At 71.9% G+C, this 43,763-nt stretch carries 33 protein-coding genes (1 of these 33 only partly in view); 11 read left to right on the top strand and 22 right to left on the bottom strand.

Going from position 1 to position 43,763, the window contains the following annotated elements; translation table 11 throughout:
• From ABTW87_RS22410 to glgA, 3 genes are all read right to left on the bottom strand, one after another.
• Positions 1-798 carry the beginning of an ABC transporter ATP-binding protein gene (locus tag ABTW87_RS22410; protein WP_350652893.1) on the bottom strand. The gene continues 954 nt to the left of window position 1, outside the view, so 798 of the gene's 1,752 nt are visible here — the first part of the coding sequence; it begins with the start codon at positions 796-798; the stop codon falls past the left edge of the window.
• A gap of 173 nt (positions 799-971) precedes the next feature.
• Positions 972-1,673, bottom strand: a complete 702-nt coding sequence (locus tag ABTW87_RS22415; RefSeq protein ID WP_350652894.1) for a TetR/AcrR family transcriptional regulator — start codon at positions 1,671-1,673, stop codon at positions 972-974.
• 103 nt (positions 1,674-1,776) lie between these two features.
• On the bottom strand, positions 1,777-2,985 hold the full coding sequence (glgA, locus tag ABTW87_RS22420; protein ID WP_350652895.1) for a glycogen synthase: 1,209 nt from the start codon (positions 2,983-2,985) through the stop codon (positions 1,777-1,779).
• Between the two features lie 94 nt (positions 2,986-3,079).
• Between glgA and glgC the strand changes: the two genes are divergently transcribed.
• Both glgC and pgm read left to right on the top strand, forming a co-directional pair.
• Positions 3,080-4,312, top strand: a complete 1,233-nt coding sequence (gene glgC, locus ABTW87_RS22425) for a glucose-1-phosphate adenylyltransferase (RefSeq protein ID WP_350652896.1) — start codon at positions 3,080-3,082, stop codon at positions 4,310-4,312.
• Positions 4,313-4,364: 52 nt separating this feature from the next.
• On the top strand, positions 4,365-6,011 hold the full coding sequence (gene pgm, locus ABTW87_RS22430; protein ID WP_350652897.1) for a phosphoglucomutase (alpha-D-glucose-1,6-bisphosphate-dependent): 1,647 nt from the start codon (positions 4,365-4,367) through the stop codon (positions 6,009-6,011).
• A gap of 21 nt (positions 6,012-6,032) precedes the next feature.
• Here the strand turns inward: pgm and ABTW87_RS22435 are convergent, their stop codons facing one another.
• The 11 genes from ABTW87_RS22435 to ABTW87_RS22485 all read right to left on the bottom strand — a co-directional run bounded on the left by ABTW87_RS22435 (position 6,033) and on the right by ABTW87_RS22485 (position 22,182).
• Positions 6,033-6,962: an NAD(+)/NADH kinase gene (locus tag ABTW87_RS22435; RefSeq protein ID WP_350652898.1), complete on the bottom strand. Its 930-nt coding sequence runs from the start codon at positions 6,960-6,962 to the stop codon at positions 6,033-6,035.
• Positions 6,963-7,105: 143 nt separating this feature from the next.
• Positions 7,106-10,210 (bottom strand): M14 family metallopeptidase, encoded by a 3,105-nt coding sequence (locus tag ABTW87_RS22440; RefSeq protein WP_350652899.1) that lies wholly within the window; start codon positions 10,208-10,210, stop codon positions 7,106-7,108.
• Between the two features lie 158 nt (positions 10,211-10,368).
• Positions 10,369-11,580 (bottom strand): glycosyltransferase family 4 protein, encoded by a 1,212-nt coding sequence (locus ABTW87_RS22445; protein ID WP_350652900.1) that lies wholly within the window; start codon positions 11,578-11,580, stop codon positions 10,369-10,371.
• Complete coding sequence (locus tag ABTW87_RS22450; RefSeq protein ID WP_350652931.1) at positions 11,538-12,713, bottom strand: O-antigen ligase family protein; 1,176 nt, start codon at positions 12,711-12,713, stop codon at positions 11,538-11,540. Before ABTW87_RS22450 ends, ABTW87_RS22445 begins: the two co-directional genes overlap by 43 nt.
• A 144-nt stretch (positions 12,714-12,857) precedes the next feature.
• Complete coding sequence (locus tag ABTW87_RS22455) at positions 12,858-14,168, bottom strand: lipopolysaccharide biosynthesis protein (RefSeq protein WP_350652901.1); 1,311 nt, start codon at positions 14,166-14,168, stop codon at positions 12,858-12,860.
• A gap of 166 nt (positions 14,169-14,334) precedes the next feature.
• Positions 14,335-16,263, bottom strand: a complete 1,929-nt coding sequence (locus ABTW87_RS22460) for a polysaccharide biosynthesis protein (RefSeq protein WP_350652902.1) — start codon at positions 16,261-16,263, stop codon at positions 14,335-14,337.
• Between the two features lie 151 nt (positions 16,264-16,414).
• A complete protein-coding gene (locus tag ABTW87_RS22465) occupies positions 16,415-17,053 on the bottom strand; it encodes a NeuD/PglB/VioB family sugar acetyltransferase (protein WP_350652903.1) in 639 nt (212 codons plus the stop codon).
• Positions 17,050-18,198, bottom strand: coding sequence for a DegT/DnrJ/EryC1/StrS family aminotransferase (locus ABTW87_RS22470; protein ID WP_350652904.1), 1,149 nt, complete (start codon positions 18,196-18,198; stop codon positions 17,050-17,052). Before ABTW87_RS22470 ends, ABTW87_RS22465 begins: the two co-directional genes overlap by 4 nt.
• Positions 18,195-18,893, bottom strand: coding sequence for a sugar transferase (locus ABTW87_RS22475; RefSeq protein WP_350652905.1), 699 nt, complete (start codon positions 18,891-18,893; stop codon positions 18,195-18,197). The genes ABTW87_RS22470 and ABTW87_RS22475 overlap by 4 nt, the downstream gene beginning before the upstream one ends.
• A 214-nt stretch (positions 18,894-19,107) precedes the next feature.
• The gene (locus ABTW87_RS22480) at positions 19,108-19,533 is read right to left on the bottom strand and encodes a hypothetical protein (RefSeq protein ID WP_350652906.1); all 426 of its coding nucleotides are present in this window, start codon (positions 19,531-19,533) and stop codon (positions 19,108-19,110) included.
• 228 nt (positions 19,534-19,761) lie between these two features.
• A complete protein-coding gene (locus ABTW87_RS22485; RefSeq protein WP_350652907.1) occupies positions 19,762-22,182 on the bottom strand; it encodes a Tex family protein in 2,421 nt (806 codons plus the stop codon).
• A gap of 62 nt (positions 22,183-22,244) precedes the next feature.
• Here ABTW87_RS22485 and ABTW87_RS22490 point away from each other — a divergent pair, with 62 nt between their 5' ends.
• From ABTW87_RS22490 to ABTW87_RS22500, 3 genes are all read left to right on the top strand, one after another.
• Positions 22,245-23,756, top strand: a complete 1,512-nt coding sequence (locus ABTW87_RS22490) for a deoxyguanosinetriphosphate triphosphohydrolase family protein (protein ID WP_350652908.1) — start codon at positions 22,245-22,247, stop codon at positions 23,754-23,756.
• A 120-nt stretch (positions 23,757-23,876) separates the two neighbouring features.
• Entirely contained in the window at positions 23,877-24,806 is a 930-nt protein-coding gene (locus ABTW87_RS22495; RefSeq protein WP_350652909.1) for a methionyl-tRNA formyltransferase, read from the top strand.
• Positions 24,803-25,483, top strand: a complete 681-nt coding sequence (locus ABTW87_RS22500; protein ID WP_350652910.1) for a PIG-L deacetylase family protein — start codon at positions 24,803-24,805, stop codon at positions 25,481-25,483. The genes ABTW87_RS22495 and ABTW87_RS22500 overlap by 4 nt, the downstream gene beginning before the upstream one ends.
• Before the next feature lie 144 nt (positions 25,484-25,627).
• Here ABTW87_RS22500 and ABTW87_RS22505 read toward each other — a convergent pair whose 3' ends face one another.
• From ABTW87_RS22505 to ABTW87_RS22530, 6 genes are all read right to left on the bottom strand, one after another.
• A complete protein-coding gene (locus tag ABTW87_RS22505) occupies positions 25,628-26,776 on the bottom strand; it encodes an MBL fold metallo-hydrolase (protein ID WP_350652911.1) in 1,149 nt (382 codons plus the stop codon).
• Positions 26,777-26,869: 93 nt separating this feature from the next.
• Entirely contained in the window at positions 26,870-27,739 is an 870-nt protein-coding gene (locus ABTW87_RS22510; RefSeq protein WP_350652912.1) for an SDR family NAD(P)-dependent oxidoreductase, read from the bottom strand.
• Complete coding sequence (locus tag ABTW87_RS22515) at positions 27,736-28,920, bottom strand: zinc-dependent alcohol dehydrogenase (RefSeq protein WP_350652913.1); 1,185 nt, start codon at positions 28,918-28,920, stop codon at positions 27,736-27,738. The genes ABTW87_RS22510 and ABTW87_RS22515 overlap by 4 nt, the downstream gene beginning before the upstream one ends.
• A gap of 132 nt (positions 28,921-29,052) precedes the next feature.
• Positions 29,053-29,817: a succinate dehydrogenase/fumarate reductase iron-sulfur subunit gene (locus ABTW87_RS22520; RefSeq protein WP_350652914.1), complete on the bottom strand. Its 765-nt coding sequence runs from the start codon at positions 29,815-29,817 to the stop codon at positions 29,053-29,055.
• Positions 29,814-31,745 carry a fumarate reductase/succinate dehydrogenase flavoprotein subunit gene (locus ABTW87_RS22525; protein WP_350652915.1) on the bottom strand — a complete coding sequence of 644 codons (1,932 nt, stop codon included), beginning with the start codon at positions 31,743-31,745 and terminating at the stop codon, positions 29,814-29,816. The genes ABTW87_RS22520 and ABTW87_RS22525 overlap by 4 nt, the downstream gene beginning before the upstream one ends.
• A 2-nt stretch (positions 31,746-31,747) precedes the next feature.
• Positions 31,748-32,440, bottom strand: a complete 693-nt coding sequence (locus ABTW87_RS22530) for a succinate dehydrogenase cytochrome b subunit (protein WP_350652916.1) — start codon at positions 32,438-32,440, stop codon at positions 31,748-31,750.
• A gap of 77 nt (positions 32,441-32,517) precedes the next feature.
• Here ABTW87_RS22530 and ABTW87_RS22535 point away from each other — a divergent pair, with 77 nt between their 5' ends.
• The gene (locus tag ABTW87_RS22535) at positions 32,518-33,447 is read left to right on the top strand and encodes a LysR family transcriptional regulator (protein ID WP_350652917.1); all 930 of its coding nucleotides are present in this window, start codon (positions 32,518-32,520) and stop codon (positions 33,445-33,447) included.
• 4 nt (positions 33,448-33,451) lie between these two features.
• Here the strand turns inward: ABTW87_RS22535 and hrpA are convergent, their stop codons facing one another.
• Positions 33,452-37,462: an ATP-dependent RNA helicase HrpA gene (gene hrpA / locus ABTW87_RS22540; RefSeq protein WP_350652918.1), complete on the bottom strand. Its 4,011-nt coding sequence runs from the start codon at positions 37,460-37,462 to the stop codon at positions 33,452-33,454.
• Positions 37,463-37,597: 135 nt separating this feature from the next.
• On the opposite strand from hrpA, the gene ABTW87_RS22545 reads away from it, so the two are divergent.
• Entirely contained in the window at positions 37,598-37,969 is a 372-nt protein-coding gene (locus ABTW87_RS22545; protein ID WP_350652919.1) for a cytidine/deoxycytidylate deaminase family protein, read from the top strand.
• Between the two features lie 3 nt (positions 37,970-37,972).
• Here the strand turns inward: ABTW87_RS22545 and ABTW87_RS22550 are convergent, their stop codons facing one another.
• Positions 37,973-38,332, bottom strand: a complete 360-nt coding sequence (locus ABTW87_RS22550; protein ID WP_350652920.1) for a YciI family protein — start codon at positions 38,330-38,332, stop codon at positions 37,973-37,975.
• A gap of 118 nt (positions 38,333-38,450) precedes the next feature.
• Here ABTW87_RS22550 and ABTW87_RS22555 point away from each other — a divergent pair, with 118 nt between their 5' ends.
• The 4 genes from ABTW87_RS22555 to ABTW87_RS22570 are packed head-to-tail and all read left to right on the top strand — an operon-like array spanning position 38,451 to position 42,568.
• Positions 38,451-39,497, top strand: a complete 1,047-nt coding sequence (locus ABTW87_RS22555) for a FecCD family ABC transporter permease (protein ID WP_350652921.1) — start codon at positions 38,451-38,453, stop codon at positions 39,495-39,497.
• Positions 39,494-40,606 carry a FecCD family ABC transporter permease gene (locus tag ABTW87_RS22560; protein WP_350652922.1) on the top strand — a complete coding sequence of 371 codons (1,113 nt, stop codon included), beginning with the start codon at positions 39,494-39,496 and terminating at the stop codon, positions 40,604-40,606. The genes ABTW87_RS22555 and ABTW87_RS22560 overlap by 4 nt, the downstream gene beginning before the upstream one ends.
• A 37-nt stretch (positions 40,607-40,643) precedes the next feature.
• On the top strand, positions 40,644-41,624 hold the full coding sequence (locus ABTW87_RS22565) for an ABC transporter ATP-binding protein (RefSeq protein ID WP_350652923.1): 981 nt from the start codon (positions 40,644-40,646) through the stop codon (positions 41,622-41,624).
• Positions 41,624-42,568 (top strand): ABC transporter substrate-binding protein, encoded by a 945-nt coding sequence (locus ABTW87_RS22570; RefSeq protein WP_350652924.1) that lies wholly within the window; start codon positions 41,624-41,626, stop codon positions 42,566-42,568. The genes ABTW87_RS22565 and ABTW87_RS22570 overlap by 1 nt, the downstream gene beginning before the upstream one ends.
• Positions 42,569-43,763: the final 1,195 nt, after the last annotated feature.

Below are 43,763 nucleotides of genomic sequence, written 5' to 3' on the forward strand. Positions count from 1 at the left end.
CAGCACCGGCGGCGAGATGATCAAAGAGGCGAGCGAGTCCAGGTGGCGCATCGGGCCCGCCCACTCACTGAGGAAGCGCGCGAGATCGTCGCCGGCGTGGCGGTAGCGATCCTGGGCGCGTCCCACCTGGCCGAAGGCCTTGACGACTGCGATGCCGTCGACGAATTCGACGACGGCCGCGTTGACCTTGTCCAGTTCGGCGCTCCAGCGTGCCGTACGCGCGTCCTCATCCCGCATCATGTAGGCCACCAGGCCGAACCACACCACAAGCGGACCGAGGCAGATCACGGCCAGCCGCCAGTCGAGCCAGAACAGGTAGCCCAGCGTGACAAGAGGAGTGACGACCGCGGCCACCAGATCGTTGACCACGTGCGCCACCGCGTGGTGCACGGCGGTGACGTCATCGGAAAGGACGCGCTTCACCTGACCGGAACTGCGCCGCGTGAACCAGCCAAGCGGCACCCGGCTCAGTCGCTCAGCCGTGTCGCGCCGGATCTGCAGGCCGACGTCGGCGTCGGCGACATGGCTGATGGTGTACGCGCTCGTGGCGCATGCCGTGCGTACCACGAAACCCACGGCCGCCACCGCCACCCAGAGCCACACCTCGCCGCGGTCCACCGCGTTACCACCGAGGAACTCGCGTGCGATCTCCACCACCGCGATGTACGGCGCCAGCCCGGCCAGGGCCCCGATCAGCTGCAGCGCGGCGGCCACCGCCAGTCGCGTCCGCACGGGAGCGAGCACGACGCTCAGCCCGCTTCGCTGTGCCTTCCGCTCCGGCCGGGTCGGCCGTGTCACCGCCGGATCCTGAACCGCTGCGCCCACCGCGCCCCCCGGGACCGTCAATTAGATCGCTGTTCTAATTCGTAGCCTACCGGTCCGGGGCCGAGCGGGAGTGCCCGCGTGCGGCATCCGCAGGCTGGACAATTCGTACGCGGTCACGAGCGGCCTCGAGCCGTACCCACCGGGGGTCAGCTCGGCGCGGGCCGGGCGTCCTCGATCTCGCGCAACCGTGCCTCGAGCCCGCCCAGGACGCGGTCGAGGGTGTACCGGCAGTAGTCCCGCCGGGCCGCCGCCCGTTCGGTGACGTCCCCGGTGAAGCGGGCCACCATCACCCGCATCCGCGCGGCGCCGGAACCGACCGACGGCTGCGACTCGATCAGCTGCCCAAGGCCGGCGAGACCGGCACCGGTGGCACCGAGGTCCTGGTCGCCGAGCGCGATCGCCCCCAGGCAGGCGTTGAACGCGAACGAGTAGGCGATGGCGGCCTCCTCGCCCCACCCGGCGTCCAGCATCCGGGTCACGCCGGCGTCGAGCAGGGGCAGCAACTGCTCGGTCTGCGGGCCGTTGCGCAGCAGCCAGGCGGCAACGCCGGGATAGACCACCAGATGTTCGATCATGGCCGACAACACAGTGCGCAGCAGGGTCCGCCAGTCGGATCCGTCGATCACCAGGTCCATCTCCGTGAAGATCCGGTCGACAACGGAGGCGCACACCCGCTCCCGGTCGCCGACGTGGTGGTAGATCACCGACAGCGAGGTGTCCAGGTGCGAGGTGAGGTCCCGCATGCTCCAGCCGTCCAGCCCACGCTCGGCGGTCAGGGCCAGGGCCGCGTCGATGACGAGCTCGCGCGACAGCCCTCTTCGATAGGCACGCCTGGAACTCTGCGACATCACACAAGCCTTGCTTCCGGCGGATCACGATCGGGGTGGTGTTAAGGGGTGGTGTTAAGAAGGGGCCCTTCCTCTACCGCAGGCGTTAACAGGGGGCCCTTCCTTACCCCGCGGCGCCGACGGAGCGGTACACCTCCAGGGTGCGCTTGGCGATGCTGTCCCAGGAGAAGTGCTCCACGGCGCGCCGGCGCCCGGCCCGGCCGTACGCGGCGGCCCGCTCCGGAGCCGCCAGCAACTCGTTGATCCGGGTCGCGAGGTCGGCCACGAACCGCTCCGGGTTCAGCGGCCGGCCGGTGCCGTCGCCGGCCTGCTCGATCGGCACGAGCAGCCCGGTCTCGCCGTCGGCGACGACCTCCGGGATACCGCCGGTCGCCGTGGCGACCACCGCGGTCTCGCAGGCCATCGCCTCCAGGTTGACGATGCCCATCGGCTCGTAGACCGACGGGCAGACGAAGACGGTGGCGTGGGTCAGCACCTGGATCACCTCGTGCTTGGGCAGCATCTCGGCCACCCACACCACGCCCGAGCGGGTGGCGCGCAGCTCGGCGGCCAGACTCTCCACCTCGGCGCCGATCTCCGGTGTGTCGGGAGCGCCGGCCAGCAGCACGAGCTGGGTGTCGGCGGGCAGCTCCCGCGCCGCCCGCAGCAGGTACGGCAGGCCCTTCTGGCGGGTGATCCGCCCGACGTACACGACGCTGGGGCGGGCCGGGTCGATCCCCAGCCGGTCGACGACGTCGGTGCCCGGGTCGGGGGCGTACTGCGCGTTGTCGATGCCGTTGTGCACGACCCGCACCCGGTCCGGGTTCACCGCCGGGTACGCCGTCAGCACGTCCTGCCGCATCCCCGCGCTCACCGCGATCACCGCGTCGGCGGCCTCCACCGCCGTCCGCTCGCACCACGTCGAGAGCGCGTAGCCGCCGCCGAGCTGCTCGGCCTTCCACGGCCGCAGCGGCTCCAGGCTGTGCACGGTCACCACGTGCGGCACGCCGTGCAGCAGCTTCGCGGTGTGCCCGGCCAGGTTCGCGTACCAGGTGTGGCTGTGCACCACGTCGGTGCCGGCGCAGCCGGCCGCCATCGCCAGGTCGACGCCCATGGTCCGCAGCGCCGGGTTCGCGTCGACCAGGCCGGCCGGCTCGGCGTACGCGGTGACGCCCGGCTCGGTGCGCGGCGCGCCGAAGCAGTGGACCCGCACGTCGGCGAGGCGGCGCAGCTCGCGAGCCAGGTACTCGACGTGCACCCCGGCGCCGCCGTACACCTCGGGCGGGTACTCGCGGGTCAGCAGGTCCACACGTAGCCCGGCGGAGTCGGTCATGACCGCACCCTAGTGCAGAACTGGACGCCGCACCGGCTGCGGAACTGTGCCCGTACGAGTGGTGAAGTGACGGCGGGGTCGCTAGCGTCGGGACATGGCTGCCAAGGTGCTCGCGATCGTCCTGGCGGGTGGGGAGGGCAAGCGCCTGATGCCGCTCACCCAGGACCGGGCCAAGCCGGCCGTCCCGTTCGGCGGGATGTACCGCATGGTCGACTTCGTGCTCTCCAACCTGGCCAACGCCGGGTACCTCAAGATCGTCGTGCTGACCCAGTACAAGTCCCATTCACTGGACCGGCACATCACCAAGACCTGGCGGATGTCGACGCTGCTCGGCAACTACGTCACGCCGGTGCCCGCCCAGCAGCGCCGCGGCCCGTGGTGGTTCGCCGGCTCGGCCGACGCCATCTACCAGAGCTTCAACCTGATCAACGACGAGCAGCCGGACTACGTGATCGTCTTCGGCGCCGACCACATCTACCGGATGGACCCCCGGCAGATGGTGGAGGACCACATCGCCTCCGGCGCCGGCGTGACCGTGGCCGGCATCCGGCAGCCGCTGTCCATGGCCGACCAGTTCGGGGTCATCGAGGTCGGCGAGGACGGCCGGCGGATCCGCGCCTTCCGGGAGAAGCCCACCGACGCGGTCGGCCTGCCCGACGCGCCCGACCAGATCTACGCCTCGATGGGCAACTACGTCTTCACCACCAGGGCGCTCTGCGAGGCGGTCGAGCGCGACGCGGAGGACAAGTCCAGCAAGCACGACATGGGTGGCAGCATCATCCCGATGCTTGTCGACCGCGGCGAGGCCAACGTCTACGACTTCCGTGACAACGAGGTGCCGGGCAGCACCGACCGCGACCGCGGGTACTGGCGGGACGTGGGGACGCTCGACTCCTTCTACGACGCCCACATGGACCTGATCAACGTCCACCCGGTGTTCAACCTCTACAACTTCGAGTGGCCGATCTACACCGAGCAGCCGCCGTTCCCGCCGGCGAAGTTCGTGCACCAGTGGGGTGAGCGGGTCGGCCGGGCCGTCGCCTCGATGGTCTCGCCCGGCGCGGTGATCTCCGGGTCGCTGGTGGAGAACTCGATCGTCTCGCCGAAGGTCAAGGTCCACTCCTGGGCGCACGTCGACGGCGCGGTGCTGATGGAGGGCGTCGACATCGGCCGGCACGCCGTGGTCCGCCGGGCCATCCTCGACAAGAACGTGATCGTGCCGGAGGGCGCCGAGATCGGCGTGGACCTGGAGAAGGACCGGCAGCGCTACACCGTCTCCGACAACGGCATCGTGGTAATCGGCAAAGGCCAGAAGGTGGAACCGTGAGCGCGAGGAGTGAGCTTGCGAGCCCCGCAGTCGCGAGCGAAAGGCAGGCACCGTGAGCAAGCATCCCCGCGCCGGGCAGCCCGCCCAGCCGTCCGACCTGGTCGACGTGCCGATGCTGGTAACCGCGTACTACGCGGAGCACCCGGACCCGGAGGACCCGGCCCAGCAGGTCTCCTTCGGCACCTCCGGGCACCGCGGCTCGTCGCTGCGCAACGCCTTCAACTCCGACCACATCCTCGCCGTCACCCAGGCGCTCTGCGACTACCGGCGGGAGCGTGGCCTGGACGGCCCGCTCTTCCTCGGCCGGGACACGCATGCGCTCTCCGCGCCCGCCGCGGTCGACGCGCTGGAGGTGCTCGCCGCCAACGAGGTCACCGTCCTGCTCGACAGCCGCGACGGCTACACCCCGACGCCGGCCGTCTCGCACGCAATCCTCACCCACAACCGGGGCCGGACCAGCGGGCTCGCCGACGGCATCGTGATCACGCCGTCGCACAACCCGCCCGACGACGGCGGGTTCAAGTACAACCCGACCCACGGTGGGCCGGCGGACACCGACGTCACGAAGTGGATCCAGGACCGCGCGAACGCGATCCTCGCCGCCGGGCTCAAGGAGGTGCGCCGCATCCCGTACGCGCGGGCGCGCGCCGCCGACACCACCGGCACGTACGACTTCCTCGGCCGGTACGTGGACGACCTGCCGGCGGTGCTCGACCTCGACGCGGTCCGCGCGGCCGGGGTCCGCATCGGTGCGGACCCACTCGGCGGCGCCAGCGTCGCCTACTGGGGCGAGATCGCCGAGCGGCACCGCCTCGACCTCACCGTGGTGAACCCCACGGTCGACCCGACCTGGCGGTTCATGACGCTGGACGGGGACGGCAAGATCCGAATGGACTGCTCGTCGCCGAACGCGATGGCCTCGCTGATCGCCGCCCGCGACCGGTTCCAGGTCTCCACCGGCAACGACGCCGACGCCGATCGGCACGGCATCGTCACCCCCGACGCGGGCCTGATGAACCCGAACCACTACCTGGCGGTGGCGATCGCCCACCTGTTCCGCACCCGCTCCGAGTGGGGGCCGGCCGCGGCCGTCGGCAAGACGCTCGTCTCCTCGTCCATGATCGACCGGGTGGCCGCCGACCTGGGCCGCCCGCTGCTGGAGGTGCCGGTCGGTTTCAAGTGGTTCGTGCCGGGGCTGCTCGACGGCGCGGTGGGCTTCGGCGGCGAGGAGAGCGCCGGCGCCTCCTTCCTGCGCCGCGACGGCAACACCTGGACCACCGACAAGGACGGCATCCTGCTCTGCCTCCTCGCTGCGGAGATCATCGGGGTGACCGGTCGGACCCCGAGCGAGCACTTCGCGGAACTGGCCGGGCGGTTCGGCGCGCCGGCGTACGCGCGGATCGACGCCCCGGCCAGCCGCGCGGAGAAGGCCGTGCTCGGCAAGCTCTCCCCGGAGCAGGTGACGGCCACCGAGCTGGCCGGCGAGCCGATCACCGCCACGCTCACCACCGCGCCGGGCAACGGCGCGCCGATCGGCGGCCTCAAGGTGACGACGGAGAGCGGCTGGTTCGCCGCCCGCCCCTCGGGCACCGAGGACGTCTACAAGATCTACGCCGAGTCCTTCCAGGGCCCCGAGCACCTGACCCGGATCCAGGAAGAAGCGAGGAGCCTGGTGTCGTCGGTGCTGGCAGGGGCCTGACGGCGTCCAATCCCCCGCGGGTCAGCGGGGTGGGGACAACTCGCGGCGGTTCAGCTGCTCGCGCAGGGATTCCGGGAGGAGTTCGCGGAGTTGCTCCGGGAGCAGGGGTAGGTCCAGCAGGCTCAGCTTGAGCTGGTTGCGCTCCTGGTAGCGGCGCGGGTCGAGGCGAACCACGAGACCCGCGTCCCGGCGATACGACACCTCCACCGCGCCCTCGGTGGCGGCGTCCCGGATCACCAGGCCGTCCACCTCCACGGCGACCGGCGCGGAGCCCGCAGTCAGCTCCAGGCGGATCCGCTCGTCGGGGGAGAGGATCACCGAACGGGAGATGCCGGCCATCGGCGCGGACGGCGTCACCACCACCGCGTCGCTCGCCGGTGACACCAGCGGGCCGCCCGCCGCGTAGCTGTACGCGGTCGACCCGGTCGGCGTGCTCACCACGAGCGCGTCGCAGCGGTAGTAGCCGTACCGCTGCCCGTCCACGGCCAGCGTGGCCGTGACGAAGCCCGCCCCGGGCTGCCGGACCAGCGCGATGTCGTTGAACGCGACCAGGTCGTCGCCGCAGACGTCACAGGCCAGGCAGCTGTGCCGCTCCACGGTGAAGTCCCTGTTCGCCAACCGCTCCAGCGCGGCCGGCAGCTCCGGCGGCTCCACCTCGACCAGAAACCCCAGCCGACCCAGGTGCACCCCGAGCACCGGCTTCGGGTCGTGGACCGCCGAGCGTAGCGCGCCGAGCATCGTGCCGTCCCCGCCGATACTGATCAGGGCGTTACAGGACGACGCCACCTGGTCGGCGGGCACCGCCTCCACCGTGGCGGGCACCCGGTGCCGGTCCTCGGCGCGCACCACCAGCGTCATCCGGTACCGGGCGACCCAGTCGGCGATGATGTCGACCACCTCGGAGACGTCCCGGGTCGGGTGCAGCACCAACCCGAGTCGGATCCGATCCATGTTCCCAGCTCACCACATTCGTGGTCGTCCCCGGCGGGCTTCGCGCCGCTGTCGACCTCCCGGGGCCGGCCGACAGGACCGCTCCGAGACGGCAGGTGCGCCGGCGGTCCGGGTGGACCGCCGGCGCACCGGAGAGAGGACCGTCAGCGGCGGGCCGTCCCGAGGTGGGTCAGCGCCCGCTTCACCAGGTCGTCACGGGCCGCCGGGGCGAGCCCTTCCAGCCCGAAGCCGAGGTAGACGGTGTCCGTGGTGACCACCGCCGACCCCTCCTCGAACGCCTGCTGGCTGCGCGACCAGTCGGAGCTGTTGCCGGGCGAACCCGGCGGCGGACCGGCCACCGTCCAGCCGCCCAGGTCGGCAGTCTCGAACGACGTCTCGCTGACCGCCGCCCCGTCCACGATCACCCGGGCGTCATCGAGGAAGACCCCGAGACCCTGGGTGCCCCAGTCCGACACGTACGAGATCGACACCTCGACCTGCTTACCCGCGTACGCGGAGAGGTCGGCGACGAACTCCTGCCAGCCCCCCGAGGCGCCGGTGACGGCGTTCCAGGTGCCGGTGGTGCCGGTCGGCGAGCAGTCCTCACCCTGGTACCGGGCGAGCCACGGGTGGATCTGCTCGACCCAGCCCGAGGCGCAACTGTCGCCGGTGCCCGTGCCGGTGCGGCCGTTGGCGTCCGGCAGCGTGGTCCAGTCGTCGCTGCCCACTTCGTGCGCCTCGACGATCATGTAGTCCCAGTTCGGCTCGATGTCGTACGAGGTGTGGAAGCGTAGCTCCGCGCTGCTGGCGCCGGTGAGGTCGATGGTGCGGGTGAGCCGCTTGTACGACTCGTCGGCCTGCCCGCTCCACAGGTACCAGTCGCCGGTCCGGGGGTCGAACGGGGCCGACCCGGGCCGCACCCAGCCGACCGGTGCCGAGCTCGCGAACTGCGGGAACTGGTCCCGCGGCAGGAAGCTCGACGTGGTCAGGAACGACGCGGTGTGGTCCTGGTTCGCCGCCGAGCCCGGGGCGTTCAGGGTGCCCTCGAAACCGGCGAAGGCGCCGTCGTCGCCGGTCAGCGCGTACGGCCCGTCTTCGCCGGTGCCGCCGTCGCTGACGTACGTGTACGCGCCCAGCCAGTACTGCTGGAAATCGTTGAGCAGCGGCAGGCAGGTGGCGTCGTCGGGATCGGTGCACTCCGCCGGCGCGTTCGGGTGGTACGCGTACGCGCCGTTGGCGGCCTGCGCGAACAGCGCGTACTTGCCGCTGAGCAGGAGCTTGCCACCCTCGTTGAGGTAGTCCCGGACGGCCAGTTCGGTGTCCAGCGCGGCCCGTGCGGCGGTGCCCGGCACCTGCCCGGGCTCGCGGAGGATCACGTCGTCACCGGTCTCCCAGAGCACCGTCTTGTAGTGCGACAGCACCCCCAGGTGGTGCGGCGCCGCGCGACCCATCGCGTCGAAGTCGTACACGTCGCTTGTGCGCCCGGCGGCGGTCAGCGCCGCGGCCATCTCGTCGGCGTACTTCGCCGTGGTCGTGTCCTGGGCCGGGCTCAGACCGGTCACGTCCTCCATCGCCAGCACCAGGACCTCGCCGCCGATGTCGTCGTGCACCTGGTACGTGAAGCGGTCGCTGCTGACCTTGCCCTTCCCGGGCTTGTTTCCGCTGAACCACACCTCGACCCGGTCGCCCGGTCGCGTCCCGGTCACCGTGCCGCGCAGCTCGGCGTAGTAGTCGTCGTGGGTGTTGCCGTACCGCTCGCCGCCCTGCCACTCCCGGACGCTGACGGTCTTCGTCCGGCCGCCGTTGACCGTGTAGTGCATCCGGACGTTCTTCAGCGCCCGGCGGGTGGTCGAGGCGACCTGCTGGTTGCGCCCGTACGACGTGTCGAAGGCGTCCACCACGAAGTCGGCGGTGCTGCGGCCCACCACCGAGACCGGGTCGTCCGGGTCGTGCGCCGACTTCGCCACCGCGAGCGCGAACGGCAGGTTCTTCGCCACCTCCGCGGCGATCAGGTCCTCGTCGTCCGGGAAGATGAAGCTGCTGACGCAGTCCTCCGGATGCCACTCGTCGTCCGGGTCGGAGGCCGCCGCGGCCTGGCAGGTGGACATCTCCGGGGTGAAGCCCAACGTGCCGTACCGGACGGTGGCGTGCGTGTCGGTGTCGCCGTTGGTGGTGTACAGCTCGGCGGAGATGTCCGGGTCGTAGCCCGGCACCGCCGGGTTGGCGTCGTCACCGACCATCGCCTCGTAGATCACGTCGTCCGGAGTGGGCGTGCTGACCTGCCAGCCCACGCCGTAGAGCAGCAACTGGGCCGCCGAGTGGTAGTTCACGAGGAACTCGAAGCCGACCCGCCGGAACAGATGGTCCAGCGCCTTGGTCTCCGGCTCCGAGTTCGGCCCCGGCCCGCGGTAGGTGTCACTGTTCGGGTCGGGGGAGGAGCCCTCGTTGTCGTACCCCCACTTGTAGCTGAAGTTGCGGTTCAGGTCCACGCCGTCGGCGGTGGTGATCTGACCGTCACCGTCGTTGTCCCGCAGGTTCTTGCGCCACAGCCGGTTGCCCGGCGTGAAGGTGTGGTCGTAGCCGTCCGGGTTGGCGACCGGCACGAACCACAGCTCCGTGGTGTCCACCAGCCGGGTGATCTCCCGGTCCTTGCCGTAGTTGTCGAGCACGTGGTGCATCAGGCGCCGGGTCATCTCCGGCGTGATCCACTCGCGGGCGTGCTGCGCGCTGGCGTACAGCACCGCCGGCCGCTTGCCGTCCCGCACCTTCTTCGCGTCCCTGGTGACCTTGACCGCGAGGATCGGCTTGCCCTGATGGCTGCGGCCGATGGTCTGCACCTTGGTCAGCTTCGGGTGACGGGCCGCCGTGGCGGTGATCTCGTCCCGGATGCCGCCGGGCTCGCTGTACGAGCGGAACGCCGACCAGCCGCTGGCCGCCTGCTCGCGCAGCGCCCGGCTGGCCTCCTTGCCGCGTACCTTCTTGACCTCCAGCTTCACGCCCTGGCCGGCCAGCCTCGCCGCCTGCCGTTTGCTGAGCACCGTCTCGATGCGGGTCGCCCCGGAACGGTCGGTCTCCGTGTGCTCGTGGCCGAGGTCGACCCCGGCGTGGCGCAGCTTCTCCAGCTGCTCTGGGCTCACCGTCCCGACGTACACCTCCAGACCGTCACGGCCGTCCGGATCGGACGGAGGCCGTGCGCTTGCCGGTGCGGTCAACGCGAGTGCGCCGACCAGAGTGAACACGCCGGCGATCGCCAGCCGCGTGCGCCTCATTGCGCCTCCTGGTGTGGAAGGACCTGTGAAGCGAGCCTTCCGAGTGTGATGACGCATGTCAATGACCAAAGGGGCGGACCCGACGGCCGGTGTGCGGGCTGACGTGGTCGGTCGGGGCGCGACCAGCGATCCGCGGGTCGGCGCCCACGAACATCCACTTAGCTGGCTGCCGGACTACGGCCGATCACCTCGTCCAGCAGTCGTTGCAGGCGTGCGGCCATGATGGTGCGCGAGCGGTGCTCCTCGACGTACCGCCGCCCGTGCCGTCCCATCTCCCGCAGGGATGCGTCGTCCAGCTCGGCGAGTTTACGAAGGCCTGCAGCCAGTTCGTCGGTCTCCACCGTCAGCCCTGACCCGCTCGACACCAGGATGTCCTCTGGCTCACCTGGGCAGTTGTTGATCACGGGTATGCCGGCTGCCAGGTAGTCGTAGAGCTTGTTCGGGCTGGCGCCCATGCGGTAGACGGGACTGTCGGCGAGAACATGAACGCCGACGTCTGCCCCGCCTAGGACGCCGCGCAGTTCCTCCTTGGGCATCGCGTCGAGGAAATGGATGTTGGTCAGGCCCTCAGTGCGGGCTCGGAGGACAAGTTGCTCCTTGTCATGTCCGTCGCCGATAAGGACGAAAGTGTGCTCGGGCACCTCCGCGACCGCATCGAGGAGCCTGTCGAGGCCGTTGATCGGGCCGTGCGAACCGGCGAAGACGAACAGTTTGCCCCGGACCGGGACCCGATCGCGCAACGGCTGGTAGGTGTCGGGGCGCAGCCTGAAGTCATCGGGCTCGGCGCCGTTGCTCACCCAGACCAGCTTCGCCGGATCCACTCCGGCGTCCCCGAAGTACGAGTGCCAGGCGTGCGCCACCATGACGATGCGGTCGGCGCGACGGTAGATCCAGTGTTCAAGGGCCTGAAGGAGACGGTGGATCGCCGATCCTCGACGCAGATACCCGGTGCTGACCATCGCCTCCGGCCAAAGGTCGCGAACCTCCAGCACGAACCGGGCTCGACGGAGCCTGGCGAGCGCCCAACCGGTGACCGGAGCCAGAATGTGCGGTGTCGACGCGTACACCACGTCCGGACGCGGCTGACGCAGACCCGCCAGGAAGGCCCGCCACGAGTAGGTGAACCAACTCAGCACTCGTCGGTAGTCGTTTCGGGTGTAGCTGGTCACCGGAACGGTGACGAAGTGCGGATCCTCTGGTGTGTACCGGCGGTGGGTGACGTGGTCCAGACCCGCGACGACGATGCTCCAGTGCCAGCCGCGCAGCCGGCCGAAGAGTTCGACGTGACGCGTGCCTCCCGCGTGTGACAGCGGTTTGGCGTAGTGGTTCAGAACGAGGACGCGCCGCGTCGTGGACTGGTGTGATGCCATGGTGGAATCTCCATCTGGTTTCTGGACGGGTAAGTCTTGGGGCGAGCCCCGAGCACGGCCACGACGGCGAGGATCCAGCAGAACCGGGTGTCGAAGTAGTCGCCGGAGAACATGCTGGCCAACAGCACGTAGATGGCTCCCACGGCGCAGGTGATCTGTTCACCGGGGGCGGCGGACCACCTCCGCCCCTGGCGCCACCAACTACCGATGACGAGCACCGCCAGGAGAATGGCGACCAGCCCGGTCTCCGCCGCCAGCCCGGCGAAGTAGTTGTGCGGATAACCGAAGCCGACCTCGACTTGGAAGCTGTCCATTCCCGCGCCGGTGATCGGATTCCTCTTGAACATCTCCCAGGCGTGGGACAGCAGTTCTGGCCGCGCGGAGAAGTCACCCTGCTGGATGCCCGTGGTCGAGTAGCGGCGCTCTGCGACCTCCTCGAACCGGGCACCCACCAGGGACCAGACGCCCCAGCTGACGGCACCGCCGATCACGAGTGTGCCCACCAGCAGCACGAACCGCCGGCGGGCGAACAGCACGAAGAAGGCCGTGGCAGCGCCCACGAGTGCCACCAGGCCACCCCGTGAACCGGAGAGCACGGCGGCGGCGGCCAGCAGCGGGAGCGGTATGAGCAGCCACCACTTGCGGGAGATGGCGAACAGGCCGACCGACGCGATAATTCCCAACGCCACGACTCGGACGAAGATGTTGGGTCCACCGCCGAAGGCGGAGTAGCGACCACCCAACTGCGGTCCTGTGACCAGGGCGGCGACGGCGTACGCGATTCCGGCGGCGAGCAACAGGGCCAGGAGGATCCGCGCGGCGCGTCGTGGGTCACCAGCGGAGAAGACGACGGTGATCAGCACCAGGATCCACAGGCTCAGCAGATCCCAGGTGGCCTGCTCGATCCGCGCGCCGGACGGCGCCCAGAAGGCCGCCGATATCTGCAGAGCGATCAGCGCCGTGAAGAGATGGAACATTCGCGGCCACTGACGGGCCTGCCCCCGTGCAGACTGGCTGATCTGCCAGAGCAGCGCCGCTGCGAATAGTGCGGCGCAGCCGGGGATCCGCAGGTCCATGTCGCCGCCCATGGGCAGGCCCAGTCGTTCCGGCGTGGCTCGCCCCGCGAGGGCCACGACGAACAAGGCGGTCAGCAGGACCAGGGATACTTCTGGCCGGGCCTGATGACGATGTGGGGGACCGGTCGGCGAGACGCGATCATGCGAGATCGCGGTGGGCGTTGGGTACACCAGGTTTGCCATCGTACGTCTCCTGGTTGGTCAGTTCCGGGTCGGCGAGGGAGGCCGCGACCGGTTGTTGGTGGACTGTGCGCGGAAGCGGCGATGAGGGCGCCCGGAGGTGACGGCGAGCGTGCTGGCCACTGCTAGAACCGCGGCGGCCCCGTACGCGACCGCGGAGCCGACGGCAGCGCCCATGGCGCCGTGTCGTGGGATCAGGACGAGATAGGCGCCGAGCGCCACCACCATCGACGGGATGTCGGCGATCAGTGCGCTGCCCGCGCGTTCGGTCGCCACCGCCAGTCCGACTGCCATCCTGCTCACGCTGTAGCCGACCGCGCCGACGGCGAGCGGGATGAGAAGGCCGGTGGCGGAGGCGTACTCCTCGCCGAGGACCGGCACGATGAGCAGATGACCCGCGGCAATCAGCCCGATTCCGGCGACGACGCCGTAGGCGGTGGCTGCCAGCAGCGGCCTGGACACGCGTAGGTCGCCCTGGAGGAAGCGCTGATGCCACCGAGGCGCCTGGGCGTCCACGTACGACTGGACTGGCCAGATGGCGAGCTCGGCGACGGTCGCGACGACGATGTACAGGCCCAACTGCTCGTAGGAGCCGAGCCACGGCAGCATGATCCGGTCGACGCGGAGCGTGATCATGCCGGCGACCGCGGCTGGGAGCAGCCGCAGGCCGAGACGGCGGGCGGGGGCCAGGCTGTGACGTTGCGCCGGGCGTGCCGGCGCGGCTCTGCGGAGCAGCCCGAACGCCACCATCGGGGCGACCGCGAGGCTGCCGCCGTAGGCGATCAGCCACACTTCGACGGAGTCGGCGCCGCCCGCGGTGAGCACGGCCGCCGCCGCGACGAGGGTCACCTGACCGGCGACCGTAGCCGTCAGGTACGGGCTGGCGACGCCGGAGGCGGCGGCACCGGTCCGCAGCGCGGAGTTCAGCGCGAGGACCGTGGCGACGAGCAGGAACCCCGACAGCACGGCGAGGTGGTGGCGCGTACCCGCGTCGATGATGAGGACGATCGGGCCGAGGGCGGCCATCGCCAGCACCGCTGCCGGTGCGACGAGGCGTAGCATGTCGGCCGTCGCGGCGCGCGCCCCCCGGTCCACCGGGGCCGTCGCCGGGTAGGAACGGTCCGACCCGGCGACGGCAAGGAGGTTGACCACGTAGGTCAGTTGGAGCAGCAGCGCCAGACTGCCCCGGCCCGCCGGCCCCATCGACCGGGCCGCCAGGATGTTGATGACCAGGCTGGCCGCGCCGACGAACGCTTGAGCCAGCACGAGGTGACCCACCGTCCGTACCACGGACCGGCCCTTCGTCGGAGCCGTGGCCGCCGTTCTCCTCATCCGGCCAAGCTGCTCGGGCGCGACGGTCCGGGCCTCGACCCGAGACGGTTTGTCCTCGTGCTGATTGGTCACGGTGCCCCGGTTGCCTTCCCGACGTCGTCCTGAGATCGTCTCGCTGGCTCAACGAGCGGAGCGTTCCGACGACTCCTACTCGCAGGCCCGACCCTCAGGAGCCCGGGTGACTGGACGACGTTGACCGGGTCTCCGCTCGGGCGGAGGTCAGTCCGGCCGGCAGGGGTTCGCGGCGTCCGCCGTCGGCGAGAGACCTCATCGGCTGGGCGCAGAGCGCCGCCAGTTCGGCGATCAGCTTCTCCGCGTCGTCGTACGGGTCCAGACCGCTGACCTCCAGCGGGTCGAGCGCCGGCACGGCGACGTGTGAGATGAGCGGGTGTAGCGGACGCGCGTCGACTTCCCCGGTGCCGAGCAGATCCTCGTGCAGCTTTTCGCCGGGTCGCAGTCCGGTGTAGACGATCGGCACGTGGCTGGCTGCCTGCTCGGCCATCTGCCGGGCCAGGTCGGCGATCCGCACCGGCTCGCCCATGTCGAGCACGAGCGCCTCCCCGTCCCGGCCGATCTCCGCAGCCTGGAGCACCAGGCGCACCGCTTCCTCGACGGTCATCAGGTATCTGGTGACGTCGGGGTGCGTGACGGTCAGCGGGTTGCCCGCCTCGATCTGCCGCTGGAACGCCGTGACCACCGAGCCGCGGCTGCTGAGCACGTTCCCGAAGCGGACGCTGAGGAAGGTGCCGGGAAGGCGGGAAGCGGCGTGCGCCGTGAGCAGCTCCGTGATGCGCTTGGAGTAGCCGAGGACGCTGATCGGGTCGGCTGCCTTGTCGGTGCTGATGTTGACGAACTTGGCGACGTCGCGGCAGGCGTCCAGTACCGAGAGGGTGCCCCACACGTTCGTCAGGACCGCCTCGCCGGGATGGCGCTGCAGGAGCGTGAGGTGCTTGAGCGCCGCGGCGTGGAAGATGACGTCCGGCCGGCGCTCCCGGATGATCCGCCGGATGCGCTCGTCGTCGCGGAGGTCGGCCAGGATCAGCTCGGGTCCGTCGAGCATGGCCCGGCCGTTCAGCGACATCTGGAGGGCGTGCAGGGCGGATTCGTCGCGGTCCAGCATCATCAGCTCGCCAGGGTCGGCCTTCATGACCTGGCGGCACAGTTCCGATCCGATGGAGCCTCCGGCGCCGGTGACCAGCACCCGCAGGCCGGCGAGGCTGTTGCCGCTCAGCGGTAGCTCGCCGACCACCTGGCGCCGTCCGAGCAGGTCGCTGATCTGGACATCCCGTACGTCGGTCACGGTGATCCGGTGGTCGACCAGGTCGCGAACCGGCGGCAGCACCTTGAACGCGGCGCCGGTCTGCAGGGTTGCCTCGCGGATCTGGCGTACCAGCGCGGCGTCCGCGTTGGCCACCGAGAAGATCACCGTGGTCGCACCGGTGCGGCGGACCGCGTCGGCGATATCGGCCCGGCCACCGAGAACGCGGACGCCACCGATGCGCAGGTTGCGCTTGTCGGGGTCGTCGTCGAGGACGCCAACGGGCAGGTACCGGCCGCGCGGGTCGCTGAGCATCGCCCGCAGCAGCCCCTGACCGGCGTCGCCGAGGCCGAAGAGCAGCACCGGCGTGGACGACCGCACGTCGGGACGCATCGCGAGGTCGCGGCGGTGCCGGTAAGCGAAGCGGGCGGCGAGCATGAACAGCAGTGCCAGCGCCCCGCCGACCAGCGGCGTGCTGGCGGGTACCGGCCGGTCGGCCGACGGCAGCAGCCCGATCAGCAGGACGGCTGCGGTCGTGGCGACGGTGCCGGCGACGCCCTGCACCTCCTGAAGGCTCCCAAGTGGATGCCGGCCTGAGTGGAGCCGGCGCACCGCGGCGATCGCCACGTACATCAGTGCCGCGATTCCGCCGGTGGTGGCCGCCCGACCGAGCTGTCCGGGAGGCAGGTGGAACTCGTAGCGGGTCCAGGCGGCGGTGACGAAGCCGCCCACCCAGGCCGCGGTGTCGTAGGCCAGGAAACCCAGGGCGCGGCGGCGCGCCCTGGTCCGGCGGACCCGCTGTTCGGCACTCGGCGCGCTTCCGGTGTCCTGCGGCATGTTCTAACTCCCGTCTTCGACCGGTTCCACCCCACAGGGCAGAGGGGATTTTCTGTTCCTTTTGTCCTTGTTACAGCCTTGGAAGTGACTTTTGGGCGTTTTCATGAGTTCAGGGCCTACCGCAAAGCGGTGCCGTGAGAACTGGCCGGGATCAGCGCGCCGGTACGCCCTTGACCACCACGCCGTCGGGCACGTCTCGCACCACGCAGGCGCTCGCCCCGACCGTGCTGTCCCGCCCGATCCGTAGGTCCTCCAGAACCGCCGCCGCAGCTCCGACCAGCGCGCCCTCCGCCAGGTAGCAGCCGCCGGAGATGGCGGCGAGCGGGTTGACCGAGACGAAGTCGGCGAGCACGCAGTCGTGGCCGACCGTGGCGTTCTGATTGAGGTGGACATGCCGGCCCATCGTCACGTTCGTGGTGACGCGGGCACCCGCGAAGGCGACGAATCCCGGTCCGTACCGCGCGTCGGGCCCGATCGTCGCCGCTGGGTGGACGAGGCTCGCGGCTGGGATGTCGTACGCGTCGATCCGCATGGCGACGGCCCGCCGCACCTGCGGGTCACCGATCGCGATGACGTGGTGGGTGTCCGGTGGGGCGTCGTGCAGCCACCCGAGTCCACCCAGGTAGGGCACTTCCAGCCGCTGGACCCGCTTTAGGTCTTCCTCCGATGGCCGGTCGTCGACGAACCCGACCAGCCGCCAACGAAGCCCGCCGGCGACCGCCGCAGCCCGGGCGATGGTCAGCACCTCCCGGCCGTGGCCGCCGCAGCCCACGATGATCAGCGGCGTCACGCCGAGGTCACTTCCGACCGGGCGGCCAGGAACTCCTCGATCGTGCTGAGCACCGTGGCGACCTGCCGCTCGGTGAGGGCACTGCCGCTGGGCAGCGTCAGCCCTTCCGCGAAAAGGCTGTCCGCGGCTCCGGTGAGCAGGCTCTCGCAACCGGCGTAGGCGGGCTGCCGGTGCATCGGCTTCCACACCGGCCGCGTCTCGATGCGGCGGGTGGCGAGGTGGGCGGCCAGGTCGGCGGCCGACCATCCGGAGCTGTCCGGCCGGACCCGGATGACGGTCAGCCAGCAGTTGGATTCGGCGTCCTCCGCGCCGACGAGCTCCACGCCGGGCACCGGGGCGAAGAGCTTTGCGTACCAGTCCCGCAGGTGGCGGCGGCGGCCGATCATCCCGGTCAGCCGCACCAGCTGAGCCCGGCCAAGTGCGGCCAGCAGATTGCTGAGCCGGTAGTTGTAGCCGGTCTCCCGGTGCTCGTAGTGCACCGTGGGCTCCCGCGCCTGGGTGGCCAGATGGCGGGCGCGGGCGAGCAGCGGCAGGTCGTCGGAGACGAGCATCCCGCCGCCGGACGTTGTCAGGACCTTATTGCCGTTGAAGGACAGCACGCCGACCCTGCCGAACGACCCGGCCGGCCGGCCGCGGTGCGCCGCCCCGAGGGCTTCCGCCGCGTCCTCGACCACCGGCACCTCCGCCTCCCGGCAAACCGGCAGCAGCGCCGTGTAGTCGACGCAGCTTCCGAACATGTCGACCGGCACGACCGCGGCTACCCGCTCGCCGCGAGCGCGCAGCCGACGGAGTAATTCGGTGAGGAGCGGCACGTCGAGGTTGCCGGTGCGCGGGTCGCAGTCGACGAAGACCGGTCGGGCACCGGTGTACCGGACGGCGTTTGCGGTGGCCACGAACGTCAGCGTGGGGACGATCACGACGTCGCCGGGCCCGACGCCCACTCCGAGCAGAGCCAGGTGCAGCGCGGCGGTACCCGAGCTGACCGCGACCGCGCCGCGGGTGCCGACGCGCGCGGCGACCTCGCTCTCGAAGGCCTCCAGGTCTGGGCCGACCGGTGCGACCCAGCCGGAGCGCAGGGCCGCGACGAGGTACGACTCCTCGAGTGGCCCGACATCAGGCGGGGAAAGATAAATGGTGTCCGTCATCGGTGGTCGCCCCGCTGCGCCGTCGCCATCGGTCGGCGTGCCGCCTCCGCCGGGCTGCCGAGGAATTCCGGAGCGGTGGCCATGCCGGCCGCCGAGATCCCCTCCCGGCGCAGCACGGTACGAACCGTCGCGGCGAGGATCGACAGGTCCAGCCGGAGGCAGCGGCTGTCGACGTACTCGACGTCGAGGTCGAACTTCGCCTCCCAGCTCAGCCCGTTGCGGCCGCGCACCTGGGCCAGACCTGTGACACCCGGCCGTACCTCGTGCCGGCGCGCCTGGGTCGGCGAGTAGCGGGCCAGGTACTGCGGCAGCAGCGGGCGGGGCCCGACGAGGCTCATGTCGCCCCGCAGCACGTTCCAGAGCGTGGGCAGCTCGTCCAGGCTGGTGGAGCGCAGCCAGCGACCGAGCGGCGTGAGCCGGTCGGCATCCTCGACCAGGCCACGGCGCGGGTCCGGCGGACGCATCGTCCGGAACTTGACCAGCTCGAACGGCTCGCCATAGCGGCCGGTGCGGCACTGGCGGAACAGCACGGGGCGGCCCAGTCCGACGGCGACCAGCAGCGCCACCGCGGCAAACACCGGCGCGAGCAGCGCGAGCAGGACGGCAGCGGCGACGACGTCGAACGCCCGCTTGCCCCGATCGAATGGAACCGACCGCGGAGGACCCTCGAGCGTCACCACACCAGCAACCGGCACCGTTCCTACCTCCCAGCCAAACGGACAAACCACTTAGAAGGGTTTTATCAGGCACAGACGTGAGGGAAAGCTCAAACAAGCACAGTCGGTGCTGATCCCGTCGGAACAACGCAGAGGTGGACGCGAGGACACGGGTGATCCTCGTGCTGTGGTGGGGCCACGGACGAACGGCGTCCTGTTCACGCCGAAGGTGCGGCAGGCCTGGCGGTGCGGTTCAGCCGGCGTCGTCCAGCCGCCGGGTGAGCATCGCCCGCAGCGGCATGGATTCGCCGTCCCGCCCGCCGGCGCCGACCACCAGCGGCGGCGGGCTGGGCTGCGGATCCGCGCCGAACAGCCGCGCCCGCAGGCCACCCGGAACGGTCAGCAGGTGGAAGCGGCCGTCGACGTCGACCGCCCGGGTGCGTCCCCGGTCGATGTACCAGCCGCGCAGCCGCGTCCGGTAGGGGCCCCGCCCGTCGTACGACCGGGCCGTCAGGCGCTCCGGTGGCAGGCCGCGCCGGTGGGCCTCCGCGACGAACCAGGCGACCAGCTCGGCCGCCTCCGCGGTCTCGGCGGCCCGCCGGCTCTCGTCGGCCGCGGCGTGGGCGGCCACCGCCCGCCGCCGCTGCTCCCGCCAGTCCCGGCCGTCCCGCTCACCCACGACCGAGACGGTACGCGGTCGACTTCCGGGTGGTTCTGGTGGTTCTGCCGTCCTCGGGAACCAGCGGGCGCCCGTGCCGCGCCCCATGGGCGAGGGCAGCTCGACAGGGCGCTGGCAGGAATGTGCGACCGGCAGACACCCGAAGACCGGTGAAGGGGTGTGCGCGCAGCCGTGGACGGCTCGACACGTCCGATCCGTCCACGGCAGCGGCTTCCGCTCGCGCGGCTCCTACGCCAGGCCGGCGCGGCGCAGCGCGTCCGCCATGGCGCTGTTGGCCGGCGGGGTCGTGCCTCGCCCCTGGCGCGGCTGCCCGGCGGTAGCGCCCTGCCCGCCACGCCCACCTGAGCCGCCCTGCCCGCCGCGCCCGCCGGAGCCGCCCTGTCCGCCGCGCCCGGCGTCCCCGCGCCGGCCGCCACGGTCGCCGCCGCGCTCGCGCCGGCCGCCGTCGCCCCGGCTCGCGTCGGCGTCGTCGTCCAGGCGCAGGGTCAGCGAGATGCGCTTGCGCGGTACGTCGACGTCGAGCACCTTCACCTTCACCACGTCACCGGACTTGACCACCTCGTGCGGGTCCTTGACGAAGGTGCGCGACATCGCCGACACGTGCACCAGGCCGTCCTGGTGCACGCCGACGTCCACGAACGCGCCGAACGCGGCCACGTTGGTGACCACGCCCTCCAGGATCATGCCGGGGGAGAGGTCGGCGAGCGTCTCGACACCCTCGACGAAGGTCGCCGTCTTGAACTCCGGGCGCGGGTCGCGACCCGGCTTCTCCAGTTCGGCGAGGATGTCGGTGACGGTGGGCAGGCCGAACGTGTCGTCCACGAAGTCGGTGGCCCGCAGCCCGCGCAGGATCGTGCTCTTCCCGATCATCGACCGGAGGTCCTGCCCGGTGGCGGCGAGGATCCGCCGCACCACCGGGTACGCCTCCGGGTGCACGCTGGAGGAGTCCAGCGGGTCGTCGCCGCCGGGGATCCGCAGGAAGCCGGCGCACTGCTCGAACGCCTTCGGGCCCAGCCGGGCCACCTTGCGCAGGTCGGCGCGGGTACGGAACGGCCCGTTGGCGTCCCGGTGCAGGACGATGTTCTCCGCCAGCCCGGCGCCGATGCCGGAGACCCGGGTGAGCAGCGGCGCGGACGCGGTGTTCACGTCGACGCCGACCGCGTTGACGCAGTCCTCGACCACGGCGTCCAGCGACCGGGACAGCTTCACCTCGGACAGGTCGTGCTGGTACTGCCCGACGCCGATCGACCGCGGGTCGATCTTGACCAGTTCGGCGAGGGGATCCTGGAGGCGGCGGGCGATGGAGACGGCGCCGCGCAGCGACACGTCCAGCCCGGGCAGCTCCTGCGCCGCGTACGCGGATGCCGAGTAGACCGAGGCGCCGGCCTCGGAGACGACGATCTTGGTGAGGTGGAGCTGCGGATGCCGCTTGATCAGGTCACCGGCGAGCTTGTCGGTCTCCCGGCTGGCGGTCCCGTTGCCGATCGCCACCAGCTCGACCCGGTGCGCGGCGGCCAGCCGGGCGAGGGTCTCGATCGAGGCGTCCCACTGCCGGCGCGGCTCGTGCGGGTAGATCGTGTCGGTGGCGACGACCTTGCCGGTGGCGTCGACGACGGCGACCTTGACGCCGGTCCGCAGGCCCGGGTCCAGGCCCATCGTCGCCCGCGCGCCGGCCGGCGCGGCCAGCAGCAGGTCGCGCAGGTTGGTGGCGAAGACCTGGACGGCGTCCTCCTCGGCGGCCTGCCACAGCCGCATCCGCAGGTCCGCGCCGAGGTGGATGAGGATCCGGGTACGCCAGGCCCAGCGCACCGTGTCGGCCAGCCACCGGTCGGCCGGGCGGCCCCGGTCGCTGACCCCGAAGCGGCCGGCGATCGCCGCCTCGTACCGGGTCGGGCCGCTCACCGGCGCGTCGGAGTCGCCCTCCGGCTCCGGGTCCATGGTCAGGTCGAGCACGCCCTCCTTCTCGCCCCGGAACATCGCGAGGATGCGGTGCGAGGGCAGCCTCGGGTACGGCTCGGCGAAGTCGAAGTAGTCGGCGAACTTGGCGCCGACGGTCTCCTGCCCCTCGCGTACCCGGGAGACCAGCCGGCCTCGCGACCACATCTGCTCGCGCAGCGTGCCGATGAGGTCGGCGTCCTCGGCGAACCGCTCGATCAGGATGGCGCGGGCGCCGTCCAGCGCGGCGCCCTCATCGGCGACGCCCTTGTCCGCGTCGACGAACCCGGCGGCCGTCTCGCGCGGGTCCCGCGACGGGTCGGCGAGCAGCGTGTCGGCCAGCGGCTCCAGGCCGGCCTCCCGGGCGATCTGCGCCCGGGTCCGCCGCTTCGGCTTGTACGGCAGGTAGATGTCCTCCAGGCGCGACTTCGAGTCGGCCGCCATGATCTGCGCTTCCAGGGCCTCGTCGAGCTTGCCCTGGCCGCGGATCGACTCCAGGATCGCGGCGCGCCGCTCGTCCAGCTCGCGCAGGTACCGCAGCCGCTCCTCGAGCGTGCGCAGCTGCGTGTCGTCGAGCAGGCCGGTGGCCTCCTTGCGGTAGCGGGCGATGAACGGCACGGTCGCGCCGCCGTCGAGCAGCTCCACGGCCGCGCGTACCTGGCGCTCGGCGACGCCGAGCTCCTCGGCGATCCGCTGATGAACAGAGAGGGTCACGATCTCGATCCGCCTTCGGGAGTGGTTTCCGCCCTGCATTCTGCCGGGCTACCGTTGCGATCATGGAACCACCTGCGGAGCCCCGGGCGCGGCGGCTCTTCGGCGGCAGCGCGCGGACGCTGGGCGACCTGGCGGCGAGCCCGTTCCGGGCCGACCGGGACCGCATCGTCGGCTCGCCCTTCTTCACCCGCCTGAACGGTGTGACCCAGGTGGTCAGCCCCGGCGGCTCCGGCCTGCTGGTGCACAACCGGCTCACCCACAGCCTCAAGGTGGCGCAGGTGGCCCGGGCGATCGCCGAACGACTCACCGCCGACGACCGGCACCACGACCTGCTGGAGAAGTTGGGCGGCTGCGACCCGGACGTGGTCGAGGCCGCCGCGCTCGCCCACGACCTGGGTCACCCGCCGTTCGGGCACCTGGGGGAGCGGGTGCTGGACCGGCTGGCCCGCCAGCGCCTCGGGCTCGCCGACGGGTTCGAGGGCAACGCCCAGTCGTACCGGATCGTCACCTCGACGGAGATCCGCGGCGCCGCGACCACCGGCCTCGACCTGACCGCCGCCGTGCGGGCGGCCATGCTGAAGTACCCGTGGACCCGGCTGGACCACCCGGACCCGCACCCGCGCCTGCTCGACCCGGCCCCGCGCGGCGCCGCCCCGCCGCCGGACGACCCGGCCAGCGGGTCGACGAAGTTCGGGGCGTACCGGACCGAGCTGGACGACCTGCGCCAGGCACGGGAGCCGTTCGCCGGGCGGATCGCCGACTGGCAGCAGACCGTCGAGGCGTCGGTCATGGACACCGCCGACGACATCGCGTACGCGATCCACGACGTGGAGGACTTCTACCGGGTCGGTGTGCTCCAGCAGGGCGCGGTGGCCGCCGAGCTGACCGCCTGGCAGCGCGAGAGCGGTCACCTGCGGGCCATCACCGAGTCGGCGCTGGCCACCGCCGCCCGCCGGCCCGGTTCGGCGATCGAGCGGCTGCGCCGCCAACTGCACCGCAAGGACGCGTGGATCGCCGACGACGACGCCTTCGCCGCCGCCGTCGAGCACGTCCGCGAGGAACTGGTGGACGGGCTGCTGGCCCTGCCCTTCGACGGGTCGATCGAGGCCGAGCAGTACGTCGCGCGCTTCTCCGCCCGCTGGACGACCCGGTTCGTCGACGCCATCACCGTGGTGGAGACGCCGTCGGTGCGCTCCGGGCACGTGCTGCTCGCCCCGGCGCAGTGGCACGAGGTGCAGGTGCTCAAGTTCGTGCACCACCGGTTCGTGCTGGCCCGGCCGGACCTCGCCCTGCACCAGCGCGGCCAGGCCCGGCTGCTGGGCACCCTGGTCGAGGCGCTGCTGGACTGGCTGCTCGACCCCGAGGAGGAGTCGCGGCTGCCGCGCCGCCTGCACGACCTGGTCGAGCTGGCCGAGGCGGAGCTGCACCCGCGTACCTCGGACCGGCTCGGCAGGGCGCGGGGGCGGGCGATCATCGACTTCGTCGCCCAGCTCACCGACGGCCAGGCCGTGGCCATGCTCGACTCTCTCTCCGGCCGCTCCGGTGCCCTGTGGACCGACGCCTTCGTTCTCTGACCGGAAATCGGCCATCCTTCGCCGTTTGTCTGGTTTGATGCTCCCGTGGCCATTGGAGCAGATGATGGTGCAGTGCCCTCTGTTGCCCGAGGGCAAGCTGTAGACGAAGGGGAGTAATAGATGACGAAACGGATCGTCTGGATCAGTTTCGACACTGCCGCCAAGGCGTGCCTGGAGGCCGCCGCGGAGGTGGGGGCGGAGATTGCCGGCATCGTCACGCTGCCCGGCCCGGTACGTCCAGAGGTCTCCGGCATGTGTCGTTATGACGACGCTGCTGAGCGGTTCGGGGCGCGACTCATCGAAACCCAGAACGTCAACAGCCCGGACTGTGTCGCCGCGATACGCCGACTGGAACCGGACATGATCTGGGTCGTCGGCTGGTCGCAACTCGTCCGTGAGGAATTGCTGGCGATACCGTCCGGCGGCACGTACGGGATGCATCCGACGCTGCTGCCGCGGCACCGCGGTCGGGCCCCCGTCGCCTGGGCGATCCTGAACGGACTCGCCCGCACCGGTGTCACCCTGTTCGAGATCCCTGACGCCACCGCGGACTCCGGCGACATCGTGGGTCAGGTAGCCGTCAGCGTCGCACCCGACGAGACCGCCACGACCCTCTACGCGAAGGTGGCAGAGGCGGAACTCCAGCTCGTTCGCACCTACTTCCCTCAGCTCGCGGCCGGGACAGCCCCGCGGATCCCGCAGGATCCGAAGCGGGCCAGCAACTGGCCTAAGCGAATCCCCTCCGACGGGCTGATCGACTGGGAGACGCGGTCCGGTTACCTCGACGCCTGGGTCCGGGCGCAGACCCGGCCGTATCCCGGTGCGTTCACCTGGCTCGGTGCCCGCCGGGTGACGATCTGGAGCGCCCGCCCCGAACCAATGGTGGAGCCGGCGCCGGCCGGCACCGTCCTGGCCCACCGTCCCGACGGCGTCCTGGTGGCTGCCGGCGAGGGGGCCCTGCTGCTGCGCGAAGCATCGGTCGACGACGGACCCGACCTGCGCCACGCCGAGATGCACCCCGCACTCGCTGTCGGGGCGGTGCTTGGATGAACGCGCGACGGGTTCTCATCGTCGCCGCCCACCCCGACGACGAGATCCTCGGGATGGGTGGCACCATCGCCTGGCACACCGACCGGGGCGACGCGGTGCGCATCTGCTGCGTCACCGACGGATCGTCGACGCAGTACGCCGGCGACCTGGAGATACTGCGGCAGAAGTGTCAGGAGGCGCGCAAGGCGGCAGAGGTTCTCGGGGTCAGAGACTACGTCCATCTCGACCTACCCGACATGCGGCTGGACACCCTTCCCCACGTGGACGTCAATCAGGTCATCGAGCGGCAGATCGCCGAGTTTCGGCCGGACACCGTCTACTCCGTGCAGGGCGACGTGAACCTTGACCACCGCACGGTGTTCGAGTCGGTGGCTGTGGCCACGCGTCCGGTGCCGGGTCAGTGCGTGCGGCGCGTGTTCACCTATGCGCCCACATCGAGCACGGAGTGGACCCCCGCCCCGGTCACCTGGTGGCAGCCGAACTGGTTCGTGGACATTACCGCCACGCTGGAACGCAAACTCGAGGCGTTCTGCCACTACCGGTCGGAGTGGCGGAACTGGCCGCACCCCCGCAACGACCGTGCCCTGCGGACGCATGCGGAACACTGGGGCACGGTGATCGGGCGGGATGCCGCCGAGCCGTTCATGCTGATTCGTAACGTCGAAGCAGACTGGTAGCCGCTGGCGTCCGCAGTCACCTGTCGCGTCCACCTCCTCCGTGGCCCGGACGAACGGGCCACGGAGGAGGTGGACGCGTCGGGCCGCGAAGACGCCGCCTCGACCATGCCGACGGTTGGCCGCCTGCGCCGCTGTGAGATGTGCTCAGGCGACCGCCTGCCACCAGCCGTCCACCGGCGGCGGATCGTCGACCACCACCCGCTCGCCCGGCCGGGGCACCGCCAGCCGTACATCCCGGGCCTTGGCCTCGGCCCAGAGCCGGTCCACCGGTTCGGACCAGTCGTGCAGCGCGAGGTTGAAGGTCGCCCAGTGCACCGGGATCAGCAGCCCGCCCCGCAGGTCCAGGTGCGCGCCGACGGCCTCCTCCGGGAACATGTGGATGCTCGGCCACGCGCGGTCGTACGCGCCGATCTGCATCAGCGTCACGTCGAACGGCCCGTACGCGGCGCCGATCGACCGGTACCCGTCGAAGTAGCCGGAGTCTCCGGTGTAGAACACGCTCCGGTGGGCGCCGGCGATCACCCACGAACTCCAGAGGGTGCCGTCGCGGCGCAGGCCTCGACCGGAGAAGTGCTGGGCGGGGGTCGCGGTGAGCGTCAACCCGCCCAGGTCGTGGTCCTCCGACCAGTCCAGCTCGACGATCCGGTGCTCCGGGACGCCCCACCGGTCGAGGTGGGCGCCGACGCCGAGCGGCACCACGAACGGCGCGTCCTGCCGGGCGGTCAGCTCGCGTACGGTCGCGAGGTCGAGGTGGTCGTAGTGGTCGTGGGAGATCAGGATCGCCGTGAGCGGGGGCAGTTCGTCGAGGCGGACCGGTGGCTCGTGCAGGCGCTTCGGGCCGACCAGAGCGGACGGCGAGCACCTGTCGCTCCACACCGGGTCGATCAGCACGGCGTGCCCCTCGATCTCGATCAGCGCGGACGCGTGCCCGTACCAGACGACGTTCAGCTCATGGTGCGTGTCGGGGGTCGCCGGCACCGGCGGCGGGCGCAGCAACGGCACCGGCGCGCTGGGGTGGCGCTTCTGCTTGCCGAAGATCAGCTCACGGATGAGGTTGCGGTCCGGCGCCCCGGCCATCGAGCGACTGCTCGCCGGGTTGCGGAACGTGCCGTCGCGGTACTGCGGCGAGCTGGCGGCCCGCTCCGCCCGGGCACCGGTGAGCCGGCCGCCGAGCGCGAGCGGCACGTCCCGGGCCACCCACCCGAGGCCGGCCAGCGCGGCCAGCGCGGCCGCACCGCCCAACCGTCGCCCGACGGACGTACTCCGACGTCCGCGCTCCGCTGATTCCGCCATCGTCGTCCCTCCGCCGGGTCCCGAGTACACGGTAGCCGGACGTGTTAACAGGGGGCCCGTGCTCTACCGCAGGCGTTAACAGGGGGCCCTTCCTTACCGGCGCCAGCCGCCGTGGATCTGCTCGCTGGCTGGGTCGGGGGCGAAGACCACGCCGTCGTGCGGCTCCACCGTCCGGTCGGTGAGCCCGGCGGCCCGCATCAGCGGCCCGACCAGGAGGTCGTACACGCCGGGCAGGACGGTGAACCCGAACCGCATGACGGCGTTCACCCGGCCCACCGACACCTCGCGCCGCGGGTTGTCGGCGAGGTCCACGATGGCCCGGGCGACCCGTTCCGGCGTGGTGACCGGCAGCGGCGGCCGGCCGAGCCGGCGCAGGTGGTTCGCGGCCCGCTGGTAGACGGGGGTGTCCACGCTGCCCGGGGTGACGACGCAGACGTGCAGGCCCGGCGTCTCCCGGGTCTCCTGCTGGAGCACCCGGGCCAGCCCCTGCACACCCCACTTGCTCGCCACGTACCCGCTCATGTACGGCGCGGTGATGTGGCCGAGCACCGATCCGGTGAGGATAAGGGTGCCCCCGCCGGACGCCCGGAAGTGCCCCAGCGCGGCCCGGGCCACGGCGGCCGTCGCAAGCAGATCGGTCCGGACCACCTGCTCGAAGACGTGCTCCGGGGTGTCCTCGAAGCGGCCGTACGCCATCACCGCCGCGGTGTGTGCCCATACGTCGATGCCGCCGAACTCGGCGACGGCGGCGTCGGCGACCGCGGCCGGCGCGCCGGGCTCGGCCACGTCGGTGGGCACCGCCACGGCATGGGCGCCGGCGGCGATGCACTCGGCGCGTACCTGGTCGAGCGTCTCCGGGGCGCGGGCGGCGAGGACCAGGCGGTCCCCGCGGCCGGCGAACTCCCGGACCGCCGCCCGGCCGATCCCGCTTGTCGCGCCGGTGACGACCACCGTACGGCTCACGGCGTCAGCACGACCTTCACGCACCCGTCCTGCTTCTTCTGGAACATCTCGTACGCCCGCGGCGCGTCCGCCAGCGGCAGCTGGTGGGTCCGCAGGTCCTCCACCCCCAGCGGGTCGTCGTCCCGGGCGAGCAGCGGGATGATCTCGTCGGTCCAGCGCCGGACGTGGCACTGTCCCATCCGCAGCTGGACGCCCCGGTCGAACATCTCCATCAGGGGCAGCGGGTCGACCTCGCCGCCGTACACCCCGGAGACGGAGACGGTGCCGCCGCGCCGGACGGCCTTGAGCGCGGCCTTGAGGACGACGAGGCGGTCCACGCCCACCTTGTCGGTCATCGTCTGGGCCAGCTTGTCCGGCAGCAGGCCGGCGGCGGTCTGGGCGAGCTTGCCCAGCGGCGCGCCGTGCGCCTCCATGCCGACGGCGTCGATGACCGCGTCCGGGCCCCGCCCGTCGACGAGGTCGATCAGAGCGCCCGGCACGTCGTCGAGTTCGGTGACGTCGAGCACCTCGATGCCGTGCCGGCGGGCCATCTCGAGGCGCTCCGGCACGAGGTCCAGGCCGATCACCCGGCCGGCGCCGAGGTGCCGGCCGATCCGCGCGCAGAACTGGCCCACCGGGCCGAGCCCGAACACGGCGAGGGTGCCGCCGGGCGGTGTGTCTGCGTACTTCACGGCCTGCCAGGCGGTGGGGAGGATGTCGGAGAGGTAGAGCCAGCGCTCGTCGGGGCCGGTGTCCGGGACCTTGACCGGGCCGAACTGTGCGTGCGGTACCCGCAGGTACTCGGCCTGCCCGCCGGGCACCGACCCGTAGAGCTTGGTGTAGCCGAACAGGGCGGCGCCCTTGCCCTCGGCGGTGACCTGGGTGGTCTCACACTGGGCGTAGAGCTGGCGGTCGCACATCCAGCACGAGCCGCAGGAGATGTTGAACGGCACCACCACCCGGTCACCGGGCTTGAGCCGGGTGACCCCGGGGCCGACGTCCTCGACGACGCCCATCGGTTCGTGGCCGAGCACGTCCCCGGGCTTGAGGAACGGCCCGAGCACCTCGTAGAGGTGCAGGTCGGAGCCGCAGATCGCGGTGGAGGTGATCCGGACCACCGCGTCGGTCGGCTCCTCGATGCGGGGGTCGGGCACCTCCTCGACCCGTACGTCCCGCTTGCCCTGCCACGTCACTGCCTTCATGCCCGGATGTCCCCTCTCGTCGGCCTCCGCAGGGGTGCTACCCGCGCAGCGCCGCTTGAACCGGGAGGCGGGAACGAAACGGGCCGCCGCGCCTCGTGGGTGCGGCGGCCCGTACCGGCCCGGCCGGAGCCGTCAGGAGCCGGGGGTGTTGTCGCGGCCCTTCGCGGTGGCGGCGAGGTAGTCGCGGTTGAGGCGGCCGATGGTGTTCAGCGGGATGCCCTTCGGGCAGACCACGGTGCACTCGCCGGCGTTGGTGCAGCCGCCGAAGCCGGCCTCGTCGTGCGCGTCGACCATGTCGATCACCCGGGTGTACCGCTCCGGCTGGCCCTGCGGCAGCAGCGAGAGCTGGGTGATCTTGGCGGCGGTGAAGAGCATGCCGGAGCCGTTCGGGCAGGCCGCCACGCAGGCGCCGCAGCCGATGCAGGCCGCCGACTCGAAGGCGGCGTCCGCGTTCGCCTTGGCCACCGGCACCGAGTGCGCCTCGGGGGCGCTGCCGGTCGGGGCGGTGATGAAGCCGCCGGCCGCGATGATCTTGTCGAACGCGTTGCGGTTGACCACCAGGTCCTTGATCACCGGGAAGGCCCGGGCCCGCCAGGGCTCGATGTCGATCGTGTCGCCGTCGGAGAACTGCCGCATGTGCAGCTGGCACGCGGTGGTGCCGCGCTGCGGCCCGTGCGCGTCGCCGTTGATCATCAGGCCGCACATGCCGCAGATGCCCTCGCGGCAGTCGTGGTCGAACGCCACCGGCTCCTCGCCGGCGAGGATCAGCCGCTCGTTGAGCACGTCGAGCATCTCCAGGAAGGACATGTCCGGGGAGATGTCCTCGACCTGGTAGGTCACCATCCGACCCTTGTCCTGAGGGCCGTTCTGGCGCCAGATGCGCAGGGTCAGGTTCACTTGTAGCTCCGCTGCGTGGGGTGGACGTATTCGAAAAGCAGGTCTTCCTTGTGCAGCACCGGCTGCTCGGCGCCGTACTCCCAGGCCGCCACGTACGCGAACCGCTCGTCGTCGCGCTGCGCCTCGCCGTCGGGGGTCTGGTGCTCGGCCCGGAAGTGGCCGCCGCAGGACTCCTCGCGGTGCAGGGCGTCGATGCACATCAGCTCGGCCAGCTCGAAGAAGTCGGCCACCCGGCCGGCCTTCTCCAACGACTGGTTGAGCCCGTCGGCGTCCCCGATGATCCGCACCCGCTGCCAGAACTCCTCGCGCAGCGCCCGGATCTCGTCGATGGCCTTGCGCAGGCCGGCCTCGGAGCGCTCCATGCCGCAGTGCTCCCACATGATCTGGCCCAGCTCCCGGTGGAACGAGTCCACGGTCCGGTCGCCGTTCACCGCCAGCAGCCGCTGGATCCGGTCCTCGACGGCGCGCCGCGCCTCGACCGCCGCCGGGTGGCTCGCCTCGACGGTGTCGAACGGTCCGGCCGCCAGGTAGTTGGCGATGGTGTTCGGCAGGACGAAGTAGCCGTCGGCGAGGCCCTGCATGAGCGCCGAGGCGCCGAGCCGGTTCGCGCCGTGGTCGGAGAAGTTCGCCTCACCGATCACGAACAGGCCGGGGATGGTCGACTGGAGGTCGTAGTCGACCCAGAGGCCGCCCATCGTGTAGTGCACGGCCGGGTAGATCCGCATCGGGACCTCGTACGGGTCCTCGCCGGTGATCCGCTCGTACATCTCGAAGAGGTTGCCGTACTTCGCCTCGATGGCCTTGCGGCCGAGCCGCTGGATCGCGTCGGCGAAGTCCAGGTAGACGCCGAGCCCGCCGGGGCCGACGCCGCGGCCCTCGTCGCAGACGTTCTTCGCGGCCCGGGAGGCGATGTCCCGGGGCACCAGGTTGCCGAAGGAGGGGTAGATCCGCTCCAGGTAGTAGTCCCGCTCGTCCTCGGGGATGTCCTTCGGCCGGCGGTCGTCACCCTTGGCCTTCGGCACCCACACCCGGCCGTCGTTGCGCAGCGACTCGCTCATCAGGGTCAGCTTCGACTGGTGGTCGCCGGAGACCGGGATGCAGGTCGGGTGGATCTGCGTGTAGCAGGGGTTGGCGAAGTAGGCGCCCTTGCGGTGCGCCCGCCAGGTGGCGGTGACGTTGCAGCCCTTGGCGTTGGTGGAGAGGTAGAAGACGTTGCCGTACCCGCCGGAGGCGAGCACCACCGCGTCGGCGAACTCGGATGCGATCTCGCCGGTGACCAGGTCCCGGACGACGATGCCCCGGGCCCGGCCGTCGACGACGATCAGCTCCAGCATCTCGTGCCGGGAGTTCATCTCCACGTTGCCCAGGCCGATCTGCCGCTCCAGGGCCTGGTACGCCCCGAGCAGCAGCTGCTGGCCCGTCTGGCCCCGGGCGTAGAAGGTGCGCTGGACCTGCGCGCCGCCGAACGAGCGGGTGTCGAGCAGGCCGCCGTACTCGCGGGCGAACGGGACGCCCTGCGCCACGCACTGGTCGATGATGTTCACCGAGACCTCGGCGAGCCGGTGCACGTTCGACTCCCGGGACCGGAAGTCGCCGCCCTTGACGGTGTCGTAGAAGAGGCGGTGCACCGAGTCGCCGTCGTTGCGGTAGTTCTTGGCGGCGTTGATGCCACCCTGCGCGGCGATCGAGTGGGCCCGGCGCGGGCTGTCCTGGTAGCAGTAGGACTTGACCTGGTAGCCCTGCTCGGCGAGGGTCGCCGCGGCCGAGCCGCCGGCCAGGCCGGTGCCGACCACGATCACCGTCATCTTCCGCCGGTTCGCCGGGTTGACCAGCTTGGCCTCGAAGCGGCGGCGTTCCCAGCGGGTCTCGATGGGGCCGTCGGGAGCCTTGGTGTCGGCGACCGGGTCGCCTTCGCGGTAGAGATCCATGATCAACGCACCAATCCGATGAGTACGGCGAACGGCACCACCAGGTAGCCGGCGCTGAGCGCGACGGCGAACACGAGCGCGAAGGTCCGGGCCCGGGCCTCGCCCTTCGGCGTCTGCTGGCCGAGGCTGCGCAGCGCGCTGAAGGCGCCGTGGCGCAGGTGGAAGCCGAGGGTGACGACCGCGAGGGTGTAGAAGAGCGTCACGTACCAGCGTTCGGGGGCGAAGTCCGCCACCACGTTCGCCTGGGGCCGGGCGGGGTCGCCGACCGGGTTCAGGTGACCGGTGGTCAGGTCCAGGATGTGGTAGACCACGAAGAGGGCGATGATCACACCGCCCCAGCGCATGGTGCGGGCGGCGTAGCTGCCCCGGACCTTCTTGCGGTGGGCGTACTTGACCGGGCGGGCGGCCCGGGCGCGCAGCGCCAGCACGGTCGCGGCCCAGATGTGGGCGACCAGCGCCACCAGCAGCACGCCGCGCTGCAGCCACAGGTACCAGCCGTACGGGAGAAGGGGCTCGCCCAGCTCGCGCAGCCAGTGCGCGTAGTGGTTGAAGTCCTCGGATCCGGTGAAGATCTTCAGGTTGCCGAGCATGTGCGCGATGAGGAACAGCACCAGGAGAATGCCCGTCACCGCCATGACGGCCTTGAGGCCGACGTTGGAGCGGATGGGCGACCGTGTTCTCGTCGTGACTACCACACGACCGACGCTAGGAGCAGTTTGATCAGTCGTCCAATGCATCGACCCCGCAGTCTTCATAGCCGTAGGCTATGTAGATGCAGCTGCATCAGCTCCGGTACTTCGTAGCGGTCGCAGAAGTACGACATTTCACCCAGGCGGCCGACCTCGTCGGCATAACGCAGCCCTCGTTGAGTAAGCAAATTCACGCGCTGGAGACCGACCTCGGCACCCCGCTCTTCGAACGGGTAAGGGGCAAGATCGGCCTCACCGCGGCGGGGGAGGTGCTGCTGCCGCTGGCCAAGCGGATCCTCGCCGACGTGGACACCGCCACCCGCGAGGTGCAGGAGCTGGTCGGCCTGCGGCGCGGCCGGGTACGCCTCGGCGCCACCCCCAGCCTGGCGACCTCACTGGCCCCGCCGGTGCTGCGCCGCTTCCGGGACGCCCACCCCACGGTGGACCTGCGGGTGGAGGAGGGCGGCTCGCAGGATCTGGTGCGCGACCTGCTCCGGGGCGATCTGGACCTGGCATTGATCATTATGCCGGCCGCCGGCACCGACCCGGGACTGCGCACCGATCCGATCCTCACCGAGAGCCTGGTCGTGGCCAGCGTCGGGCCGCTGGGCAGCGCGTACCCCACCGACGAGGTACGCGTCACCGACCTGCGCGACCAGCCGCTTGTCATGTTCCGCGAGGGCTACGACCTGCGCGACGCCACCCTCCAGGCCTGCCGGGACGCCGGCTTCGAGCCCCGGATCTCCGTCGACGGCGGCGAGCTGGACGCCGTGCTGAGCTTCGTCGAGGCCGGGCTGGGCGCCGCCCTGGTGCCCGGCAGCGTCGTCGCGCGCCGGGGTGGCGTCCGGGTGACCCGGCTCGCCCCGCCCGGCGTACGCCGCACGATCGCGGTGGCCCGCCGCCGCGATGTGGTCCCCACCCACGCCGGCCGCGAACTCCGCCGCATCCTGCTGGAGTACGTCCAGGACGCCACCGCCGCGGACGAGCTCCCGCCGGGCGTCGAACCCCTCTGACGGGTCAGCGGGCTTCGGCGTCGTCCATCGCCCGGTAGATGCGTTGCTCGCTCACCGGGTACTGGGTGCCCAGGGCCTGGGCGAAGACGTTCACCCGTAGCTCCTCGATCATCCAGCGGATCTGCCGGACGGCCGCCGACTGCCGCTTCGTCGGCGGCAGGGCGGCCAGCAGGTCCGCGTACTCCTTCTGCACCACCGCGATCCGGTCCTGCTGCTGCTTGTCGCGGGCCGGGTTGCCGGGCAGCCGGTCCAGCCGGCGCTCGATCGCGGTGAGGTAGCGCAGCAGGTCGGGCAGGCGCGCGTACCCGGTCTCGGTGATGAAGCCGGCGTGGACCAGGCCGCCCAGCTGCGCCCGGATGTCGGCGAGGGCGGCCACCACGGCGAGGTTCCGGGTCGCGCCGAGGCGCTGCTCGACCGCGTACGCGGCGGCCAGCACCCGGCGCACCCGGTTCATCACCTCCACGACGGTGTCCACCAGGTCGGCGCGGACCCGGTCGCGCAGCGCCGCGAAGCCCTCGGCGTCCCATGCCGGCCCACCCGCGTCGGCGATCAGCTTGTCGATCGCCGCGCCGGCCGCGTCCTCGATCAGCGCCTGTACGCCGCCGTGCGGGTTGCGGGACAGCGCCAGCTTCGCCTCGTTCGACAGCCGCCCCTGCAGGAACTTCGCCGGCGAGGGCACCGTCAGCCGGAGCAGCCGGCGGGTGCCCGCCCAGTGGGCGGCCTCCTGCTCGGCGGGGGAGTCGAACACCTTCACGCCGACCGTCGCGCCCTCGTCCACAAGCGCCGGGTACGCCGTCACCGCGTACCCGGCCCGGACCTGCTCGATCGTGCGCGGCAGAGCGCCGATGCCCCACTCGGTCAGCCCGGTGCGGGCGACGTCGGGCGCGGCGGCGGCCACCACCTGGCGTACCTCCGCCTTGAGCTGGCGTTGCAGCGTGGGCAGGTCCTTGCCCTCGGCGACCGGCTTGTCGTCGTCGCCGAGGACCCGGAAGGTGACCCGCAGGTGCGGCGGCAGCTTCGCCACGTCCCAGGCGTCCCGGGGTACGGTCACGCCGGTCATCCGGCGCAGCTGCCGGGTGAGCGCGTCCAGCAGCGGCTCCTCGCCGGCGGGCAGCGCGGCGAGGGCGGCGCGGGCGTAGTCCGGCACCGGGACGAAGTTGCGCCGGATCGCCTTGGGCAGCGAGCGGATCAGCGCGATGACGAGGTCCTCACGCAGCCCCGGCACCTGCCAGTCGAAGCTCTCCGCCGGCACCTGGTTGAGCAGCGGCAGTGGAATGTCGACGGTCACGCCGTCGGTCGGGGCACCGGGGTCGAACGTGTACGTCAGCGGCAGGGCGACGCCGTCGGCCCGCCACTCGTCCGGGTAGTCGGTCTCGTCCACCCCGCCCCGGCCGGCGTTGACCAGCAGCTCCCGGGTGAAGGTGAGCAGCTCCGGCCGCTGCCGCCGCTCCTTGCGCCACCAGGCGTCGAAGTGCCGCCCGGAGACCACGTCGGCGGGGATCCGCTCGTCGTAGAACTGGAAGATCGTCTCGTCGTCGACCAGGATGTCCCGCCGCCGGGCCCGGTTCTCCAGCTCCCCCACCTCGTCCAGCAGCCGCTGGTTGTCGGCCCAGAACTGGTGGTGGGTGGACCAGTCACCCTCGACCAGGGCGTGCCGGATGAACAGCTCCCGGCTCAGCGCCGGGTCGATGCGGCCGAAGGTGACCTTGCGGGAGGTGACGATCGGGATGCCGTACAGCGTCACCTTCTCGTACGCCATGACGGCCGCCTGCTTCTTCTCCCAGTGCGGCTCGCTGTAGCTGCGTTTCACCAGGTGCTGGGCGAGCGGCTCGACCCACTCCGGCTCGATCCGGCCGTTGACCCGGCCCCACAGCCGGGTGGTCTCCACCAGTTCGGCGGCCATCACCCAGCGCGGCGGCTTCTTGAACAGCGCCGACCCGGGGAAGAGGGCGAACTTCGCCCCGCGCGCCCCGAGGTACTCGTGCTTCTGCGCGTCCTTCAGCCCGACGTGCGACAGCAGCCCGGCCAGCAGGGACTGGTGCACCCTCGGGGTGTCGATCTCCTCCGGCAGGTCCGCGCCGGTGCCGCCCCGCCCGCCGCCGTCGGGCGCCGTCTCGCGCCGGCCCCGCTCCGGGGTACGCAGCACCTGCCGAAGCTGGCTGACGATGTCCTGCCACTCGCGGACCCGCAGGTAGTTCAGGTACTCCGCCTTGCACATCCGCCGGAACGCGCTCGACGACAGGGCCCGTTGCTGCTCGCGCAGGTACCGCCACAGGTTCAGGTACGCGACGAAGTCCGACTCCTTGTCGGCGAACCGGGCGTGCGCCTGGTCGGCCTGGGCCTGCTTCTCCACCGGCCGCTCGCGGGGGTCCTGGATGGACAGCGCCGCCGCGATCACCACCACCTCGGTGGCGCAGCCGTTGCGCTCGCCTTCGAGGACCATCCGGGCCAGCCGCGGGTCGACCGGCAGCTGGGCCAGTCGCCGGCCGAGCGCGGTGAGCCGCTTCGCCGGGTCGGGCTCGGTCGGGTCCAGCGCACCCAGCTCGTGCAGCAGGTTGACCCCGTCAGTGATGTTGCGCCGGTCGGGCGGGTCGATGAACGGGAACGCGGCGATGTCGCCGAGCCCGATCGCGGTCATCTGCAGGATGACCGACGCGAGGTTGGTGCGCAGGATCTCCGGGTCGGTGAACTCCGGCCGGCTCTCGAAGTCCTGCTCGTCGTAGAGGCGGACGCAGATGCCGTCCGACGTACGCCCGCAGCGGCCCTTGCGCTGGTTGGCCGACGCCTGCGAGACCGGCTCGATGGGCAGCCGCTGCACCTTCAGCCGGTTGGAGTAGCGGGAGATGCGGGCGGTGCCCGGATCCACCACGTACTTGATGCCGGGCACGGTCAGCGACGTCTCCGCGACGTTGGTGGCGAGCACCACCCGGCGACCGGAGTGCGGGGCGAAGACGCGGTGCTGCTCGGCGGTGCTCAGCCGCGCGTACAGGGGCAGGATCTCGGTGCCCAGCAGGGACCGCTTCTTCTGCACGAGCTTGCCGAGCGCGTCGGCGGTGTCCCGGATCTCCCGCTCGCCGGAGAGGAATACCAGGACGTCGCCGGGCCCCTCAGCGGCCAGCTCCTCCACCGCGTCGCCGATCGCCTGGATCTGGTCGCGGACGTTCTCCTCGTCCGCCTCGTCCTCGTCCCCGCTCTCGGTGATCTCGACCAGCGGCCGGTACCGCACCTCCACCGGGTAGGTCCGGCCGGAGACCTCGACCACCGGCGCCGGGTTGCCCTCGGCGTCGGCGAAGTGCTTCGCGAACCGGTCGGTCTCGATGGTCGCCGACGTGATGACGACCTTCAGGTCGGGGCGGCGGGGCAGGAGCTGCTTCAGGTAGCCCAGGATGAAATCGATGTTGAGGCTGCGCTCGTGCGCCTCGTCGACGATGATCGTGTCGTACTGGCGCAGCATCCGGTCGGTCTGCAGCTCGGCGAGCAGGATGCCGTCGGTCATCAGCTTGACCAGGCTCCGGTCGCTCACCTGGTCGGTGAAGCGCACCTTGTAGCCGACCACGTCGCCCAGCTCGGTGCCCAGCTCCTCGGCGATCCGGTCGGCGACCGTACGCGCGGCGAGCCGGCGGGGCTGCGTGTGCCCGATCAGACCGTTGACCCCCCGGCCCAGCTCCAGGCAGATCTTGGGTAGCTGGGTCGTCTTGCCGGAGCCGGTCTCGCCCGCGACGATCACCACCTGGTGGTCGCGGATCGCCGCCGCGATGTCGTCCCGGCGCTCGCTGACCGGCAACGCGGGCGGGTACGTGATGGTGGGCACGGCCGTCCGCCGGCTCGCGATCCGCGCCTCGGCCTGGGCCACGTCCGCCGCGATCTCGGCCAGCGCGGATTCCCGGCGCTGCGGGTCGCGCAGCTTCCGGACCCCGTCCAGCCGCCGCTGCAGGCGACGCTGGTCGCGGAACATCAGGGTGCTCAGCCGGCGGTGCAGGTCGCGGACGGCGTCGGAGGCGGCTTCTTTCTGCATGTCGCCGCCAAGGATAGGCAGCCCGCCGCTGCGCCGCCCCCGGGTTACCGGCCGGCGGGCCCGGCGCCGCCCTCCCGGCTCGGCGGGGGCGCTCTAGAGTGAGGCGCCGACATCGACCACGGGGGGGGCGGGACCATGACGATGCGGGACACCGACCGGGCGCTGGTGCAGGCGGCCACGGCGGTGGCGAAGTTGCGCTGCCGCAACGCCCGCCACACGGTGGCGGCCGCCGCGCGGACCGCCGACGGGCGGGTCTTCAGCGGGGTGAACGTCCACCACGAGGCCGGCGGCGCGTGCGCCGAGGTGGTGGCGGTCGGCGCGGCGGCCACCCAGGGCGTCACCGAGCTGGAGACCATCGTCGCCGTGGCCGACCGGGGCCGCGAGGTCGTCCCGCCGTGCGACGGCTGCCGGCAACTGCTCCGCGACCTCTACCCCGACCTCCGGGTGATCACCGGCCCGCTGGACGCCCTCACGGCTGTCCCGCTCGCCGCCCTACCGCCCGGGTAGGGGTCAGTCGCCGGCCGCCGCCTCCAGCATCGAGCGGGGGAGCGGCACGCCCTCGAACCGGAGGATGCCCTCCGGCACCATCCAGCTCATCACCTGTACGACCAGCCGCCCCGCCCGGACCGCCGGATCGTTCGCGTACAGCTCGCGGGCCTCGTCGGGCGACACGGAGAGCACCACGAAGCCGCGCAGCCGCTCGTCGTCCGCGTCGAGGAACGGCCCGGCCGCCAGGACGAGCCCCTGCTCCGCCAACCCGGCCTGGTGGGCCAGATGGGCGTCCTGGATCCGGTCGAGCGCGTCCTGCGGCAGCTCCGGTGCGTCCGCCGGCCGCACCAGGAGCACGACCGTGTGCTGGTCGAATCGCATCCCTTGAGGTTAAGGCGTGCCGGCCGCCGGCTCGTCGCTATCGACGGCCGCCGGTTAGGAACGTCGTAGCAGGTCGGCTAAGGTTAGGCGTTCCTAAGTACCCCGTGCAGGAGAGTCGTTGACCACCCTCGCCGCCCGGCCCGCCCCGGCCGGATCCACCACCCGTGGGCGCGTCGGCCGCCGGCTGGCGGTCACCGCCGTGGCCGCCCTCGCGCTGGTGCTGGCCGTGCTGGCGAGCTTCGCCCTGGGCAGCCGGCCGATCCCGGTGGACCAGGTGTGGCACGCGCTCGTCGCCCCGGACGGCGGCGAGGCCAGCACGATCGTCCGCGACCTGCGGCTGCCGCGCACCGCCCTCGGCCTCGCGGTCGGGCTCGCGCTCGCGGTGGCCGGGGTGCTGCTGCAGGCGCTCACCCGCAACCCGCTCGCCGAGCCGCGAATCCTCGGCATCAGCGCCGGAGCCTCGCTCGGTGTCGTGCTGGCCATCTCGGTCTTCGGCGTCTCCACCCTCGCCGGCTACGTCTGGTTCGGCATCGCCGGGGCGCTCGGCGCCGGTGTGCTCGTGTTCGCCGTCGCCACCCGCGCCCGCGAGGGCGCCAGCCCGGTCACCCTCGCGCTCGTCGGCGCGGCTCTCGACGCCAGCATCGCCTCGATCGTGTACGCGCTGCTCAGCATCGACGCGCGCACCTTCGAGGAGTACCGGTTCTGGGTCGTCGGCGGGTTGACCGGCCGGGACGTGTCCGTCGCCGCGCAGGTGCTCCCGTTCGTGCTCGCCGGCCTGGTGCTGGCCGCCGTCGTCGCGCGGGGCCTCGACGCGCTCGCTCTCGGCGACGACGTGGCACGCGGACTCGGCCACCGCATCGGGCTCGTCCGCCTCGCCGGGGGCGCCGCCGCCGTGCTGCTCACCGGCGCCGCGGTCGCCGCCGCCGGGCCGATCGCGTTCGTCGGGCTCGCCGTCCCGCACCTGGCCCGCGCGCTGGTCGGCGCCGACCACCGCTGGACCCTCGCCCTCTCCGCCCTGCTCGGGCCGGCGCTGCTGCTCGGTGCCGACGTCGTGGGCCGCCTCGTCGATCCACCCGGGGAGGTGCCGGCCGGCATCGTCACCGCCCTGCTCGGCGCGCCCCTGCTGGCGGTTCTGGTGCGCCGCGCGAAGGTGGTGACCGCGTGAACGCCGCGGCGCGTCCCGCCTCCGGCGCCCCCGCTCCGCCGCGTGCCACCGGCGGTCGGCCGGGCAGCGCCCCGGTCGCCGCGCTGCCCGGGCGGTCGCTGCTGCGGATCGGCGCGGCCGCCGTGCAGGTCCGCCGCCGCTCGGTGCTGGTCGCCACCGTGCTGCTGGTGCTGCTGCTCACGGCCGGCGTGCTCAGCCTCTCCCTCGGCACCCCGTTCGTGGCCGCCGGGGACGTGCTGCGGGCGCTCTCCGGCGCCGGCACCCCGTACGACCTGGTGGTGCTCGACCTGCGACTGCCCCGGCTGGTGCTCGCGGCGGCGGCCGGCGCGGCCTTCGGGGTGGCCGGCGCCCTCATCCAGAGCGTGGCGCGCAACCCGCTGGCCAGCCCCGACGTCATCGGCATCACCCAGGGCGCGGGCCTCGCCGCCACGGTGGCCCTGACCAGCGGCGCCGGCGCCGTGCTGGTCGCGCCGAGCGCCCTGGCCGGTGGACTGGTCGCCGCCGGTCTGCTCCTCGCCCTCGGCGCCCGGCACGGGCTGGCCGCCCAGCGGTTCGTGCTCGCCGGTGTGGCGGTGGCGTTCGCGCTGCGGGCGCTCACCGAGGTGGTCATGCTCACCGCCGACCCGATCGACGGGCTGCGGGCGCAGATCTGGCTGATCGGCACGCTCGCCGGGAAGGGCTGGAACGAATCGCTCTGGATCGCCGGCACCCTCCTGGTGCTGGCGCCGGTGCTGGCCTGGGCCGGCTGGGCCCTCAACAGCAGCGCCCTGGACGACGACACCGCGCGCGGGATCGGGCTGCGCCCGGTGGCCCGCCGGATCGGCCTGGCCACGACCGGCGTGCTGGTCGCCGCGATGGTCACCGCGCAGGTCGGCGCGGTCGACTTCGTCGCCCTGGTCGCACCGCAACTGGCCCGGCGACTGGTCCGCGCCGAACGCCCGCCGCTGGTGTGCGCGGCACTGCTCGGCGCGCTGCTGCTGGTGCTCGCCGACCTCGCCGGGCGCCGGCTGTTCGCGCCCACCCAGTTGCCGGCCGGGGTGCTCACCGCCGCCATCGGCGGCCCGTACCTCATGTTCCTGCTGCTCCGCGGTCGCCGGAGGCCGTCGTGACGGCCCCTGTTGTCCCGCGCCCTCGGAAGGAGGCGTGATGCTCTCCACCCGCGACCTGGTCGCCGGCTACGACGAGCGGACGGTGCTGGACGGGCTCGACCTCGACCTGCCCCGCGACGCGTTCACCGTCATCGTCGGGCCGAACGCCTGCGGGAAGTCCACGCTGCTGCGCACCATGGCCCGGCTGCTCGCGCCCCGCCGGGGCACCGTGCTGCTCGACGGGGCCGCCATCCGGGATCTGCCCACCCGTGAGGTCGCCCGGCGGCTCGCCGTACTCCCGCAGAGCCCGCTGGTCCCCGAGGGGGTGACCGTCGCCGACCTGGTCGGACGGGGACGGCAGCCGTACCAGCGGTGGTGGCGGCAGTGGTCGGCCGAGGACGGGGCGGCGGTGGACCGGGCCATGGCCCTCGCCGACGTCGCCGGGCTGGCCGACCGCCCCGTCGACACCCTGTCCGGCGGGCAGCGGCAGCGCGTCTGGATCGCGATGACACTGGCCCAGGACACCGAGGCGCTGCTGCTCGACGAGCCGACCACCTTCCTCGACCTGGCCCACCAGGTCGAGGTGCTGGACCTGCTGCACCGCCTGCGCGCCGAGCGGGGCCGGACCGTCGTCGCCGTGCTGCACGACCTCAACCAGGCCGCCCGGTACGCCGATCACCTGGTCGCCATGCGTTCCGGCGCCGTGGTCGCGGCCGGGCCGCCGCGGGACATCCTCACCGCCGAACTCGTCCGGGACGTGTTCGGGCTCGACTGCGTCGTCGTGCCGTGCCCGGTGACCGGCGCCCCGCTGGTGGTGCCCGGCCTCACCAGCCCGTCGCTGGCCCAGCCGGCCGGCGCCGCGCCGGCCGGGGTCGCCGGCTCGGCCGCGGGCACTGGACCGGCCGCGGGCGCCGCCGACCCGAGCGCGGCGGGAACCCGTACCGACCCGATCGTCGCGGGCGCCGCTCCGGCTGCCCGCCCCTCCGCCGACGACGCGGCACCGCCGCGCGCCGGTTCGTACCCCTCGAAAGGACACTGATGCGTCGTCTCGCCGCCGCCCTCACCGCGGCGCTCGCCCTTGGCGTCGCCCTCACCGCCTGCGGTGAGAGCGACCCGGTCGCCGGCACCGCCACCGGGGAGACCCGGGAGATCACCCACGCCATGGGCACCACGAAGGTACCCGCCGAGCCCAAGCGCGTCGTGGTGCTCGACACCGACAAGATCGACACTGCGCTGTCGCTCGGCGTCACCCCGGTCGGCGCCGCCACCGCCGGAGAGGCGAAGAGCTGGCCGACCTACTTCGGCGAGGAGAAGCTCGCCGGGATCAAGGAGGTCGGGGTGCTCACCGAGCCCGACCTGGAGGCCATCAACGCCCTGAAGCCCGACCTGATCCTCGGCAGCAAGTTCCGCCAGGAGAAGTTCTACGACGAGCTGTCGGCGATCGCGCCAACCGTCTTCACCGAGAAGGTGGGCATCACCTGGAAGGAGAACTTCCTGCTCGACGGCCAGGCGCTCGGCAAGGAGCAGGAGGCGAAGGACCTGCTGGCGGCGTACGAGAAGCGGGCGAAGGACTTCGGTGCCGCGCTCGGCGACGCCGCGAACCGCAAGGTGTCGATCGTTCGCTTCGTTCCGGGCAACATCCGGGTCTACGGGCCGGACTCGTTCTCCGGCATCGTCATCGGTGACACCGGGCTCGGCCGCCCCGAGCGGCAGCAGTTGGCCGACAAGGAGGACAAGCGCTTCGACCTGGTCAGCCCCGAGCGGATCAGCGAGGTCGACGGCGACGTGATCTTCGTGACCGCGTACGGCGAGAAGGCCGCCGCCGAGCAGACCAAGCTCACGGCGGGCAACCTGTGGCAGGGCCTGTCGGCGGTCAAGGCCGGCAAGGCGCACGTCGTCTCCGACGAGATCTGGATGACCGGCATCGGCGTCGGCGCCGCCAACAAGATCATCGACGACCTGGCGAAGTACCTGTCGGCGTGACCGTGCCGCCCCTGGCCGCCCCCGGGCCCGCAGGATCGCGCTAGGTCGGTGAAGTAGTGGTCTCCCCGTGACGGGGAGGCCACTACTTCTGTGCCCGAGCACGATCTTGACGAGCGGCAAGGCCAGATCGAGGCGGGCGACGAAGCGACCACGGTCGGACACGACCCACTGCGTCCGGGGTCGGGCAGCCCGGCGAGCACGAGCCGGACCCGGGTGCGGGACTCCTGCGGCGACTCAGCGCCTCCGTCGGCGAGGTCGACCGCCCTGAGCAGCGCTCGCCAGCCCCGACGGCCGGCTCGGGCGAGCGCGTACTCGCGCAGGGCGCCTACGTCGGTGAGGCGGCGGGACAGCAGGCCGTCGATGACCACGACGGCCTCCACGAGGTCCAGCCAGCGCGCCAGGTCCCAGCAGGTGCGCGTCGGAGCGGTCACGGTGATCCCGGCCCGGTCCCGCAGGTCGTCGCCATCGACGTGACCCTGGTGAAAGCGCAGTCCGGCTCGCCGCCGGCGCACCGGACGCCGCGTCCCCACCACGTGGCGGGCGGGGCGCGCGGTGCCGGCCGGACCGGGAGACCCGTCGGGGCGCGGCTGCGGACCGTCCGGAAGCAACACGTCGATGGGCTCGTCGAGAGGGTACGAGCCGACGCCGTACAGTGCGGCGGCCGCGCGCCCGGCGATGGCGGATCCCGCCGGGGCCAGCCAGCGGATCGCCGCTGCGCACCGGTACTGATGGGTGAGCGGAAGCGCCGCGTCGGCGTAGACGTCGCGGAAGAGCGGTCGCCACGCCGTGCTGCGGAGATCGTTCCGGGTGAGCAACCCGCGGGAGATGGCCGTGGAACCACGGAAGATCCGGCCGCGAAGCTGGGGCGGCCGTCGAGGAGACTTGGGCATGCCCTGACGGTGCCCGATCGGGCGCCCTGCCGCTGTCCCCTGTGGATAACCCTGCCGCACCCTCGCAAGATCACGCCCCGGGGCGCACGTAGTGGCCTCCCGGTGCTCGCGAGGCCACTACATGTGCGATCGAGCGTGATCTTCCCCGGCAGCGGCAGCCGGGGCCGCCGCGGCGGCTGCCGCGGCAGGGGCGGCCGCGGGGTGGCGTGGGGGTCAGACATCCCATGTCGTTGGGGCGTCAAGCGGCGGCGGGTTGGGTGCGGTGGGCCCAGGCGGTGGTTTCGTCGTAGTGGGTGCCGGTTTTG

The sequence above is a fragment of the Micromonospora sp. NPDC126480 genome (genome assembly GCF_040302465.1).
Classification (GTDB): domain Bacteria; phylum Actinomycetota; class Actinomycetes; order Mycobacteriales; family Micromonosporaceae; genus Micromonospora.

Excerpts from the sequence above, each read along its gene's own strand:
- ABTW87_RS22495 (WP_350652909.1), top strand. The coding sequence starts at position 23,877 with ATGACGAAACGGATCGTCTGGATCAGTTTCGACACTGCCGCCAAGGCG.
- glgA (WP_350652895.1), bottom strand. The coding sequence starts at position 2,985 with ATGACCGACTCCGCCGGGCTACGTGTGGACCTGCTGACCCGCGAGTAC.
- ABTW87_RS22500 (WP_350652910.1), top strand. The coding sequence starts at position 24,803 with ATGAACGCGCGACGGGTTCTCATCGTCGCCGCCCACCCCGACGACGAG.
- ABTW87_RS22515 (WP_350652913.1), bottom strand. The coding sequence starts at position 28,920 with ATGAAGGCAGTGACGTGGCAGGGCAAGCGGGACGTACGGGTCGAGGAG.
- ABTW87_RS22440 (WP_350652899.1), bottom strand. The coding sequence starts at position 10,210 with ATGAGGCGCACGCGGCTGGCGATCGCCGGCGTGTTCACTCTGGTCGGC.
- ABTW87_RS22565 (WP_350652923.1), top strand. The coding sequence starts at position 40,644 with ATGCTCTCCACCCGCGACCTGGTCGCCGGCTACGACGAGCGGACGGTG.
- ABTW87_RS22415 (WP_350652894.1), bottom strand. The coding sequence starts at position 1,673 with ATGTCGCAGAGTTCCAGGCGTGCCTATCGAAGAGGGCTGTCGCGCGAG.
- ABTW87_RS22490 (WP_350652908.1), top strand. The coding sequence starts at position 22,245 with ATGGAACCACCTGCGGAGCCCCGGGCGCGGCGGCTCTTCGGCGGCAGC.
- ABTW87_RS22545 (WP_350652919.1), top strand. The coding sequence starts at position 37,598 with ATGACGATGCGGGACACCGACCGGGCGCTGGTGCAGGCGGCCACGGCG.
- hrpA (WP_350652918.1), bottom strand. The coding sequence starts at position 37,462 with ATGCAGAAAGAAGCCGCCTCCGACGCCGTCCGCGACCTGCACCGCCGG.
- ABTW87_RS22505 (WP_350652911.1), bottom strand. The coding sequence starts at position 26,776 with ATGGCGGAATCAGCGGAGCGCGGACGTCGGAGTACGTCCGTCGGGCGA.
- ABTW87_RS22445 (WP_350652900.1), bottom strand. The coding sequence starts at position 11,580 with ATGGCATCACACCAGTCCACGACGCGGCGCGTCCTCGTTCTGAACCAC.
- ABTW87_RS22460 (WP_350652902.1), bottom strand. The coding sequence starts at position 16,263 with ATGCCGCAGGACACCGGAAGCGCGCCGAGTGCCGAACAGCGGGTCCGC.
- ABTW87_RS22525 (WP_350652915.1), bottom strand. The coding sequence starts at position 31,745 with ATGGATCTCTACCGCGAAGGCGACCCGGTCGCCGACACCAAGGCTCCC.
- glgC (WP_350652896.1), top strand. The coding sequence starts at position 3,080 with ATGGCTGCCAAGGTGCTCGCGATCGTCCTGGCGGGTGGGGAGGGCAAG.
- ABTW87_RS22550 (WP_350652920.1), bottom strand. The coding sequence starts at position 38,332 with ATGCGATTCGACCAGCACACGGTCGTGCTCCTGGTGCGGCCGGCGGAC.
- ABTW87_RS22435 (WP_350652898.1), bottom strand. The coding sequence starts at position 6,962 with ATGGATCGGATCCGACTCGGGTTGGTGCTGCACCCGACCCGGGACGTC.
- ABTW87_RS22470 (WP_350652904.1), bottom strand. The coding sequence starts at position 18,198 with ATGACGGACACCATTTATCTTTCCCCGCCTGATGTCGGGCCACTCGAG.
- ABTW87_RS22535 (WP_350652917.1), top strand. The coding sequence starts at position 32,518 with ATGCAGCTGCATCAGCTCCGGTACTTCGTAGCGGTCGCAGAAGTACGA.
- ABTW87_RS22455 (WP_350652901.1), bottom strand. The coding sequence starts at position 14,168 with ATGAGGAGAACGGCGGCCACGGCTCCGACGAAGGGCCGGTCCGTGGTA.
- ABTW87_RS22570 (WP_350652924.1), top strand. The coding sequence starts at position 41,624 with ATGCGTCGTCTCGCCGCCGCCCTCACCGCGGCGCTCGCCCTTGGCGTC.